The sequence below is a fragment of the Pseudoduganella sp. jia 9 genome (assembly GCF_055502615.1).
Map to the genome: position 1 here is coordinate 1 of NZ_JBUPWE010000008.1, position 57671 is coordinate 57671.

Genomic DNA, 57671 nt, shown 5'->3' on the forward strand with positions numbered 1-57671 from the left:
TTTTTTCCGGCATGTCGATACAACAGGCAATGCGTCAGATGCCCGCGTCAGCGGGGCGGGAGGCCGTAGGTCAGGGTGAAGCCTTGGCTGCAACTTCCAGCGACGAAGCCTGTGGTCCGCGACATGTGTCAGGAAACGCAGGATCGGCGCTGCTGCAAGCAGCGCTGAGAAGGGAAAATCTGCTGCAGGCGTTCAAGCGTGTGCGTGCCAACAAGGGCGCAGCCGGGGTGGATGGTCGGGACATTGACGAAACCTCGCGCTATCTGGCCGTCGCCTGGCCGGAAATACGCGAACAACTGCTGGCAGGGACGTACCGGCCCCGCCCGGTACGAAGGGTGACGATCCCGAAGCCCGACGGTGGCGAGCGTGAGCTCGGCATCCCGACGGTGACGGATCGGCTGATCCAGCAAGCACTGCTCCAGGTGCTGCAACCGATTCTTGACCCCACTTTCAGCGAGCACAGCTACGGTTTTCGTCCCGGTCGGCGTGCGCAGGATGCGGTACTTGCCGCTCGGGCGTATGTCCAGTCGGGACGACGGATCGTAGTGGACGTGGACCTGTCGAAGTTCTTCGACCGGGTCAACCACGACATCCTGATCGACCGCCTACGGAAACGCATCAATGACGCTGGAGTAATCTGGCTGGTCCGCGCTTATCTGAACAGCGGCATCATGGACCATGGCGTGGTGCAGTCGCGGAACGAGGGGACGCCGCAAGGCGGGCCGCTGTCGCCGCTACTGGCCAACGTCCTGCTCGATGAAGTGGACAAGGAACTGGAACGTCGCGGCCATTGCTTTGCGCGCTATGCCGATGATGCGAACGTCTACGTGCGCAGCAAGCATGCTGGCGAGCGGGTGATGGCGTTGCTGCGCCGTCTCTATGACAAGTTGCACCTCGTGGTCAACGAAGGCAAGAGTGCGGTGGGTAGCGCCTTTGGTCGTAAATTCCTCGGTTACAGCCTCTGGGCTGATCGCAGTGGCGTCAAACTCAAGGTCGCGGATAAGCCGCTGGCAACATTCAAGCAGCGTATTCGGGAATTGACGTGGCGCTCTGGCGGCAAAAGCATGGCACAAGTCGTCGACAACCTGCGCCGCTACATGCTTGGCTGGAAAGGGTACTTCAAGCTGGCTCAAACGCCGAAGGTTTGGCGGAAACTCGATGAGTGGCTGCGCCACAGGCTGAGAGCGATCCAGCTCAAGCACTGGAAGCGTGGAAAAACCATGTATCGGGAATTGCGCAATCTAGGGGCGTCGGAAACGGTTGCGAAGCGGGTAGCCGCTAGCAGCCGATGCTGGTGGCGAAACGCTGATCGGTTGCTGAAAACAGTCCTCACGATCGCTTATTTCGACCGGCTTGGCGTACCACGCCTGTCCTGACCTCAACTACTCGAACCGCCCGGTGCGGACCCGCATGCCGGGTGGTGTGGCAGGGGCGCAGCTTACATTAGCTGCCCCCTATGCCGATTGCCAGTCTCGCAATAAATGTGTGGCTAATTGTTGGGGACAGTCCCCGATTTTTTTACAACAGAAAGTGTTGTAAAAATTCGGGGACTGTCCCCGGTGTTGTTTTGAAACCAGCTCGGCCGTTGGTGCTGTCCGACCGTCAGCCCGGGCCGCGCCATTCTGTCAGGTAATGCTGCGGGGTCTTGCCGAGCAGGCGACGGAACATGCTGGTGAAGGCGCTGGGGCTGGCGTAGCCGAGGCTGGCGGCGATGGTGCCCACGCTTTCGCCGCGGGCAAGCATCGGGAACGCGTGGGCGAGATGGACCTGCTGCACCCATTGGCGGTAGTGCAGGCCGGTTTCTTTCGGGAATAGCCGGATCAGCGTGCGGGCACTGGCGCCGGCGTCCAGCGCGCGGTCCTCGAGCGCGCGGCGACTGCCGGGGTCATCCATGATGTCGGTGCACAGGGCGCGCAGGCGCCGGTCGCGCGGCCATGGCACGGCGATCGGCACGGTTTCCATCGACGCCAGCTCGGACAGGATCAGTTGCGCCAGCTGTTCGCCGCGCCCCGGCATCGGGTAGTCGACCGGCTCGGCCGACAGCGCCAGGATCAGCTCGCGCAGCAGCGCGCTGACTTCCAGCACGCGGCAGCCATCGACGAGGCCCGCGGCAGCAATGGCGTCGATGTACAGCGTGCGCATGTTGACGCGCGACAGCATCGTCAACTCGTGCACGATGCCGGGGGCGATCAGCAGCGCGCGCCGCGGCGGGATGATCCAGACGCCGAGTTCCGTGCGCACCCGCACCACGCCTTCGCTGGCATACAGCAGCTGCACCCATGGATGGCTGTGCGGCACCACGTGTTCGCCATGCTGCGCTTCGGACGGCACGGCCGTCACCGCGCGCGGCAGCGCCCGGAACTTCGGGCAGTAGAGCGTGGAAGCGATGAGTGTCACTTTGGCGACGAAAATTGGAAGAAGCGTTCGGGCCTTACATCTTACACTGGCAGGCCATCATCGATATTCGAGCCATGACTTCCGCATCCAATGCCTCGGCCGCCGCCAGCGCGGCGCCTACCACTCCGGCGCAGCAGGGCGCCGTCATGCAGATCCTGTTCTCCGTTGCCTTCGTCCACCTGCTCAACGATTGCGTGCAGGCGGTATTGCCGTCCATCTATCCGCTACTGAAAGACCAGTTCGCGCTGACCTTTACGCAAGTGGGCCTGATCACGCTGACGTTCCAGTGCACCGCCTCGCTGCTGCAGCCGTGGATTGGCCTGTACACGGACAAGCGTCCGCTGCCGTTCCTGCTGCCGATCGGCATGTGCGTGACCCTGGCCGGCGTCGGCCTGCTGGCGTTTGCGGACACGTTCGCCATGCTGCTGCTGGCCGCGGGCATGATCGGCGTCGGTTCCTCGACGTTCCACCCGGAGGCATCGCGCGTCGCGCGGCTGGCATCGGGCGGGCGCTTCGGCTTCGCGCAATCGCTGTTCCAGGTGGGCGGCAACATCGGCTCGGCGCTGGGGCCTCTGCTGGCCGCCGCCATCATCGTCGGCCGCGGGCAGGGCAAGATCGCCTGGTTCATGTTGCTGGTGCTGGTGGCGGTGGTGGTGCTGATGGGTGTCAGCCGCTGGTATGGCGGGCACCTGAAGAGCGCCGTGCGCAAGGCCGCCGTGCAGCACGCGGCACCGTTGCCGCGCGGCCGCGTGATCGCCGCGCTGGCGGTGCTGGCCATGCTGGTGTTCTCGAAATATATCTACATGGCCAGCCTGTCGAGCTATTACACGTTCTACCTGATCGAGAAGTTCCACGTATCGGTCGATACGGCCCAGATGTACCTGTTCCTGTTCCTCGCCGCGGTGGCGGCCGGCACTTTCGCCGGCGGCCCGATCGGCGACCGCATCGGCCGCAAGCGCGTGATCTGGGTGTCGATCCTGGGCGCGGCGCCATTCACGCTGGCGCTGCCCTACGCGGATTTGGCATGGACCGCCGTGCTGTCGGTCGTGATTGGCCTGGTGATGTCGTCGGCGTTCTCGGCAATCGTGGTGTTCGCGCAGGAACTGGTGCCGGGCAAGGTCGGCATGATCGCCGGGATTTTCTTCGGGCTGATGTTCGGCGTCAGCGGCATCGGCGCCGCTGCGATGGGGCACATCGCCGACGTGGCCGGTATCGAGAAGGTGTACCACATCGCCTCGTTCCTGCCGCTGCTGGGACTATTGGCCGCGCTGCTGCCGAAGATGGAGCGCTGACCCCGCGACGCGCCCGGGCGTCGCGCTGAGACTAACGCTTCTACGTCGCACTTATGCGTCGCGCCTGTACGTCGCGCTTACACGTCAATAAAGCGCATCTTGAAGTTGCGGCCTTTAAAGGTACCGAAGTCGCCGGCCAGCTTGCTGGCCGCATTCAGCCGGGCAAACGCGTCGTGGGCCATGCGCCGGTCGATCGCCACATAGGTCTGGAACTCGGTCACGTTGATCTTGCCGACGTGTTCCTTGGCCAGCTTCGCGTCGCCGGTCAGCGCGCCCAGCACGTCGCCTGCGCGCAGCTTGTCCTTCTTGCCGCCGCTGATGCACAGCGTGAGCATCGGTGCCGGATCGCCGTGGCCGGGATCGTCCTCGTCCAGTTCAGACAATTCGTGCCATTCGGCCGGCGTGTTCTGGTATTCCTCGATCAGCTTGACCCACTTCTTCTCGTTCGGCGCGCACAGGGTCAGCGACAGGCCGCTGCCGCCGGCCCGGCCGGTGCGTCCGATGCGGTGCACGTGCACTTCGGCGTCCTTCGAGACGTCGGCGTTGATCACCGCTTCTAGGTCGGAAATATCGAGGCCGCGCGCGGCGACGTCGGTGGCGACCAGGATCTGGCAGCTGCGGTTGGCGAACAGCACCAGGATCTCGTCGCGCTCACGCTGTTCCAGTTCGCCGTACAGCGCCAGCGCCGAGAAGCCCTGTGCGCGCAGCGTGTCGACCAGTTCGCGGCAATGCACCTTGGTATTGCAGAAGATGATCGCGGAGGCTGGCTGGAAGTGCCGCAGCAGCCGTGCCACCGTCTCGTCGCGCGAGTCGAAGCCGATTTCATAGAAGCGCTGCTCGATCGTCAGCGACGTGTGCTGCGCCTCGATCACCACTTCCACCGGGTCGGCCAGGAAGGCTTCGGTGGCGTGGCGGATATCGTCCGGGTAGGTCGCCGAGAACAGCAGTGTCTGGCGGCGTTTCGGGCATTCCTTCACGATCGCCGCGATGTCGTCGTAGAAGCCCATGTCCGTCATGCGGTCGGCCTCGTCCAGCACCAGCGTGCGGATCGACGACAGGTCGAGCGTCTGCCGCGACAGGTGATCGCGGATGCGTCCCGGCGTGCCGACGACGACGTGCGCGCCATGCTCCAGCGAGGCGATCTGCGGGCGCATCGGCGAGCCGCCCGTCAGCACCAGCACCTTCAGGTTGGCGATGCTGCGGCCGAGCCGGCGCAGTTCGTTGGCCACCTGGTCGGCCAGCTCGCGGGTCGGGCACATCACCAGCGCCTGCGTGGCGAACCACGCCGGGTTGATCGTGTACAGCAGGCCGATGCCGAAGGCGGCGGTCTTGCCGCTGCCCGTCTGGGCCTGGGCGATCAGGTCGCGGCCTTCCAGCACCGGCGGCAGGCTCTCGGCCTGGATCGGCGTCATCGTGCTGTAGCCCAGCGTTTCGAGGTTGGCCAGGAAGGCGTCGGACAGTGGCAGGGAAGCGAAGGAAGTCATGGCGGGCCCGTGGGGCAAAAGGGAAAATCAGTCTATCAGAGCGGCGCGGGTGCACGCCGCACAGGGGAATACTCAGTCCTTGCGCCAGACGGGCAGGCCGGTCACGTCCAGCTGTTCGTCGCGCTGCCAGACGGGCAGGCCGCTGGCATCGGTCGGGGCAAGCAATTCGAGCTGTTCGTGCCGGAGCGCGACGCGACGCGCGCGTGGCGCCGGCGGCGCCTTCGGTTCCGGCTGCAGCGGCTCGGCGGGGCCGAAACCGGGCAGGTCGAATGTCGCGTTGTCTTTTTTGTCTCTCATCGTGTGGCGTGCAAAAACAAAAGCCCGGCTTTGGCAGTCGGGCTTTTCATCTGAAGCGGCGCGCAGTGTAACACAGCGCCACGGGTTTGTGCTGCGTGGGGCTGCCCGCGTTTCGCTGGACCTCAGCGGAACGCCAGCGTCGCAGTCAGGTCGCCCGGTGGCCGCGCGCCGCGTTCGGCAAAGGCCTGGTTGCGAGCGGCAAGGCCTTCGAGCAGCGGCAGGTCGAAGCGCCGCGTGATGAAGCGCAGGATCGACGTGGTGTCGTAGAAATTGTGGTCGACGCTGCCTTTCTTTGCAAAGGGCGAGACGACGATCGCCGGGATGCGCGAGCCCGGCCCCCAGCGGTCGCCCTTGGGTGGCGCGACGTGGTCCCACCAGCCGCCGTTCTCGTCGAACGTGACCACCACCACCATGTCCTTCCACTGCGGCGAGGCTTTCAGGTGCGCCAGCACGTTGACGATATGCTGGTCGCCCGATTCGATATCCGAATACCCGGCATGCAGGTTCAGGTTCCCCTGCGGCTTGTAGAAGCTCACGGCGGGCAGCTTGCCGGCCACCACGTCGGCCAGGAACCTGTTCGAGATCGGGCTGTCGCCCAGGCCGCCGTCGCGCAGGTGTTTTTCGCGCGCGGCCGTGCCGGGTGCGAAGCTCCTGAAATAGTTGAACGGCTGGTGGTGCGACTGGAAGTTCGGCTTCGCGCCGCCGCCCAGCTCATCGAGCGCGGCCTGCCACGCGCCGCCATACCATGCCCAGCTGACGCCCTTGCGGGACAGCAGGTCGCCGATCGTGTCATAGGTCTGCGGCGGCAGCACTCCCGCGTCGTCCGGATCCGCCAGCATTGGATCGCCGTCGAACGGCGGCCGTACCCAGCTGGGCTGGTAGGGCGTCGCCATCGTGTTCACCGCATAGCCGTCCGGCGTGATGGCGCCGTCGTTGACGAATTTCGCCTTGCCGTCGAGCGCGGACTTCGGGCTGTCCGGCGCCAGGGCCAGGCGCGAACCGGCGGGGCCGTCGGCCGTCACGCAGATCTTTTTCTTCGCCCTGGTGTCCTTTGCATGGAAATACTCCGGGGTGCGGCCGGAAATCAGGAACTGGTGGTTCAGGTAGGAACCGCCGAATGCCGCCATGAAGAAGTTGTCGCACAAGGTAAATTCGCGCGCCACCTGCCACAGGCCCAGGTTTTTGCTCGTCTGGCCGTAGTGGCCCATCACCAGGCCGCCGGCATCGGTCCAGGCGACAAAGCCGTCGTTCCTGCCGCCGTTGATCTGCATCTGGTTCTGGTAGAAGCGGTGCTGCAGGTCGCGCGTGATCAGGGCTTCCGGCAGCGGCTTGCCGCTGGCGTCCTTCAGTGCGTAGGGCGCGTTCGGCAGGCCCCTCACGTCGTCTTCCTTCAGTTCGTAGCGTTTGCCGGCCAGCTCCTGCGGCGCGGCCAGCGTGCCGCCCCATACCTTCGGCAATTCGGGCAGCACGCTGCCGTCGTAATCGCGCTGCACGTATCGCTCCGGCGGCACGTCGGCGAGCGGCGATGCCTCGCCCGGGAAACCGGCGAACAGGTTGTTGAAGCTGCGGTTTTCCAGGTAGATGACGACCACGTTCTTCACGTGCTGTTTCAGCCTGGCGTCCAGCGAGCCTTTGGCGGCTTGCCTGGCTTGCGGCGCCGCCGATGGAGCGATGGCGGGCAGGGCGCCGATGGCGCTTGCCGCCGCGGCCGCGCCGAACAGCCGGCGCCGCGAGGGTTTCGATGGAAGATCGTGCTGGTCCGACACGGCGGCTCCTGAATTTCTGGAAACAAAGACCCGAGTGTAGGCAGCGCGTCCGGCAGCGTCAAGGCGGCCGTTTCAGGGGGGGGCGATCGGCGCGCGAGCGTCCATGGAAACCCATGAAAAAACCGCCGGTTCCATCACTGGAAACCGGCGGTTCTTTGAATCTGGTTGCGGGGACAGGATTTGAACCTGTGACCTTCGGGTTATGAGCCCGACGAGCTGCCAGACTGCTCCACCCCGCGTCTGAGGCAAGAATTATATACGCTGGTGCCGTATTGCGCAAGCATGCATGAAACTAGTTCCTTGCAGGCCGGATGCAGGCCCTAATTCAGGCCGCACCCAGCCGCCACAGCGACGTCACCTCGGCCGCCCGCGCCGCATGCAGCGGGTCCTCGGCATCGCCCGCTTTCGGGTGCACCGGCTTGACGTCCTGCCGGCCCAGCACCACCAGTCCGGCCTGGGCGATCCATTCGAGCAGTTGCGCGCGCGGCCGCAGGCCCAGGTGCTCGGCCAGGTCGGACAGGATCAGCCAGCCTTCGCCGCCTTCGGCCAGGTGGTCCTTCAGGCCGGCCAGGAAGCCCTTCAGCATCCGGCTGTCCGGATCGAACACCGCGTGCTCGATCGACGAACTCGGCCGCGCCGGCACCCACGGCGGATTGCACACCACCAGCGGCGCGCGGCCCGGCGGGAACAGGTCCGCTTCCAGCAGTTCGACCTGCTCTTCCAGCTCCAGCCGGTGGATGTTGTCGCGCGCGCAGGAGAGGGCGCGGCGGTCCATGTCGGTCGCGATCACGTGCGGCACGCCGCGCCGTGCCAGCACGGCACTCAGTACCCCGGTACCGGCGCCGATGTCGAACGCCACATTGGTCTTTTTCGGCAGCGGCGTTTCCGCCACCAGTTGCACGTATTCGCCGCGCACCGGCGAGAACACGCCGTAGTGCGGGTGGATGCGTGCGCCGAGTGCCGGGATCTCGACGCCGGTCTTGCGCCACTCGTGCGCCCCAACCAGGCCCAGCAGTTCGCGCAGCGAGATCACGAACGCGTCCTCGCCGCGGCCGTAGGCTTCGTTGCAGGCGAGTTTCACGTCCGGCGCGCGGCGCAGCGGGATCGTGTAGCCGGGTTCGAACGGGATCAGCAGCATGGCCAGCGTGCGCGCGCGTTGCGACTGCGCCTGGCGGTGCAGGTGGAAAGCTTCGGTCGGCGTGGCCGGTACCTTGGCAGGCTTGTTCTTGCCTTTGCCGGGCTTGCCCTTGCCATGCTTGCCGTCGGCGCGGCGTGCCAGCGCCTGCAGCAACTGCCGGGCATTCTGGAAATCGCCGCGCCACAGCAGCGCCGTGCCTTCGCAGGCAAGCCGGTAGGCGGTATCGGCGTTCAGCGTGTCGTCGGCAACGACCACGCGCTTCGGCGGCGGCATGCCCGCCTCCGAATGCCAGCGGGCGGAACGGTCGGTTCCTTGTTCGGTCCAGTGGAGGAGGGATGTGTCCATATGCGTCCTGCTAAGGTGGTAAACGGCGAAACCGCCTGCACGGCGGTTTCGGACTGCGGCACCTATTATAGCGGTCAGGACGCGTCGTCCGGCGGCGGCGTGGTCGAGATGGTCAGCGGAATGTCGCCGGCGGACTTGACGATCGGCGCCTCCACCGGGGCTTCCGCCACGGGTTCGGTCGGCACCTTGATCGGCATTTGCGTCTTGTCGGTCGCCGGCCCGAACGCGGGTTCCGCGCCGGATTCGACCTGGTAGGCCTTGACGGGCGACGCCGGGGCGTACGTGTCGAGCGACTGCGTGTTCTTGACGAGCTGCATCAGCCGCACCGACAGGCTGCCCAGCACATCGCCGTTTTCGCCCTGCTTCACGTCGCCGGAAATCGGCTTGTCCATCAGCTTGAACAGGTCGCCCAGGCTGCCGGGCCAGTCGATATCGGGGAACTCGAAGGCCGGCAACTGCTGCGGCGTATTCTGCTCAGTCTGCTTCGCCCCTTCCTTGCCGGAAAAGCCGGCGCTCATCGACGACTCGTACCGCACTTCCACTTCGAAATCGTACTTGCTGCCGTCGGCCAGCGTGATCGTACCCTTGCCGAGGAAGTGCGAACTCTCGTTCAGGCTGAAGGCGGAGGCATTGCGGAGTCCTTCCGCGCCCTCGCTGCGCAGCGTGCCGGCGGCGAAGGTCGACGAGGTGTCGAGCGACACGGAATCGAAGGCGATCGTCGCGCCTTTGGCGCTGTCGCCCAGCAGTTGATGGGCGAACTTGCCGAGGAAGTTCTGCGCCAGGTCGATCGTGTCGTTGCCGAGCGCATCGATGCGCTGCTGCAGGTCGACCGCCCCGGAGGACAGGGCGACATTGCTGCTGGCCTTGCCGGCTGCCGTTTGCGGTACGGCAGTGTTGCCGCGCGCCGGCTGCTGGGTCGATCCGGCGAGGGCGGAATTCTGGTACTGGCGGGTGCCGAGTGGAGAGAGCGAAGACATGGCTGGCCTCTTTGACTATGTCCCTCTACATCGGCATGCGCGCCGATTACTTGAGGAAATCAGTGATGGTGGGTCCACAGGCCGTTCGAGGCCAGGTATGCCTGTACGGCATCCGGCTGTCCCACGGCATGCAGCTTCACTTCGCCGCACGCGCACACGCCGGAATAGGGCGTGATGTGCGAGCAGGCGGAAACTTTCTGGACGGTCACTTTGACCGCCTTGGCGCATTTCGCGCACTTGAATGTCAGGGTACGTGGTGCTTTGAACATGTTTTCAACAACAGGGAACGATAAGCCGCCATTTTAACAGGCAACGCTTACATGGCTGCGGCCGCCTGCACCGGGCTGCACCAGGATCCGCGTGGCGATCCGTTCCGTCATCTCCTGCACGTGGGAGATCACGCCGACCTTGCGGCCCATCGCCTGCAGGTTGTCGAGCGCGTCCATCGCCACCCGCAGCGTTTCCGCATCCAGGCTGCCGAAGCCCTCGTCGATGAACAGCGATTCCACGCGCACCCGGTTCGACGACAGCGAGGCCAGTCCCAGGGCCAGCGCCAGCGACACGAGGAACGATTCGCCGCCCGACAGCGAATGCACCGAGCGCAGGTCGTCGCCCATGTGCAGGTCGCGCACCAGCAGCCCCAGCGATGGCTGCGACGGGTTGTCGATGCGCAACAGCTGGTAGCGCGGCGCCAGCTGGCGCAGGTGGGCGTTGGCATAGCCGAGCAGCACGTCGAGCGTGAACTGCTGGGCATAGTTGCGGAATTTCTTGCCATCCGCGGAGCCGATCAGTTCAGCCAGCCTTGCCCAGCGGCGCTCGCTGGCCTCCTGTTTTTCCAGGTCCGCCAGCATCGCGCTGGCGCGGCGGCGGCGTTCGTCATCCTGCGCCAGCGCCACCTTCAGGGCGGACGCCGCTTCCTGCGCGGCGCGGCGCTCGGCCGCGAGGGCATCGAGCGCCTCGCGCAGGGGCTGCGGGCCGTCGTCGGCACCGGCCGGCGCCGTGGCCCGATGCTGTTCCAGTTGCGCTTCGCGCTCGCGCAGCACGGCCAGCGCCTGCGCCACCGCACCGTCCAGCGCCTGCAAGGCTTGCCGCTCGGCGCGGATTTCCTCCTGCGGATGGGCCAGCAAGGCCAGCAGCTCGTCCACGGACGCGACCCCGTCCACCGGCGCCGCGAACAGGTCCGGCTCGACATGGGCGTGGCGGAACGTTTCCAGCCATGCGGACAGTTCCTGGTGGGCGATGCCGGCCGCTTCGTCCAGTTCGGCAAGGCGGCGCTGCGCCTGCGCCAGTGCTTCGTCGCAGCGGGCGCGCGCCTGGGCGGCCTGCTGGCCAGCCTCCTGCTGCGCGCGCAAGGCGGCGTGGGCCGCTTCGCAGGCAGTGCGCAGCCGCGTTTCGACTTCGCCCACGGGCGCACCGTTCCACAACGCCACGCGCTGGGCGCGCGCCGCCTGCAGCGCTTCGTCCGCCGCCAGGAAGGCGGCGCGCGCGGCATGCTCTTCGGCGGCCACCTTCGCGTGCGCCTCCTGCAGCGCCGCCAGTTCGATATCCAGTGCCGCGATCTTCGCGGCGCGCTCGTCCAGGTCGGCGTGCTGCTTCTGCCACTGGCGGCTCTCGGCCTGGCGCAGCGCATGGAAGTGCCCGGGGTCCTGGCGCCAGTGGTCCTTCCAGCCCTCGGCTCCCGTCTCGGGCGCATCGGCAAACGCCGGATCGAGATCGTCCAGCAGCGCGTCGAGGTGGTGGATGGCATCGATGTGCTGCGAATGCAGTGCTTCGGCCTGGGCCTGCGCCTGCGCCAGCGCGGTCGCGGCACTTCCCTGGCTGGCCTGGCAGCGCGCCTGTTCCGCGGCGGCGCGTTCGCATGCGCCCTGCGCGCGGTCGCGCACGGCGGCGGCCTGGCGCATCGCCTGCTCCTGCCGCGCCACTTCCTGCAATGCCGCGGCGGCTTCGGCCAGGCGGGCGGACAGCCAGGCGGCACGCGCATCATCGGCCACGCCGGCGCCATCGTCGAGGGTTGCCAGCATGGCATCCCAGCGTCGGACCAGTGCCGCCACCGCGGGCGCCAGCGCCGCGAGTTCGTCGCGCACCTGCGCCAGCCGGGCCGCGTTCGATGCCGCCAGCGCGCGCTGGGTCGCTTCCTGTTCGATCGTACGATGCTGCGCCGTGCGCCAGCGCGCCACGTCGCCGCGCAATGTGTCGAGCATGCCGCGCAGCCGGTCGTTGCCGTGATACGGATGGTCGGCCGATCCGCACACGGGGCAGGGCGCGCCGTCTTCCAGCGTGGCGCGCAACTGTTCGACGCTTTCGCCGCACGCCGCTTCAGCCACCGCCAGCGCGCGCTCGGCCTGCGCCAGCGCGGCCTGGCCGGCGGCAAGGTCGGCGCGGGCCGCCTCGGCCAGCGCCTGCGCGGCGGCATGCGCCTGCTCCAGTTGCGCTGCCTGCGCGGCCAGCGCCGCGTGGCGTTCGCTGCCGGCGACCAGGTCGAGCCACAGCCGTTCGCCATCCTGCAGCGCGGCGCGCCGTGTTTCCAGCGCCGTGCGCCGTGAACCCAGCGCTTCGGCGTCGAAGGCGGCCAGCGCCGCCACCGCGGCGGCGCGCTCCGCCTCGGCCGCGCGCAGCGTTTCGGCGGCGGCGGCCAGGCCGGCCCGGGCGGCCGCTTCCTCGTCGCGGTGATGCCCGGCGCGGCGCTGCGCGTCGGCCAGTTTCGCGGCGATCGCCGTACTTTGATGGGCGGCGCGGCCGGCCTGCGTGAACAGTTCTTCCCAGCGCGGCCACTGCTGGCCCAGCACTGCCCAGTGCCGGCGCCCCTCCAGCCAGGCGTGGGCGGATTCCTGGGCGGCGACGAGGCCGCGGCGCTCGTTGCGCTTGTCGGTCAGTGCCGCGGTCGCCGCGGTCACGGCCGCCACGGCGGCATCGCGGGCGGCGCGCGCCCGCGCATGCTGCGGCTGCATCGCGTCGATGCGGGCGTCGAGCGCCTTGGCCCGGTCCAGCTGCGGGCCGGCGTCGCGCCGGGCGGCCTCGGCGGTTTCCACCCCATGGGCGGCCTGCTGCTGCGCTGCAGCGGCGGCGCCCTGCGCGCGTCCGGCCTGCTCCGCGTCTTGGCGGCAGCGGGCGATCGCGGCCCGGGCCCCGGCGGCCTCGCGTGCCACGCGCTGTACCGCGTCGTGCAGCGGCCGCGCTTCCTGTACCGCGTCGAGCTTGTCGAGCGCGGCGCGGCGCGGCGCGGCCGCCGCCACGTCGGCGATGCGTGCCAGCCGGGCCGCTTCGGCCTGGACGATGCCGTCGGCAAGCCGCGCCGCACCCTCGTGCCAGCGCAGGTCCGTTTCCAGCGCCACCTTGCGGCCGTCGAGCACCGCCAGCGTTGCTTCGGCCTGCCGTGCCTGCGCCTCCGTTTCCTGGCGCTCTTCGCCCGACAGCGGCTTCTGGTCCGCCAGCCGCGCATGCATTTGCTGCAGCGCCTGCGCCTCGAGCTTGTGGCGCTCGTGCGCGCGGCGCGACAGGTCGCTGTAGACGGTGCTGCCGGTCAGCGTTTCCAGCAGCAGGCCGCGTTCGTCGTCCTGGGCCTTCAGGAACGTGGCGAACTCGTTCTGCGCGAGCAGCACGGCGCGCGTGAACTGGTCGAAGTTCAGACCGATGCGTGCCTCGATTTCCGCCTTCACCTCGGTCTTGGTGCCGCCGATCGGCTGCAGCTCTGGCAGCCGGTGCAGCGTCATCGCCGTCGGTTGCAGTGCCCCCGTTGCCCGGGTGCGCGAGCGGCGCACGCTCCAGCGCGCGCGGTACGAGATGCCGTCGCTGCCGACGAAATCGACTTCCGCGTGGCCTTCCGGCGTGCCGCGGCGCAGCAGCGTTCGCGAATCGTCCGAGCCGATCGGGTCGCCCACGTCCGGCGTCTTGCCGCGCGCATGCACGAGGCGCGGCGTGCGGTCGTACAGTGCCAGGCACAGCGCATCGAGCAGGGTGCTCTTGCCGGCGCCGGTCGGGCCGCTGATCGCGAACAGGCCGGCGGACGCCAGCGGGTCGCTGCCGAAATCGACCGAGAATTCATCGGCCAGCGAGGCCAGGTTGCGGCCGCCGATACGCAGGATCCTCATCGTGCCGGCTCCGCCAGCAGCAGTTCGGCGAAGGCGGCCATCTGGTCGTCCGGCGCATCGGCATCGAATTTTTGCCGGTACAGCCGTGCGAACACGTCGGCCGGCTGCAATTGCGCGAGCTGGTCCAGCGACACCGCCGCGTCGTCGAGCGAGCCGCCGCGGCGGCCGCTGCTGGTCTCGATCTTCGCCAGCCGTACATGCTTGCCTTCCAGCGCCGCTTCGATGCGGGCGCGCAGGCCGGGCTCGGGCGCATCGAGGCGCACGCGCACTTCCAGGTAGGGCTGGGCATAGGCGGGCGCCAGCGGGAAGTCGAGCGCTTCCAGTTCGTCGAGCACCTGCTCGAGCGGCGCGGGCCGGGTCGGCACGCGCAGCAGGTGCACGGCGCGCGGCACCGGAACCGGCACCGTTTCACGCAAGGCATCGCCGTCGAGGTCGATGCGCAGCACCTGGTGCTGGTAGTGCACTTCGGAAAACGACAGCGGCAGCGGGCTGCCGCAATAGCGGATGTGGGCGTGGCGGCCGATCTGCTGGGCCAGGTGCAGGTGGCCCAGCGCGGCATACGCGATCGACGGGCCGAAGATGCCCGCAGGCAGCATCTCGGTGCCGCCGATGACGATGCGGCGTTCCGAGTCGGCCGACATCTGGCCATCGACCATGTGGCAGTGGCCCATCGCCACGATGGCCTGGCCGGGCTGGCGCAGCGTTTCGGCATGGGCCAGCGCCTGCCGGTACAGCTCGGCGATGCCGGCCAGGTAGGGATCGCCGCCGCCTTCCACGCGCGGCACGTCGGACGGCCGCAGGAACGGGACCGCCAGGCACCACGCGGCCACTGCGCCGTCGCGGTTGGTCAGCGGATGCACCATGCGCGCCACGTCGACCGCGCCGTCCGCGTTGCGCTCCACATTGCCGACCACGCGCGTGCCGAGTTCCTCGAGCAGCGGGCCGGGAGCGTCGATGCGGCCCGGCGAATCGTGGTTGCCGGCCACCAGCATGATGTCGAGCCCGGGCGCCGCCGCCCTGGCCTGCCGCAGGAACCGGTACAGCTGGCGCTGCGACGCGGCGGAAGGATTGGCGTTGTCGAACACGTCGCCGGCGATCAGCAGCGCGTCGGCCTGTTCGGCAACGATGGTGTCCAGCAGCCAGTCGAGGAAGCACTGGTGTTCGTAATGCCGGTCGAAATTATGGAGCGACTGGCCAAGGTGCCAGTCGGAAGTGTGCAGCAGGCGCATGAAGTTACCAGACGGAGCGGAGCTCGATGGAGGGTGGGCCGGAAGCGCGACAGTGTAGCGCATCGCGGCCGGGGCGGATAGCGCCGCCGCCCCTGGCTGTCCGCAGGCCGGCTGCCCAGCCGCGCCGGTCAGCCGCTTCTGCTGCCGCCCCTGCTGCCGCCCCTGCTGCCGCGCCGCGCCGCGCCCGCCAGCAGCGCCAGGCCGGCGCCGAACATCGCATACGTGGCCGGTTCCGGCACTGCCAGGGCCAGGTTGTAGTCGAAGCGCTGCGCCAGGCCCGTGCCGTCGCCCAGCAGGTTCAGGCTGTCATCAGGCAGCTTCTGCCAGTCATAGATCGAAAAGCCCTTCGTCAGCGGGTCCGCGTAAAAGGCGGTGGCTGGTTGCAACACCGACTTGATGGCCAACTGATCGGCACCCATGAACACGTATTGCTGGATCGTTGCCAGGTCGCCGAACGTGGTCGGATCGAAACTGATGGTCTGGTAAAAACGTTTCGTGGTGCGGCCAGCACCGTCCGTGTCGGACAGGATCTGCGACGTGACCTCGCCGGTCGCGTTCAGGCGGTACAGCTGCCCGTCCAGCCGCAGCGAGATCCGCAGCGCCGCATCGCTGGCCTGCATCCAGTTGCTGTCCGCGCTGGACAGCACGTTGGCGCTGTCGAACACGCTGGTCACCGTCAGGTCGAACACCCGGCTGCCGACGATATCGCCTTGTGGAAACAGTCCCGGCAGGTTGAATGCCGCGGTGTTGCCTTCGGTATGGGTCGTAAGCGTGTAGGTGTCGGCCATTGCCGGGGAGCACGCCAGAGCGACGAGCAGGGCGGCGCTGCCGCGCAATGCCGCCGGCAAGCGGCGCGGCGGAAGCGAATGGTAGTCGGGGGTAGCTTTCATCGTTGGGGCTCCTGAGGGTCACGCCGCGGGCGGCTGACTTCCAGTATATAAAGCTGAGCCTTGCCGTGGCGCACTGTATGACTGTTCAGGATGCGATCATGCCTGGTTGCTGGCTGGACAGCGTCCCGCCGGTACGGAACGTGTTGCGCCCGGCCTGCTTGGCCTCGTACAGCAGCGCGTCGGCGCGCGCCAGCAGTCCGGCCGGATCCAAGCCGCCGCCGCCGCCGTAGAAGGCCACGCCGATGCTGGTGGAAATGTTCGCCCGCACGCCGTCGAGGTCGAACGGCGCGGCCACCGCGGCCACCAGTTTGGCGGCGGTGCGTTCGGCATCCTCGCAGCGGTGCAGGCGTTCGAGGATGAGGGTGAACTCGTCGCCGCCCAGCCGGGCCACCGTGTCGGTGTCGCGCAATGCATGGGTCAGGCGGCCGGCGAACGCCTTCAGCAGCGCATCGCCCACCGCGTGGCCATGGGTATCGTTGACGGGCTTGAACCGGTCGATATCCATGTACATCACCGCCATCAGCGTGCCATGCGCGCGGCTGTATTCCATCGCCGCGCCCAGCCGGTCCATGAAACCTGCACGGTTCGTCAGGCCCGTCAGCGCGTCGATCGTCGACAGCCGCAGCAGGTGCTGCTTCTCGCGCCGGTGCGCGGTCACGTCGGTGCGCACCACGTGGAAGCCGATGACGCCGCGGTGCTCCTCGTCCCACTGGGGGATGTAGCGCACCTCGAAGCTGCGCTGGCCACCGTCCGGCCGGGGATCTTCGTCTTCCTCGAACGTGACGGTCTCGCCGGCCAGTACGCGCCGCACCCAGGGTTGCAGCTGCGCATAGCGGCGTTCGCCGATGACGTCGCGGGCGCGCCGGCCGATCGCCTGCACGCCCAGGCGCGTAAACTCCTGTTCGTAGACCAGGTTCTGGAAGCGGTACACTTCGTCGACGTCGACGTAGGCGATCATCGCCGGCATCATGTCGGCCAGCGTGCGCAGGCGCGCCTGCTGCTGCCGGCTTGCCAGTTCGGCCTGCTTGCGGGCCGTGATGTCGCGCGTGGTGACGGCCACGCCGTCGTCGATCGCCACGATCTGGTGCTGCAGCCAGCGCGGCGTGCCGGTGCGGGTCTCGAACTCCTCTTCGAGCGGCTCGCCCGTGTCGAGCACGCGGCGGTATTTGTCGAGGAAGCCTTCGGCGCGCCATGCCGGCACCAGCACGCCGATCCGGCGGCCCAGCAGGTCGGCACGGGCGTGGCCCAGGATCGCCGCGCCGCGCTCGTTGACATCGACCAGGATGAAGTCCCCACCGCACGATTCGCGGCAGGCCTTCAGCAGGAACACCGCATCGAGGCTGGCATCGGCCGCCGCGCGCAGCTGGCGCTGTGCTTCATGCGCCGCCCGCGTGCTGTTGCGCAAGCGCCGCGCCTGCTGCCGCAATGCCGCGACGAACGCCAGTACGACGGCGGACGCCACGGCGGCGGCGCCCACGTAGATCGCCCGGCGCCGCTCGAAGCGGGCCAGCGCGTGCGCCTTCGCCTGGCCGACGACCGCCGTCAGCGCGAAGCGGGGCATGTCGCGGAATGCGTAGATGCGTTCGATGTCGTCCACCGGGCGCCGCGCCAGCGCTTCCTCGGGGCTGGCGGCCGCATCCTTGCGTGCGGCGAACGCCAGCGTGCCGTCGTTGAACACGCGATCGTCGATACGGTTGGTGGACAGGCCGGTGTCGCGGCTCAGCAGGCCGACATAGCCGCCGGGACCGGCTTCCAGGCGATCGTAGTCGTCGATGAACAGCGCCGGGTCGACCAGCATGACGATGGCACCGGCGAAGCTGCCGCCGGCCCCGTCGAGGCGGCGGGCGATGCGGATGCGCCAGGCGTTCGGAGCGGTGTCGACGGCCGGGTTGGAAAACTGCGCCATGTCGCCTTGCGATCCGGCCAGCGCGCGGAACCAGCCCGCAGCGCCTGCCTGTGCGGCGAAGCGGCCATGCAGGCTGTCGGCAAGCCGGCCGTCGGGCCCGTACAGCGCGACCGGCAGCACCAGCCGGGGCGGCAGCAGCGAGGCCAGCAGGCCATTCCGGCGCGCGAAGTCCGCCAGGCGCAGCGTGCCGCCGGTTTCCTCGAACTTCAGCTTGAACAGCTGTGTCGCATGGTCGACCTGGCGCAGCAGGAAGCCGGTGTTCTCGGCCAGCGTGCGCGCCTGCGCGTGGCTTTGCTGCAGCGCCTCGTGGCGCGCCGTGGCGCGCTCCTGGCGCACCTGCCAGTACACCGCCGCCCACATCGCCGCCAGCACCACGGCCGCGAATGCCGGCAGCAGCAGCGCCCGGTACACCCTGCGCCATGCGCTCGTTCGATCTTTCGCCACCGGCTCTCCGTTCTGGACTGATTGCGTGCTCAACGCCGGTATTCTGCCCGGAATCGCCCGGCGCGGCAGGAACGGTGTGGCCGGCGGCCGACATGCCTTAGAATGACTCGCCTCACCAATGGAACCATCGGAACCATCGTCTTGAAAGAATTGATACCCATGTTGCCGCGCGGGATGTGCCTGCTGCCGGCCGCGGAGCGCGCGGCATGAACGCGATCCATGCGACGCTGCCGCCGGCGCCGGAGCGCATCGTCGGCGCGGACGGCCGGCCCGTGCTGGGCCGCCACGCCGGCATCCTGCGCGGCTGCGACTGGGAGCGGCTGGCGCCGCCATATGCGCGCGGTGCGCTGTGGCGCCGGCTGCACCACAAGCGCTGGCACTACGTGACACTGGCAAGCGAGGGAATGCTCTGCGCCGTCGCCATCGTCGACCTGGGCTGGATGACCAGCTGTTTCGCCTACGCGTTCGAACGCGGCGACGGCGACATGCTGGCCAATTTCTCGCAGGACGGCTGGCCGGGCCGCCTGTCGGCCACGCTGGCCGCCGATGCGCGCGGCACCAGCACGTTCTCGCGTCGCGGCGTGTTCATCGACATCGGCCCGTCCGGGCTGTCGCTGCGCAGTCCCTGGCTGGAAATCGACGCCTGCTTCGGCACCGCGCCGGCGCCGGCGCTGGTGGCTTCGGGCCTCGTCAAGGGCGGCGCGGTGCATGCCACGCAAAAAAGCGGCGGCCTGCCGCTGGAAGGCGAGGTACGCACGTGGCGCGGCGAGTATCCGCTGCATGGCGGCACCGCCAGCATCGACTATTCGAACGGCCTGCTGGCGCGGCAAACGGCGTGGCGCTGGGCTTCCGGCCACGGCGCGGACGTCGGGTTCAACCTGCAGGCCGGCTATTTCGGCGCCAATGAAAACGCCCTGTGGATGGACGGCGGGCTGTTCCCGCTGGGGCCGGCCCGCTTCATCCACGCCGCCAGCGATCCGATGGAGCCGTGGCGCGTATTCACCGAAGACGACTGCCTCGACCTGGTGTTTACGCCCGTGGCGGCGCGGCGCGAGCAGCGCAACCTGCGCATCGCCGTCAGCCGCTACGTGCAGCCGCTCGGTACGTTTTCGGGCTGGGTGCGCAGCGCGCCGGAGGCGCCGAAGCGGATGGTGAGCCACCTGGCCGGCGTCACCGAACAGCACTTCGCGCGCTGGTGAACCCATGAGCATCCGCCACCTGGACCGCCTGTTCGAACCGCGCTCGGTGGCGGTGATCGGCGCTTCGCGCCAACCCGGGCGGATCGGCACCACGGTGCTGGACAACATGGCCGGCAGCGGTTTCGCCGGCGCGCTGTGGCCCGTCAATCCCAAGTACGACACGCTGCTCGGCATCCCGTGCTACGCCAGGGTGGCGGCGCTGCCGGCCGCGCCCGACCTGGCGGTGATCTGCACCCCGCCGGACACGGTGCCGGGCCTGGTGGCCGACCTGGGCGCGCGCGGCACCCGCGCGGCGGTCGTGCTGACGGCGCTGCCGCCGCACCTGCGCGCGGCGATGCTGAAGGCGGCGCGGCCGCACCTGCTGCGCATCCTCGGCCCCGGCGGCATCGGCCTGATCGGCCCGGCGGCGGGTGTCAACGCGAGTGTCGCGCACACCGGCGCTCGGCCGGGCCGTACCGCCTTCGTATCGCAATCGGGTATGCTGATGACGGCCGTGCTGGACTGGGCGCGGCAGCACCAGATCGGTTTTTCACGCGTGGTCTCGGTGGGCGAGGGCGGCGACGTCGACGTGGCCGACCTGCTCGACTGGCTGGCCGGCGATGCCGATACGCAGGCGATCGTGCTGCACATCGAGAGCGTCAGCGGCGCACGCAAATTCATGTCGGCAGCCCGTATCGCCGCGCGCGGCAAACCGGTCGTGGTGCTCAAGTCGGGCCGTGGCGCAGGATCCGGCAGTGGCGACGACCTGGTGGTGGATGCGGCGATCCGGCGCGCCGGCATGCTGCGCGTGTACTCGTCGGCCGACCTGTTCGACGCGGTGCAGACGGTGGCGCGCGCGCGCCCGCTGGCGGGCGAACGGCTGGCCGTGGTCAGCAACGCGGCCAGCCTGGGTTTGCTGGCCACCGACGCGCTGGCGTGGACCGGCGGCCAGCTGGCGCCGCTGTCGACGGCCACGCTGCGCGCGTTGAAGGCCGTGGCGGCGGAGGGCGTGGCGGCCGCCAATCCGCTCGACATCGGCACCCGCGCCGATACCGCGGCCCATGTGGCGGCCGTGCGCGCGCTGCTCGACGAAGCGCAGGCCGACGCACTGCTGCTGGTGCACGTGCCCACGCCGGCAGCCGGCAGCAGCGACGTGGCGCGCGCGCTGGTGCCGCTGGTGCGCGCGGCGCGGCAGACCGTGCTGTCGTGCTGGCTGGGCGGCGACGAGGCGGCCGATGCCCGCGCGGTGTTCGCCGATGCCGGCCTGGCCACCTACGACACGCCGGAAAAGGCGGTGCGCGCTTTCCGGCAGATCGTCCAGTACCGGCGCAACCAGGCGCTGCTGATCGAAGTGCCGGCCGGGGTGCCGGCCGCAGGGGAGCCGGAACGGGCTGCGGCGCGCGCCATCGTCGCTGCCGCGCGCGGCGCCGGGCGGACCGAACTGGACGATGCCGAATGTGCCGCGCTGCTGGCGGCTTATGGAATTCAAAGCGGAAGCCAAAGCGGAAGCCAAAGCGGAATTCAAAGCGGAATCCGGAGCGGGGTGCAGGACGCAGCGCAGGACGGCCGGCACCAGGGGCAGGCGGCCGGCGAGGCTGCGGCCGGCGACACGCCGCTGCTGCGCATCGCGGTGCACATGGACCCCGTGTTCGGCCCGGCGCTCGAATTCGGGCTGGGCGGTGCAGCCGGGCGCGTCGTGCGCGACCGCGCCGCGGGCCTGCCGCCGCTGAACATGGTGCTGGCGCGCGACATCGTGGCGCGCACCCGCGCCGGCGCCGCGCTGGCCGGGGCGGACGCGGTCTGCCGCGCGCTGGTGCAGGTGGCGGACCTGGTGACCGACCTGGCCGAGGTGGCGGAACTGGAGCTCGATCCGGTGCGGCTGGCCGCGGCCGGGACAGGCACCGGCGCAGCGCAGGAGTTCACGCTGGCCGCGCCGGGTGCCCGTATCGTGCTCGGCCCGCCGCGGCCGGAGGCGGCGCTGGCAATCCGGCCGTACCCGCAGGCGCTGGCCGAAACGGTCGACTGGCAGGGAGGCCCGCTGTTGCTGCGGCCGATCCGTCCAGAGGATGCCCCGGCCCACGTGCGCTTTTTCGCGGCGCTGGATCCGGAAGACGTGCGGCTGCGCTTCTTTTCCGCGTTGCGGGAGCTGCCGCCAGCCCAGCTGGCGCGGCTGACGCAGATCGACTACGACCGCGCGATGGCGTTCATCGCCACCCGGCCGGGGCCCGATGGCGCCGCCGAGACGCTGGGTGTGGTGCGGGCAGTGGCGGATCCGGACGATCGCCGTGCCGAGTTCGCCATCGTCGTGCGCTCCGACCTGAAAGGCAAGGGCCTGGGCGTGATTCTGTTCGGCAAGCTGGTCGATTATTTCCGTGCCAGGGGCACCGGCAGCCTGACCGGCGACGCACTGGCGGAAAACACGGGGGTGCAGGCATTGGTGCGCCGCTTCGGCGGTGCGGTGCAGCCGGGGAGCGAACCGGGCACGGTGCTGCTGACAGTCCCATTGCATAGGAATTCATCTTAGTCCGGTCGGAAACTCCGCAGCCAACTTTGCGCTGTGTCAAAGTGTCCATGTCGCTGTTATTTACACTTTGGTTTCTGCGATTTGTCGCGCTTCGGCGTCGCCATGGTGTGCAATGGCAGCGCAAAGTCAGCGCAACGTCCAAAGTCGGCGCAGCGGCAGCGCAGTGATTCATAACGCTGTGACAATAACTATACCGGAGACAGAATGTTAACCGCCACTTACACGCTGGTCGCACTGTCCGTCGAACAGGCCAATGTTCGGCTCAGCCTGCTTTCATTCCAGAAATATGTGCAATCGACGCTGACCCGCCAGCAAAGCCTGACGCTGGGCCAGCTTGAATACGCATGCGAAACGCTCGAGCGCCTGTACCAGGCATGCAGCTGGCGCAAGGTCGAGCTGTACCTGATCCCGGCCCTGCGCCAGGCAACCCAGCGTGCCGACCAGTTGCTCGACGAATTGTCGCGCCTGAACGGTCTCGCGCTCGACGTGGTACGCCGCCTGAAGGACGGGGCGTGCCATGCCGCGCCACATGGCAGCCGGCCCGGACAGGAATGCGCTGCCGAGTACCTCGAGGTGCTGGCCCGGGAACCCGGCCAGGAGCCCGGGATCGGCCATGTTACGGCGTTTTGCGAGGCAATCGACAGCTTTTGCACCACCTTGCTGCAACGGCTGGAAAAGGAAGAGAAGGAATTGTTCGCCATTGCCCGCAGTGCGATCTGCGGCGACGCGTGGTTCGCCATCGCCAACAAGCTGCTGGCGCACGACGCCCAGGTGGCCGAGGCACGCCGCTGCGGCGCCGACGATGCCACCGTGATCTCGCTGGTGCCGCGGCTGGCACCGCCGGCCGAGCCGGTAAACGCGATCGACCTGCGCATGCCCGCCGTACGGGCCCGCGCCCGCGCGCTGCCGCGCGCTGCCGGCGCCGACTGAACGGCAGGCTGGTAACCAGCCGGGCGGCGCCGATCGCGCGGCGTCGATCCGTCTGCGGGGGTGTGCCGGAGTTGTACCGGGGTTGTGGCGGGGTTGTGCCGGGTTTTGCCGGGTCTTGCCGGTCCCGGCCGCGGGAAGCGACGCCGCGAAAACCGGTGCTGCGCTATGATGGCGGTTTTGATCCATCCATAGCACATCATGTTTGAATTCCTCTTCAAGCGGCCCGGCGACAAGGGCACCGAATCGCAGGCCGCGCAGGGGCAACACGCGGAGGCCGGGCGTGGCGACAAAAATGGTGGCCAGGGCGGCGGGGCTGCCGCCCAGGACGGTCCCGACGGCAAGGAAGCACGCCGTGCCGAGCAGGCCGCGCGTGCCAGGTCGCTGGCCGGCGATGAAGCCGCGGCCGTGGCGCTGATCCTGCAGAGCGAATTTGCGGATGTGCGGCTGGCCGCCGCCGAGCATGTCGTGTCGCAGCCGGCGCTCGAGCAGGTGCAGGCCGCCGTGCGCAACACGGACCGCCGCGTGGCCAAGCTGATGCAGGGCCGGCTCGATGCGATCCGCCACCGTCAGATGGAGCAGCGCCAGGCCGAGGCCAGCATTGCGCAGGCGCAACGCCTGCTGCAGGAAGAGAAGCTGACGCCGAACCAGGTCGCCGACCTGGATCGCCTGTGGAAAGTCATCGATGCCCCTCCGCAACTGGCTGCCGAGTTCGACCGGCTGCGCGCCGCACTGAGCGGTCGCCTCGAAGCACAGGTGGACTTGCAGCGCGCCACGATCGATGCGCTGGCGGCGCTGCGCAGGCTGGCAGCCGCGCCGGCAAACGGCGATGAGCCGTTGCTGGAACTGGAGCGGCTGGCCGCCGAACATGCCGCACGGCTTGCGGCGCCCGAGCATGGCACCCTGCCGCGTCACCTGCTGCAGGACGTCGACGCGGCGCTCGACGCGGCCCGCGCCGCGCTGGTCCGCCCGGCCGCCGCGGCCGAGCCGCCGGCCGCCGAGGTGGCGCCCGCGCCGGCATCCGCGGCGCCTGCCGGGCAGGCGGAGCCGGACGGCGGTACTGAAGCGGAGCAGGGCAGCGACATGGCAGGGGGCGCCGAAGGCGGCACGCCTGCGGGCGAGAACGCCGCCGCGGCGGCGCCGGCAGCCGCGCCGGCGGCAGCCGCCCCGCCCCGTGCGCCGAAGGAAAAGAAGATCACGCCCGCCGACCGCGAAGCGAACGAGCGTTTCATGGCGCTGGTCGAGGCGATGGATGCGGCGCTGGCGCAGGGCCAGTTGCACACGGCTGCCGAGCACGACAAGACGCTCAAGGACAGCAAGACGGGCCGCCTGACGACCCAGCAATCGGAGCGTCTTGCGCACGTGCGCGCCGAGTACAAGCGGCTGTCGGCGTGGGCCCGCTGGGGCGGTAATGTGTCGCGCGAAGAACTGGTCCATGCCGTCGAGGAACTGCCCGCACAAAACCTGGCGATGAGCGAGCTGGCCAGGAAGGTCAGCGCGATGCGCGAGCGGTGGAAGTCGCTGGACAGCGTTTCCGGTGCCGCGCCGAAGAGCCTGTGGGAGAAATTCGACGCCGCCTGCACCGCCGCTTACGCGCCGGCTGCCGCGCACTTCCGCCACCTGGCCGACGAGCGCCATGCCAACGCCGCCAAGGCGCAGGCGATGGTCGACGAGGTCAACGCACTGGTCGCCGATTCGCCGGCCGCGCGCGAGGACTGGCGCGGCCTGGCGTCCGCCTCGCAGCGCCTGCGGCAGGCATGGAGCCGGCTGGGCACGATCGATCGCAAGGACAAGAAGCGCCTGGATACCGCGTTCGGCAAGGCGATGGAAACGCTGATGGCACCGCTCGAGGAGCAGCGCGCCATCGAGGTCGCGCGCCGCGAACAGCTGATCGAGGAAGTCTACAAGCTCGACCCGGCCGACCGGCACACGGTCGATACGCTGCGCGGCCTGCAGGAAGCCTGGCAGGGCCATGCCAAGGCGCTGCCGCTGGAACGCCGGCAGGAGCAGGCGCTGTGGCAGAAATTCCGTTCCGCCTGCGACTCGATCTTTGCAAAGCGCAAGGAATCGGCCCACGCCGCCGACCATGAACGCAAGGCGCACCTGCATGCGCGCGAAGCGATCTGCGCGCAGCTGGAAGGGTTCACGGCCGACGGCGACGACAAGGCCCGGCAAGCGGCGATCGGCAAGGCGCTGCGCGAGGCCGCCACCGCGTGGCATGCCAGCGGCCCGGTGCCGCGCGCGGCCGAGGCGCGCATCGAGGGGCGCTACCGCGCCGCCGTGGCGAAACTGCAGGGCGAGGCGGACGCGCTGCGCAAGCGTGCCGGCACCGCGCAGGCGAATGCGCTGCGCGACAAGCTGCGGCTCGTGCAGGCGCTGGAGAACGCGCTTGCCGCGCCCGGCCCGGTCGATGTGGAAGAGTGGAAAGGCCGTTGGGCCGCATTGCCGCCGTTGCCGGCCGACCATGAGCGCACCTTGCATGGCCGCTTCGATGCCGCGCTGCGCGCCGCGGCGGCCGATGCCGCCGCGCGCGGCGCGTATGCCGGAACGCTGGAAGCGAACCGCTCCCGGCTGCTGGCCGAGGTGCTGCGACAGGAAATCGTGGCCGGCATCGACAGCGGCGCCGAGTTCGCGCGCGACCGGCTCAGGATGCAGGTCGAAGTGCTGCAGGATTCGCTGAAGTCCGGCCACAAGGCCGGCAATGCGGGTTCGCAGGCTGCCCAGTTCGTGCAGCTGTGCGCGCTGCCGGCGCTGCTGGACGACCGCACGGCCAGCCGCATCGAAGCGCTGTTCCGCCGCCTCGGCGCGGAGGGGCGATGAGTTTGCCAGTGAGTTCGCCCATGAGTTCGACCACGGACGATGGCAGGATGCCGCGGGTGCGTGTCCAGCAGGAGGACTTCGATCTGTCCGCCGAGCTCGCGCGGCTGCGCGCCGGCAATCCGAAAGTGGGCGCCATCGTCAGTTTCGTGGGCACCGTGCGCGACCTGAACGAGGGTTCGCACGTGGCGTCGATGGAGCTCGAGCATTATCCGGGCATGACCGAACAGTCGATCGACCGGATCATCGACCAGGCCGTGGAACGCTGGCCTGTCCACGACGCGCTGGTCATCCACCGCGTCGGACCGCTGCTGCCGCGCGACCAGATCGTGCTGGTGGCGGTGACGTCGGCCCATCGCGGCGACGCGTTCGCGGCCTGCGAATTCATCATCGACTACCTGAAGACCGAGGCGCCGTTCTGGAAAAAGGAAGAGACGCCGGAAGGCGCGCGCTGGGTCGATGCGCGGGTCAGCGACGACGAGGCGCTGGACAAGTGGAAGACGTGATCCGGAACGCAGCCCGAACCCTGCTTGTTGGCAGGGCGTCTTGAAATAGCGGTTGCGCATCCGCACCTTATCGGAAGATAAAATTTGGAGCGAAGCGCCATGCGTCAAGACAAACTCACAACAAAACTTCAGGAAGCACTCGCCGACGCCCAGAGCCTGGCCGTCGGCAACGACAATCCCTATATCGAACCGGTGCATCTGCTGACGGCCCTGCTGAACCAGGACGACAGCAGCACGCGCTCGCTGCTGCAGCGTGCCGGCGTCAACGTCGGCGGCCTGTCCGCCGCCCTGAAAGGGGCCATCGAGCGTGCGCCGAAGGTGTCCGGCACCGGCGGCAACGTGCAGGTCAGCCGCGAATTCGTCAACATGCTGAACCTGGCCGACCGGGAAGCGCAAAAGCGCGGCGACCAGTTCGTGTCCAGCGAAATGGTGCTGCTGGCGCTGGCCGACGACAAGTCCGATGCCGGCCGGCTGGCCCGCGAGAACGGCCTGTCGCGCAAGTCGCTGGAGGCGGCGATCGATGCCGTGCGCGGCGGCGGCAAGGTCGATTCGCAGGAAGCGGAAGGCCAGCGCGAGTCGCTGAAAAAATACACGATGGACCTCACCGAGCGGGCCCGTCAGGGCAAGCTCGACCCGGTGATCGGCCGCGACGACGAAATCCGCCGGGCCATCCAGGTACTGCAGCGCCGCACCAAGAACAATCCGGTGCTGATCGGCGAGCCGGGCGTCGGCAAGACGGCGATCGTCGAGGGCCTCGCCCAGCGCATCGTCAACAACGAGGTACCCGATTCCCTGCGCGGCAAGCGCGTGCTGTCGCTGGACATGGCGGCGCTGCTGGCCGGCGCCAAGTACCGCGGCGAGTTCGAGGAACGGCTGAAATCGGTGCTGAATGAACTGGCCAAGGACGAAGGCCAGACCATCGTCTTCATCGACGAGCTGCACACGATGGTCGGCGCCGGCAAGGCCGAGGGCGCGATGGATGCGGGCAACATGCTGAAGCCGGCGCTGGCGCGCGGCGAGCTGCATTGCGTCGGCGCCACCACGCTGGATGAATACCGCAAGTACATCGAGAAGGATGCCGCGCTGGAACGCCGCTTCCAGAAGATCCTCGTCGACGAGCCGACCGTGGAAGCGACGATCGCGATCCTGCGCGGCCTGCAGGACAAGTACGAGCTGCACCACAAGGTGGAGATCACCGACCCGGCGATCATCGCGGCGGCCGAACTGTCGCACCGCTACATCACGGACCGCTTCCTGCCCGACAAGGCGATCGACCTGATCGACGAAGCCGCATCGAAGATCAAGATCGAGATCGATTCCAAGCCCGAGGTGATGGACAAGCTGGAGCGCCGGCTGATCCAGCTGAAGATCGAGAAGGAGGCCGTCAAGCGCGAGAAGGACGAAGGCTCGCGCAAGCGCCTCGACCTGATCGACGAGGAGATCGCCAAGCTGCAGCGCGAGTACAACGACTATGAGGAAGTGCTGAAGGCCGAGAAGGCCAATGTGCAGGGCACCACGCACATCAAGGAGGAAATCGAGCGCATCCGCCAGGAGATGGAGGAAGCCACGCGCGCCTCGAACTGGGGGCGAGTGTCCGAGTTGCAGTACGGCCGGCTGCCCGAGCTGGAAGCCCAGCTGAAGCAGGCGGAATCGTCGAACGGCGATGAAGCAAAGGACAAGCCGAAGCTGCTGCGCACCCAGGTGGGCGCCGAGGAAATCGCCGAGGTGGTGTCGCGCGCGACCGGCATTCCGGTGTCGCGCATGATGCAGGGCGAGCGCGACAAGCTGCTGCACATCGAGGAGAAGCTGCACGAGCGCGTGGTGGGGCAGGACGAGGCGATCAACGCCGTGGCCGATGCGATCCGGCGTTCGCGCGCCGGCCTGGCGGACCCGAACCGGCCCTACGGCTCGTTCATGTTCCTGGGCCCGACCGGCGTGGGCAAGACCGAGCTGTCGAAGGCACTGGCCGCGTTCCTGTTCGATACCGAGGAATCGATGATCCGCATCGACATGAGCGAATTCATGGAGAAGCATTCGGTGGCCCGACTGATCGGTGCGCCGCCGGGCTACGTGGGTTACGACGAGGGCGGCTACCTGACGGAGGCGGTGCGCCGCAAGCCGTACAGCGTGATCCTGCTGGACGAAGTGGAAAAGGCCCATCACGACGTGTTCAACGTGCTGCTGCAGGTGCTCGACGATGGCCGCATGACCGATGGCCAGGGCCGCACCGTGGACTTCAAGAACACCGTGATCATCATGACCTCGAACCTGGGGTCGCAGAAGATCCAGTCGATGGAGGACTCCGATCCGGCCGTGACGAAGCTGGCCGTGATGGCCGAAGTGCGCGGCCATTTCCGGCCCGAGTTCATCAACCGGATCGACGAGATCGTCGTGTTCCACGGCCTGGACGAGAAGAACATCGGCGCGATCGCGAAGATCCAGCTGCAGATCCTGGAAGACCGGCTGAAGCGGATGGAGATGGGCCTGCAGATCAGCGACGCCGCGCTGCAGAAGATCGCCGAGGCAGGCTACGATCCGGTGTACGGCGCGCGTCCGCTGAAGCGGGCGATCCAGCAGCAGATCGAGAATCCGCTGTCGAAGCTGATCCTGGAGGGCCGCTTTGGTCCGAAGGATACGATCCGCATCGATGCGCGCGATGGCGCGCTGGTATTCGGCGCGGACGGCAAGGTCGATATCGTCAAGCAGTAAGCGGCACCGGCACCGGAACCGGCGCAGCGTCCACCGACGCCGCGCCGGTTTTTTTTCGTAGCCGCCACTGGGCCAGCAGCCGTGTGGCGGCCAGCAGGTCGGCCGTGCGCTGGCCTTCGCCGAAACGGGCCACGACGAGTTCCAGCAGCGCTTCGGCGCCGGGTGCCGCGCCGCGGCCGTGCCACAGCCGCGCGAGGCTGGTGGCGGCACGCAGTTCCCAGGCCAGTGCGCCCTGGTTGCGGGCCAGCAGCAGCGCGGCGCGGAACAGCCGCTCGGCCGTCTCGTGCGCCGCAGGGCCGCCGCCGGCCAGCAGGCGCTCGCCTTGCACGCGGCGCAGTTCGGCGGCGCACCAGCGTGCGTCGCCATGGTCGGTGCGCAGCAGCAGCCGCTCGTCCAGGTAGCGCGGGTTCAGGGTGGCCAGCGTTTCGCGGTGCGGTCCGGCGGCGGGCGCTTTCGCCAGCCAGCCACCGGGCGCATCCTCGACGATGCCGTGCCGGTACTGGCGTGCCAGCGTTTCCCAGTGCGGAAAGCGGCGCGCGGCATCCTCCAGTTCCGCCAGCGCGGCCAGCGCGGCCGGCCGGTCGCCGCACCACCATGCCACCGGGAACATCGCGAACGCGAGCACCTGGCACAGCGGCGCGTCGGCGCCCACCGCGCGGGCGCGCAAGACGCCGTTGCGGGCCAGCCGCAACGCATCGTCGGCGTGGCCGAGCAGCCAGCGGGTCCGCGCCAGCACGGCGCTCGCGGCAACGTTTTCATCGGTATGCAGGGCGGTGCGGCGCCGCGTGCACACGGCCGGGACCGTGCCGTTCTGCACGGCGTATGCCAGCGGCGCGGCCAGTGCCTGCTCTCCCGACAGGTGCAGGGCAAGGGCGGCAAAGCGGTCGTGCACCAGTTGCGCGGCGCGCGAACCGGCGCGGCGAATGGCGTCCTGGAAGCGCTGCGCCAACGCCACCGCGGCCGGGTAATCGCCCGCCAGCACGTGTTCCAGGACCAGGCCGGAGAAGGCGTCGGCCAGCCGGTCGGTGTCGGCCGACGCTTCCGCCAGCGCGAAGCCGCGGGCATAGGCCGCGCGGCCGGCGCCGGCGCCTTCCAGGTACACGCAGGCCGTGCCCAGCGCGGTGTGCAGCACGGACTGCAGCGGCGGCGGCAGAGTCTGCGGCAGAATCGGCGCCGCCTCGTCGATGCCGCGACCGACCGCCGTCACGAGCCACTTGCGCAATTCTTCCAGTTCGGCCGTTTCCCACCACATCGGTATCGAGGCGGCCAGCAGGGTTGCGGCGGCCTGGGCGTCGCCATGGGGGCCGAAACCCCATGCCAGCGCCGCGCGCACGTCGGGCAAACGCCCCGGATCGCCATCCGGCCCGGCGGCGAGCGCCGTGCAATCGGCAGCGAAGCGGGCGAACGCCGCATCGTCCGGGGCCAGCAGCGACAGCGCGTAGTGGCGCACGCCGTCATACAGCAGGAATTCCGGCGTGCTGGCGGCGCAATGCGGCGCGAGCAGCGACCTGGCGGCCAGCGTGGCCAGCGCGTCTTCCACATCGTGTGCGGCGACCGTCCCGCCCGTGGCGACGCGGAGTGCGCGCGCCAGCGTGAACGGGCCGGAGAATACAGCGACGCGGCCCAGCACCGTGCGCTCCGTGCACGACAGCGTGTCGATGCTCCACTCCAGCGACGCGCGCAGCGAGCGGTGGCGCGGCGGCGCGGTGCGCCGGCCGCCTTTCAGGATCAGCAGGCGCTCGTCGATCCGGGCCAGCAGGTCGCGCGGCTGGAACAGGTCGAGCCGGCCGGCCGCCAGGTCGATCGCCAGCGGCACGCCATCGAGGCGGCGACACAGTTCCGCCACCGCGGGCGCATCGGCATCGGCCAGGCTGAAACCGCCGTGCAGGGCCGCGGCGCGCGCGGCGAACAGCGCCACGGCCGGATAGGCCATTGCTTCCCCTGCCGTCGCGATGCCGGGCGGCGGGCAGTCGAGAGGGGCGACGCGCTGCACCCATTCGCCGGCGGCGCGCAGCGCCTCGCGGCAGGTGGCCACGATGCACAGGCCGGGCACCTCGCGCAGCAGCCGTTCCGCCAGCGCGGCAGCCGCCGTGACGGTGCGGTCGCAATTGTCGAGCACGAGCAGTACCGGCCGTTCGCGCAGGTGGGCCAGCAGCGGTGAAGCGGGATCGGCGCCGGGCGGCAGCGCCATCGCCGCGGCCAGCGCCGCCTGCGGATCGGCCGCCTCGGCCAGGTCGATGCTCCAGGTGCGGAACTGCGGCGCCAGGCGGCGCGCGAGTGCGAGCGCCAGCGTGCTCTTGCCGACACCCCCGGTGCCTGTCAGCGTGACGAGGCGGTGCTGCCGCGCCAGCGCCGCCAGCGACTGCGCCAGCGCGCCACCGTCCGGCTGGTCGGCATGCTGCGCCTGGTGCCATCGCACGGCGGCCAGCAGCGAATAGCCGTGTCCGGCCACGCTGCCGATGTAGCGGCGCTCGGGCGTTTCGCGCAGCGCCTTGCGCAACGCCGCGACGTGCACGCGCAGGTTTGCTTCCTCGACGATGGTATCGGGCCAGGCGTGCGCGATCAGGTCGCTCTTCGACACCGGTGCACCGGCGCGCTCGGCAAGCATGGCGAGAATGTCGAACGCGCGCGAGCCCAGCTTCAGCGGCTGGCCATCCTCGAGCAGCACGCGCTGCGCCGGATAGAGGCGGAAGGGACCGAACGACGCATGCGCAACCGACGACTCGGGGGCGGGGAGTGTCATATTGGGCGTCCTCGTTGGCAGACGGCACGATACCGTCGATAGCGGATGTTAAGTGACTATCTTTACAACAGGCTGACACCGCCCGAATATTTCCCAGAACCGGGGTCAGACCCCGGTTTCAACATTCGGGGGCAGTCCCCGAATTTTTGCAACAATTTTGTGGTTTTTGCATCAACATCGTATTGTGTAGCTGTTCGCATTCGCCAGCGGCGCACTATTTGTCGGTTCCCGCGCAAATACGTGGCCGATCAGCATTTTGTTGCTAAAAATCGGGGACAGTCCCCGGTTGGCGTGTGGCGAAAAGCATACTGTTTGCGCTGCTGTCAGGATTCGGCGAAGTCTTCGACTTCGTACTGGTCGAGGAAGCGGTCGGGGCTGCTGCCGGGGGAGAAGTGCAGCGTGGTCGGGGGGCGGCTGCCGCCCAGCAGGCGCCGCACGTGGGCGCCCAGCGACTGGCGCGTGGTGCTCTTTTGCCACATGGGATAGAGGCCGGACAGCCGGTAGCCGTCCAGGTAGCGGATTTCGAATTCGCATTCGCTGCAGTCGCGCGCGGCGGCCCACGTTTTCAGCAGCCTGTCGGCGGCGACGAAGGAGCCGAGCACCGCGGTGCTGCGTTCGGCCTTGCGGATGAGGATCTGCGCGACGCCGACCTTTTCGGCAGGGGCGAACGGGTGGGCGTCGATGGCCGGCTTGCGCGGGGATGACGGTTCAGGTGGCATGCAATTCCCCGGCATGGTGGAACACCGGGCGGCGGAAGCGGCCGATCGCGTCCAGTGCGGCGGCGTGCGTGGACCGCAGCGCGCTGCCGAAGCGGTTGACGTGGATATGCCGCGCGGCCAGTTCCAGCAGCGGCAGTACCTGGGCCGCCAGCGCCGCATCGCCGGGCGCCGCATGCAGGCTGGCGCAGGCCAGCGGGCCGAGCGCCCATGCCAGCGCCAGCAGTTCTTGCGCATCGGCGCAGCGCACCAGCAGTCCGGCCCGGCGCGCGCCGCACAGCTGCGGATCGGCGAGCAGTGCCGCGGCCGGCACTTCCGCGAAGGCGGGCGCCTGGCCGTCGCGCGCGTCGGCGAGCTGCCGGGCGCCGCTGCCGGGCGGCAGGGCAGCGTCGCCGGGGCGTCCGGCGCAGGTGCCGCCGCCATCGGCCAGCATGTCGATGATGGCTTCGCGCAGGTCGATGAAGCCGTCGCCGTCGATGGCGACGACGACCGGGCACGCGCCCGGCTGGGCCAGCAACTGCTGGCCCAGGTATTCGGCGCGGCCGTTCAGCGCGCAGGGCAGCACGAAGGCCGCTCCGCTGCCGTCCACTTCGGCCAGTGCCGGCAGCAGCCGGGGCACCGGACGCGTCCCGGCGCGGCAGATCACCCCCCGCACGGCGCGCCGGGCGAGCAGGGTGTCGTCGTCGTCGGCCAGCTCGAACAGGGTATCGGGCAGCCGGGCCGCCGTCGCGGCTGCCGCGATCAGGCCCGCCAGTTCCAGGCAGCTGGGTGCCGGCAACGCGCGCGCCAGCACCGGGCAGCCCGCGGCCAGCGCGGCCATCGCATACATGCCGGCCAGTCCATAGGCGCTGCCGTGCGCACCCACGGCCGCGATGGGGCCGAGGGGAACGGTGCGTTGCCGGCCATCGGCCCCGTCCGCGCGCAGTGCCCCGGCCAGGAAGCGCAGCCACTCGCGCAGCATGTCGTGCTGGCGCAGTGCGGCGGCCGGTTCGACGCCCGCATCGAATGCGGCCTGCCGTGGCAGCCGGTGCCGGACACCGTCCAGGCCGGCGCCGATACCGTCGAGCAGGCGGGCGCGCTGCTCGGTGCCGGCCAGCGCGAACGGCAATGCGGCGGACGTGTACATCATGGCGATCCCTCTTTCCGGTGATAAATGGGTAACGATTCCGAACGATTAACGATGGCGAATGATTAACGCCGGGTAAGCGTTACGTTAGAATCTGTCGGGCCGGAAATCAATCCGGCTTTCGAGGTAAGGAAACATGGACCGACAGCAGTGGCGGCCGCCGATCGGCGAGGTGGCCTTCGGGGCATTCCGCCTGGTACCGCATGAACGGGCGCTGTACCGGCACGGCATGCCGGTACGGCTGGCCGGCCGCGCGTTCGATCTGCTGGTCGCGCTGGTCGAACGGGCCGGCACGGTGGTGGGCAAGGATGAACTGCTTGCCTGCGTATGGCCCCACACCATCGTCGAGGAAGGCAACCTGCGCGTGCACATCGGTGCGCTGCGCAAGGCGCTCGGCAACGACCAGGCCTATGTGGAAAACGTGGTGGGGCGGGGCTACAGCTTCGTCGCGCCGCTGCACGTGCCGGCGGCGGACGCGATCGTGCCGCTGCATGGCGCGCCCCTGCCGGCGCAGCCGCGGCTGGTAGGCCGCGGCCAGGTGCTCGAGGACCTGGCGCGCGAACTGGCCGGCGCGCGCCTGCTGACGATTGCCGGTCCGGGCGGCATGGGCAAGACATCGGTGGCGCAGGCGCTTGCCGCGCGGGCCGCCCCGCAGTTCGGCCGGCATGTGTATATCGCGGACCTGGCGCCGCTGGCCGACCCGGCGCTGCTGCCGGGCGCGGTGGCGCAGGCGTTCGGCCTGGCTGCGCCGCTGTCGGCCGAAGCGCTGGCCGGCGTGCTGGCCGATACCTTGCCGCACTCGTTGCCGCACTCGTTGCGCCAACGCCGCGCACTGCTCGTGCTCGATGGCTGCGAACACCTGATCGATGCCGCGCGCACGCTGGCGAGCGTGTTGCTGGGTCGGCTGGCCGCGCTGCACATCGTCGCCACCAGCCGGGAACCATTGCGCGCCGACGGCGAGTGCGTGTTCCGGCTGCCGCCGCTGGCCGTGCCGGCCGCGCCGCTGCATGCGCACGGCTCCGCGCACGCTTCCGTTCATGCCGTTGCACAGTCATCCGTGCAGTCATCCGATATCGCCGCACTGGCCGCCTGTCCATCGGTCCAGCTGTTCGTCGAACGCGCCAGCGCCGATGGCGGCTTCACGCTCGATGCGCACAACGCGACCGCGGTGGCCGAGATCTGCCGCCGGCTGGACGGCATTCCGCTGGCGCTCGAGCTGGCGGCCGGCCGCGCCGCGTTCTTCGGCGTGCATGAGCTGGCACGGCGGCTGTCCGACTGCTTTGCCGTGCTGACGCGGGGGCGCCGCACGGCATTGCCGCGCCACCAGACCTTGCGCGCGGCGCTCGACTGGAGCCATGCGCTGCTGGCACCCGCCGAGCAGGCCGTGCTGCGGCGGCTCGCCCTGTTCCGCAGCACCTTCACGCCGGAGGGCGCGGCGGCGCTCGCCGGCGGCGGCGGCATCGGCGAACAGGCCGTTGCCGGCCACGTGGCGCAGCTCGTGGCGAAATCGATGCTCTCGGCCGACGCGGACGGGCGCTACCGCCTGCTCGACACGACCCGTGCCTACGCGCTCGACCGGTTGCGCGCGGCCGGCGAGGAGCGCGCCGTGGCGGAGCGCCACCTGCGCTACTACTGCATGCTGCTGGCCCGCGCCGAACACGATGCGGACGCGCTGGACTCGCTCGTGCGGGACCTGCGCCTCGACGACGTGCGCGCCGCGCTCGAGTGGGCCTTCGGCCCGGGCGGCGCGCCGCTGCTGGGCGCGCGGCTGGCCGCCGCGTCGGCGCCGCTGTGGTACCGCCACTCGATGATGGACGATTACCGCGTCCGGCTCGGGCCGGCGCTGGCCTGCGCCAACGCGGCGGGATCGGCCGGCGCACCCCTGGCGGCGGCACTCTGCCTGGCGCTCGGCCACACCTTGCTGCATGCCGGCGACGCGGCGGCGCCGCGCGCCGAGGCGTTCGGCCGGGCACTGGCGCTGGCCGAGCGGCTGGGCGACCATGGCGCCGCGGTGCGCGCGCTGTGGGGGTGTTACGCCGACGCGCTGCTGCAGGGCGACTACGGCCGGGCGCACGACCTGGCCTGGCGTTTCGGCCCGCTGGCCCGCGCCAGCGGCCTCGATGGCGACGGCCGGGTGCAGCAGCGGCTGCTGGCGCGGGCCCGGCATTACCTCGGCGACCAGCACGCGGCACGCGCGCACGCGGTCGTGCATCCGCCGCGCCGCGCGCCCGGCGCCGCCGGTTTCCAGTTCGACCAGCGGGTATCGTCGCTGGGCGTCCATGGCCGGATGCTGTGGTTGCAGGGCATGCCGGAGCAGGCAGTGCTGGCGGCGCGCGAAGGTGTCGACGAAGCATTGCGGCTGGATCACTCGGTGTCGCTGTGCTTCGCGCTGGTGCTGGCGATCCCGGTCGCACTGTGGAGCGGCGACCTGCCGATGGCACGGCGCTGCATCGGCATGATGGCCGAGCGCGCGGCGCGCGACCGCCTGGCGCACTGGTCTTTCTGGGCCCGTGCGTTCCAGGCCGCGCTGCAGTGCCACGAGGGCAATGGCCGCGCTGTCACCGGCGCGCAGGCGGCCGATGCGCTGCTGCGCCATCCCTCGTGTACCGGCCTGCACCTGGACATGCTGCCCACCTTGCACACGAGCCTGATGACGCCGGCTTCACTTGCCCGTGCCAGGAACGGCCAGGCCGGCTGGGCCGCCGCCGAGCTGCTGCGCTGCTGGGGCGAACAGCTGGTGCGCGTGGGTGCCGGCGCGCAGGCCGAACGCGTGTTCCGGCAGGCGCTGGCACTGGCGCAACGGCAGGGCGCGCTGGCCTGGGAACTGCGCGCCGGTACCAGCCTGGCGCAACTGCTGGCGCGCCGTGAGGAGGGGCGCGGCGCGCAGGACGCCGCCGCCGTGCTGGCGCCGGTGCTGGCGCGCTATCGCGAGGGCCGCGGCTCGCGCGACGTGGTTACCGCGCAGGCTTGCCTGGAGCACTGCTCAGCTTGAGCAGGTACACATCGTTTTCGCGCAGCGGCAGCGCCAGGCTGACCTTGCCGTCGGCGCCAACCCGTACCGTGCGCCGCTCGGACGGCGCGCCGGTGGCCTGCGCCTTCAGCTCGGCGACCTGCTGGCGCGTCAGCTGTGCCGGCGAACCCATGCCGATCCAGGCGGTGAAGGCGTCGTTCCTGCGGTAGCCGGCCTGCGAGATCGCCAGCGTGTACGCGCCCGGCTTCACGCCGCGCAGCGTCACCTGCACCTCGCCCCTGGACTTTGGCGGCAGGTCCTTGACGAAGTACTGCTGGTTGTTGATGCCCTCGGGCAGCGTGTGCGTATAGTCCCACAGCAGCAGGCCGACATCGCCGTTGCCGTCGACGGTGGCGATCGATTTCGCGTCGCCGTTGCGCAGTTCCTGGCTGCCCAGCTGGTTCAGGAACTGGTAGGCGAAGTAGCCGGGCTTCTTGATGCCCTGCGTGTTCATCAGCCCGAAGCCGCCGTGGAACGCCTCGAAACGGGGGCCGGCCTCCTCGAAGATGTCGGTGAAGACCCAGTACGACATCGATTGCGCGGCCGAGCCCGTCTGCTTCAGTTTCTGCAGGATGTAGGCAGCCTGGTGGTAGCTGTCGTGCGTCGGGTCGGACGGCGTGTACGACGAGCTCCACTCGGTGTAATGCAGCGGCAGTGACGGCAGCGCCGAAGCGGCGATCTCGCGGCGGTTTTTCAGCACGTCGCCCACGACCGCGCCTTCATCCTTGCTGAGCACGGTGCCGGTGGTGCCGAACTCATCGAGATAGCCCTGGTTAACGCCATATGTGTGGGTGCTGACGAAATCGAGCGGCACCTTGTTGGCGGTGGCATGCGCGATCATTTCCGGGATCCACGCCGCGCCGGCGGTGGCCGGCCCGCCGACCCGGTAGGCCGGGCTGACGCTCTTGATCGCCCGCGCCGCATGGTCGTACAGCCGGAAATATTCGGCCTGCGTGCCGGCCCAGAAGCCGTCGAGGTTGGGCTCGTTCCAGACTTCGAAATACCAGGTCGCCACCTCGGCCTGGCCATACCGCTCGGTCCAGTGCTGCGTCAATTTCCTGACGAGCTCGCCCCATTTCGCATAATCGCGCGGCGGCGTGACATTGCCGCGCCACCAGAAAATGGTTTTTTCGCCGCTGGCCATTGCCGAAGGCATGAAGCCCAATTCAACGAAGGGTTTTACGCCGATACTCAGCAGATAATCATACAGCGCATCGATATACTGGAAATTGTAATGTTCCCTGCCTTGCGCGTCGATTTTATAAACACCCATGTCGTCCGACAGCAGGCCATGCATGCGGATATAGCGGAAACCGGCATCATGTTTTATTTCGGCCAATTGCCGTTGCCAGTCGGCGCGCAATCCTTCATTGGCGCGCCCGGCGCCGATGACTTCGTTGAATGTTTTATCCAGCTTGCCGGCGACCTGGCCGACATGCACGTCGATTTTGCGCTGTTGCGCCAGCGCCGCCTGCGGCAGTGACAGCAGGGCGCCCAGCAGTGCTCCGGCGATGCATTGTATGTTGAGTTTCGCTTGCATTGGATTTTCGTCTCGCTCCGCGTTGTTTGAATGGCGCCGGCAGTCGCCCGCGCACCGCCGCGCAGCATACGGGCGTGGGCCGGCGCGCCGCTAGCACTCGGGGGGCAAACGCTGATGGAATGCGGATAGTTGAAGAAAAACGGGCGCCAGTGTCAGTCCGCGCACGCAGTACGGAACGCTTTCGGCGTGCAACCGTACTCTTCCTTGAAGAGCTTGTTGAAGTACGAGACGTTCGCGTAGCCGACCGAATAGGCGATTTCCGCCACCGCCAGCGCGTCGTTCTCCGACAACAGGCGGGCCGCTTCCGTCAGCCGCAATTTATTCAGGTAGGCGCTGAACGTAAAACCGAGTTCGGCCTTCAGGATATCGTTCAGCTTATTCCGGTTCACGCCGGTTGCCGCCACCACCTTGTCGACATCCATTCCGGCATCGGCATAATGGGTGGCGATAAAGCGCAATACTGCCGCTTTTTCCCTGTCGCGGTGCGGTTCCAGTGAAAGCTGCTGGTAGGCGACAAATGGCAGGTCTTTCTGCAGTTTGTCGCGCACGTCCGCCACCAGCGCAGCCGCGTGCTGCCGGAAAAACCACACGGCAAATCCGCCCCAGGCCAGCACCAATATCGTGGCGAGGGCATACAGGTAGCGGACATCGCGGCCATTCAATACCAGTGTATCGATGACGACTGTCGAGACAATATCGAGCGGGCTTTGGAACGTTGTGCCGATGGCGATTTTCGGTACCCGGTCGAGTTTATAGGCTTGGTGCGACAGATCGAGCTTGAACATGTCGAACCACCATTGCGGCGTTTCCAGCCGCGACAGGTCGATCTCGACCCGCGTGCCGCTCCCGCTGCAGGCGAAAAAGGCGACCGGCGTGCGGTAGCTGAGCAGGTCATCGCGCCGGGACACCTTGTCGTCGAAGGTGGGCACGCTCAGCATCAGCGTATTGGCGGGGGCGCAGCGCGCGTTGAATGTGATCGAGTCGTAGCGCGACAGGTCGATGTGGGCCGGCTTGCCGTCGCGGTCCTCGAACAGCAGGTCGGCGGCGGCGAACGGATGCGCGAGGGCCGGGGCCAGACGGAAGCCGAACCGCAGCCGCTGCCGGTCTTCCTGGATGGCGATGGTCGAGCCCGCCAATGCCGCCGCCTCGCTGTCCAGGCTGGCTCCGGAATGCCATGGCAGCGCGTCGCTCCCGGCCGGCAGCAGCGGCGTATGCAGGTAACTGCGCCCGACGCAGGCGTAGCCCAGCAGCAGGCTGGCGGCGAGCAGGCAGATGAACGCGGCCAGCGTCTTTCGATAGAAGGCTCCCATGATGTGAGCGCAATCATAGAGGCGGCCGCCGATGGCTGCAAGCCGTCCCTGTCTACCGGCCAGCCGGCATCGGGCGCGATGTTTCAGTGGCGTATATAAGGCGTTGCATATATGCATCAGTGTCAAATAGTGATGTTTCCGCATGGAATATTTCTGTAGCTTGCAATCTGCACTTGAGTAAGACTGGAATCGAGTAATTCACTATTGGAACAAGAAGAAAATGCACTTGATGAAGCGATTGACGATCCAACGAAAACTCATGCTCAGCATGGGCCTGTGCCTGCTGGCCTTCATGGCGATCTCCTCCGTGATGAGCGTGGCCATGAACGGCAACCGGGCCCGCGAGCGCGCCGTGACCCAGGAACTGCCGGCACAGGTCGGCGAAATCCGCAACGACGTGCTGCGCCAGATCGGCCAGGCGCTGGCGGTCTCGGAAACGCTGGCCAACGACACCTACGTGCATGCCTGGGAAGATGCCGGCCTGCCGGACGACGGGGCGGCTGCGTGGCAAACCTATGCGCGCCACCTGAAAGCCAGGAACAATGCCGCCTCGGTGTTCTGGGTGTCCAGGGACACCGGCAGGTATTTCACCGATGGCGGTTATGAACGCACGCTGGCGCCCGGCCAGGCCAGCGATGCGTGGTTCTATGGCTTCCTGGACAGTGGCGCGCCATATCGGCTGGACATCGACAAGGATGCCGGATCCGGAAATTACATGCTGTTCATTAACAATCGCGTGCAGACGGCCGGCGGCAGGCTGGCCGCGGCAGGCATCGGCCTGGCCGTCAACGACCTGGCCGCCACGATCCGCGATTACCGGCTGGGCGAGACGGGCACCGTGTCGCTGGTGCGCCCGAACGGCGTGCTGCTGATCGACCGCGATCCGCAACTGGCCGATGGCCGGCACCTGCTGCAGGACCAGCCGGGCTTCGATGCCGCCGCGGTGAAGAGCCTGTTTACAGGCCAGCCTTTCGTGCACGCGGCCGTCGACGGCCCGCAGGGGCGCCTGTTCGTGGCGTCGTCCTATATCAAGGAATTGAACCTGTACGTGCTGGCACGCGTGCCGGAGCGCGAAGTGCTGGGCGATATCGCGCGCTCGGCCACGATCTCGGCGCTGATTGCCGGCCTGGCGGGCGGCACCATCGGCCTGGCCGGCATCTGGCTGATCAGCCGCGCGATCGCCGCGCCGGTGATGCGGGCGGCAACGATGCTGGGCGAGATCGCCGGCGGCAATGGCGACCTGAGCCGCCGGATGCCGGTCGAGTCGGATGACGAAGTCGGCGCGCTGGCCGGCGCCTTCAACCGTTTCATTTCCTCGCTGAACGGCACGATCCTGCAGGTGCGCGAAAGCGCGCAGCAGATCACCACCGCCACCCGCGAGATCGCCACCGGCAACCTCGATCTTTCCAACCGTACCGAAGCGCAGGCGTCGAACCTGGAGGAAACCGCCGCGGCGATGGAGGAGCTGACGACAACCGTGCGCCAGAATGCCGATAACGCCGCCCAGGCCAACGCACTGGTGGCGAGCACCGCCGATGCGGCGCGCAAGGGTGGTGCCGTGGTGTCGCAGGTGGTCGACATGATGGGGGCGATCACCGACAGCTCGCGGCGCATCTCGGACATCATCGGCGTGATCGACGGCATTGCCTTCCAGACCAATATCCTGGCGCTGAACGCCGCGGTGGAAGCTGCGCGGGCAGGCGAGCAGGGGCGCGGCTTTGCCGTCGTTGCCGCCGAGGTGCGCAACCTGGCGCAGCGCTCGGCCACCGCCGCCAGGGAAATCAAGGACCTGATCCTCGCCTCCGTCGACCAGGTGGACGCCGGCAGCAGGCTGGCCGATGGCGCCGGGCAGGCGATGGGCGAGATCGTGCAATCGGTGCAGCAGGTGGCCGACCTCGTGGCGCAGATCGCCACCGCCAGCGACGAGCAGAGCGAAGGCATCGGCCAGGTCAACGGCGCGATCGGCGAAATGGACAATGTCACGCAGCAGAACGCGGCGCTGGTGGAAGAAGCGGCCGCGGCAGCCGAATCGCTGCGCATGCAGGCCGCGGCGCTGGAGCAGGTGGTGGGCACCTTCAAGCTCGATGCGCCGGCGGTGTTGGCCGCAGCGTTGCCCGGCGCCCTCGCAGTACCGCGGCGGGCGGCCCTCAGCGTTCGCTGAAAAACGCGCTGGGCGTGGTGCCGAAGGTCTTGCGGAACATCTGCGAGAACGCCGACTGGCTGGCGTAGCCCAGTTCGTCGGCAACGCGAGCCAGCGGCATGCCGCCGGCGATCATCGGCGCGGCATGGGCCAGGCGCACCTGCTGGCGCCACTGGCCGAAGCTCATGCCGAGCTCCTTCTCGAACAGCCGCGCCAGCGTGCGCTCCGAAGCGCCGACCTGGCCGGCCCAGTCGGCCAGCGTGAGCGCGGCGCCGGGCGAATCGATCAGGCGCCCGCACAGGCTTTGCAGCCGCTTGTCGCGCGGCAGCGGCACGCGGATCGGCCGTGTCTCGCAGCGCGCCAGTTCATCGAGCATCAATTCCGACAGCATGGTGGCGCGCGGCGACGACGCCAGCGGCGGCAGCTGTTCCAGCGCCAGGATCAGTTCGCGCAGCAGCGTGGATACTTCCAGCACCCGGCAAGCCTCGTCCGGGAACGGTGCCCGTTCGGCCAGGATGCGCACCGGCCGCAGCCGGATCGCCTGCAATACCGTGACCGAATGCTCGACGCCCGGCGCGATCCATACCGCGCGCGACGGCGGTACGATCCATGTGCTGTCGGCGGCGGTGACGCGCAGCACGCCATCGAGCGCGTGCGTCAGCTGGCCCCAGGTGTGCCGGTGCGGCAGCATCGCATCGCGGCGATCGAGGTCGCGGGCGATCAGCGTGATCGGGCGTTCGGCCGTGGGCTCGAAGCCGTCCGGGTAGGGCAGGGTGTGGCGGATGACGGGCGCTGACATGGCAGGATTTCGACAAAGATTGACATCCTATCTCAAAACGGTCGCCGCGCTTTTTCCTACACTGGGCTTTTGAGAGGGCGCAATGGACAAGGACATCCATCACTCCGGCAGCGGGGACAGCAGCAGGGACAGCATTCTTCGCCAGGATGCCCGCGTGATCGGCCTGGTCGGTCTCGCGCATGGCACTTCGCATTTCTACCACCTGATCCTGGCCGCGCTGTTTCCGTGGCTGAAACCGGCGTTCAGCCTCAGTTACGCCGAGCTGGGCCTGTTGATGACGGTATTTTTCGTCGTGTCGGGCGTGGGCCAGGCATGCGCCGGCTTCGTGGTCGACCGGGTCGGCGCGCGCCGCGTGCTGTTCTTCGGCGTCGGCGTGCTGGGCGTATCGGCGCTGGTGTTGTCGGTGGCCAGCAGCTATGCCGCGCTGATGGCCGGTGCGCTGCTGGCCGGCATCGGCAACAGCATTTTCCACCCTGCCGACTACACGCTGCTGAACCAGCGCGTGTCGCGCGAGCGGCTGGCGCATGGTTTTTCGGTGCACGGCATCAGCGGCAATCTCGGCTGGGCGGCGTCGCCGCTGTTCATGACCACCGTCGCGGCGCTGGCCAGCTGGCGCACCGCGCTGGCGCTGGCCGCGCTGCTGCCGTTTGCCGTGCTGGCGATCCTGGTGCTGAACCGCGATGCGCTGCGGCCGAATCCGCCGCAGCAGGCCGGCGGGCAGGATGGCGCGGAGGGCACTCTGGCATTCCTGCGGCTGCCTTCGGTGTGGATGTGCTTTGCCTTCTTCTTCCTGACCGCGGTGGCGCTGGGCGGTATCCAGGCCTTCGCGTCGATCGGGCTGGAGCAGCTGTACGGCATCTCGCGCGAGCTGGCCACCAGCTCCTACACCGCATACATGCTGGCCTCGGCCGCCGGCATGGTGGTGGGGGGCTTCGTGGGCGCCGGTTCCGGCAACCACGACCGCAATATCGCCATCGCGTTTGCCATCGCCGCCGTGCTGGCGCTGGTACTGGGCATGGCCGTGGTGCCGGGCTGGCTGGCGTTGCCGCTGATGGCGCTGATCGGCTTCTGCTCCGGAGTGGCGGGGCCGTCGCGCGACCTGATGATCCGCGCCGCCGCGCCGAAGAACGCCACCGGGCGCGTGTACGGTGTCGTCTATTCGGGCCTGGATACCGGCCTGTCGGTGGGGCCGCTGATGTTCGGCGCGGTGATGGATGCGGGCCATCCCGGCTGGCTGTTTGCCGGCATCGCGCTGTTCCAGGCGCTGGCGATCGGCACGGCGGTGGGCGTGGGCGGCAGTACCCGCGCGGTGGCGCTGAAAAACGCCTAGAATCGGAACAGTTCAACTGCCCGGGGATTTTCATGAGCCACGCTTCGCCCGATCACCTGCCCAGCCACCTGGCTTACGTGCGTGATTTCGCCACCGCCGACCTGTGCGACGACAATGCCATGCTGCTCGAGGATGGCCGCCTGGCCGTGCTGCCGCCGCTATTGCGCCATTTCGGCAAGCGCGTGCGATTCGCCGGCCGCGTCGTCACGCTGAAGGTGTTCGAGGATAATGCGCTGGTGCGCGCCATGCTGGAAACATCCGGCGAGGGGCAGGTGCTCGTCGTCGATGGCGGCGGCAGCCTGCGGCGCGCCCTGGTGGGCGGCCAGCTGGCGCTGCTGGCGCAGGACAATGGCTGGGCCGGCGTGGTGGTCGACGGCTGCGTGCGCGATACGGCGGAAATCGACAGTTGCGACATCGGCATCCGTGCGCTGGCCGCGCATCCGCAGCGCAGCGCCCGCAAAGGCGCAGGTGAACGCAATGTACGCGTGCAGATCGCTGGCGTGCCTGTCAACCCGGGCGACTGGCTGTATGCCGATGCCGACGGCATCCTGGTTTCCCAGCAGCGGCTGGCATGACGCAGGAGCCGCGGCCGCGGCCGCGGTCTCCTCGCGATTTCTCGCATCGCACCGATATGGCGTTGCCTGTCATTTTTGGCGGCCTTGCCGTTCTCTGGGATAATGCCGGCTCGAATCCTCCGTTAGAAGACCATGTTCAGTTACCGCCACGCCTTCCATGCCGGCAATCATGCCGACGTCCTGAAGCATTTCGTCCAGCTCCAGCTGCTGCAATATCTGAACCAGAAGGACGTGGCGTACAGCTACATCGACACGCACGCCGGCGCTGGCGTCTACGCGCTGGACAGCGTGCAGGCCACCAAGACCGCCGAGTTCGAGACCGGCATTGCACCGCTGTGGGACCGCACGGACCTGCCGGAGGCATTGGCCGAGTACGTCAACCTGATCAAGGCCATGAACCCGAGCGGCAAGATGCGCTACTACCCGGGCTCGCCCTATGTAGCCGAGCAGGTGGCGCGCGAAATGGATCGCCTGCGCCTGTTCGAACTGCATCCGGCCGATGTGCGCCTGCTGGCCGATAATTTCACGAAGCTGGAGCAGCACCAGGCGGCGCAGGGCAAGCGCAGCACGGTGCGCGGCAAGCGTGTCATCGTCAACAAGGCCGACGGCTTCCTCGGCGTGCGGGCATTGCTGCCGCCGCCGTCGCGCCGTGCGCTGGTGCTGTGCGACCCGCCGTATGAAGACAAGCAGGATTACCGCAAGGTGATCGATATGCTGGGTGATGCGCTGAAGCGCTTCCCGAGCGGCACCTATGCCATCTGGTACCCGGTGCTGCAGCGTATCGAGGCACGCAATTTCGCCGAAAAGCTGAAGCACCTGCCGGCGCAAAGCTGGCTGAACGTGACGCTGTCGATCTCCGGGCCGACGCCGGACGGCATTGCCCTGCACACCAGCGGCATGTTCGTCCTGAATCCGCCGTACACGCTCGCGGCGACGCTGAAAACCGTGATGCCTTACCTCGTTCAGGTGCTGGGCCGCGACAAGGGGGCCGGGTTTACGCTCGATAGCGGCGAGCAGGGCGCGGCGCGCGTCCAGGACAATCGGAATGTCACGCGGCGGTCATAAACTGGTTGCCATATCGTTAATGACGAGTTAAGGTAGCGGCATCGTTTTCAAGCAGGTCCTCCATGACTCTGGCAGTTAGCCCGGATATTCCGATGCCATACGCCAATCACTTTTTCCTGGCGCGGCAACCCATCCTCAATCGTTCCCAGCGGCTCGTTGCTTATGAGCTGCTGTACCGCAACGCCAACAGCCACGACGTGGAAGTGACGGATGGCGCGGCCGCCACGGCTTCCGTCATCGCCCATGCTTCCGAACTGGGCATGCAGAAAGTGGTTGGCGAGCAATTGGCATATGTGAACGTGGATACCGCTGGCCTGATGAGCGATTTCATCCACTTCCTGCCCAACGACAAGGTCATTCTCGAAGTGCTCGAATCGGTCGAAGCGACGCCGGACGTGGTGGCGCGGGTGATCGAACTGAAGCTTGCCGGTTACAAATTTGCGCTGGACGACGTGGTCGGCGCATCCAACAGCCTGGACAAGCTGCAGCCGCTGATGGACGTGATCAAGATCGACATCAAGGGCATGGGCCGCGATTCGCTGGCCGCGCTGACCCGCTCGCTGAAGAGTCCAGGCCAGAAGCTGCTGGCGGAAAAAGTCGAGACGCATGAGGAATTCCGGCATTGCATGGACCTGGGTTTCGAGTATTTCCAGGGCTATTATTTCGCCCGGCCCGTCATCCTTTCCGGCAAGAAGATAGCGCCATCACAGATGGCGGTGATGCAGTTGCTGGACTTGCTGGCAGCCGATGCGGACCAGCGCGACATCGAACGGGCCATCAAGCTCGATCCGCTGATCACGCTGAACCTGCTGCGCCTGGTGAATACGCCGGCGGTCGGTGCGCGCTTCCGCATCAATTCGGTTGGCCACGCCCTGGTCGTGCTGGGGCGGCAACAGCTGCAGCGCTGGCTGCAGATCCTGCTGTACGTCAAAGGCCATCATTACGATTCGCCGCTGCTGCAACTGGCAACGACGCGCGGCAAGACGATGGAAAACCTGTTCGAGCAGCTGCGCCCGAACGAGCGCGTCGGTGCCGACATCGGTTTCACGGTCGGCATCATGTCGCTGATGGATACCCTGTTCTCGGTGGCGATGCCGGAGATCCTCGACAGCGTGAACGTGCTGGACGACGTGCGTGCGGCGCTGCTGCACCGCACCGGCGACTATGGCGACGTACTGAAACTGATCGAGCTGGTCGAAGTGGCGCGGGAAGGCCCCGAGCTGACGGGCCTGCTGCACCGGCTGGGCCTGGCACCAGCCACGCTGTACGCGAGCCAGCTGGCCGCGTACGAGTGGATCAACGACTATACCGGCAGCGTGGCTGTTTCGCCGGTGCGCTGAACGGGCCCGGCGGCACCGCCGGTTGGCGATGTCAGCCGGCTGCCAGCAGCAGGAACACCGTCGGCTTCTTGTGGAAGTCCGGGCCCCGGTCTGCCGCGAGTGCGCTTTTCCATTGCGCCGCCGTCTGCGTGCGGATGCTTTCCGATGGCAGGCTGATGTCCGTGGCCACGCACACCAGCGTGCCGGGCTGGCAGGTCGCCGCGAGCGCTTCCAGCAGGGCGCCATTGCGGTACGGCGTTTCAATGAACAGCTGCGTCTGCTTTTCCACCCGCGAACGCTGTTCCAGCTCCTTCAGGCGCTTGGCGCGCGCGGCGGCATCGGTGGGCAGGTAACCGTTGAACGCGAAACTCTGGCCGTTCAGGCCGCTTGCCATCACGGCCAGCAGCAGCGATGACGGACCGACCAGCGGCCGCACGGGAATGCCTTCCCTGTGGGCCAGCCGCACCAGGTCGGCGCCAGGGTCCGCCACGGCCGGCACGCCCGCTTCCGACAGCAGCCCGGCATCGTGGCCGTCGCGCAGCGGAGCCAGCAGGCCCGCCAGCGCGTCGGCCTTCGTGTTGACATTCAATTCGGTGATCGCGATCTCCTGCAGGGGCCGGGCCAGCGGATGGACGGCATGCACGCGCTTCAGGAAGGCCCGCGCAGTCTTCGCGTTTTCCGCGACGAAGTGCGCCAGCTGCGCCGTGGTGGCCTGCACATGGTCGGGAATGACATGGTCCAGCGCCGCGGTCTCGCCCAGCGTATTGGGAATCAGGTAAAGGGTGCCGGGCATGTTCAGCCTTGAAAGAAAGTGACGCCGGCCGCGCGCAGCATGCCGGTCAGCGCGATCAGCGGCAGGCCGGTCAACGCGGTGGGGTCGGTGGAGTCGATGCGTTCCAGGATGGCGATGCCGAGGCCTTCGTTCTTGGCGCTGCCGGCGCAATCGTACGGCTGCTCGATGCGCAGGTAGGCATCGAGTTCGGCATCGGGCAGCTGGCGGAACGTGACGGCGGTGCGGATATCTTCCAGGGCGCAGGTGCCGGTGCGGCCATCCCACAGGCACAGCGCGGTATGGAAGATCACTTCGCGCCCGCGCATCTTTTGCAGCTGGGCCAGGGCGGCGGCATGGCTGCCGGGCTTGCCGATCTGTTCATCGTCCAGTGTGGCGACCTGGTCGGAGCCGATCACCAGGCTGCCGGGATGGCGCGCCGCGACGGCCCGGGCCTTTTCGCGCGCCAGCCGCAGCGCGGTGTCCGACGGCGACTCGCCGGCCAGCGGCGCTTCGTCGATCGCCGGCACGTCGACGGTGAAGGGCAGGCGGAGGCGGCCCAGCAGTTCGCGGCGGTAGGCGGAACTCGATGCAAGCACGAGCGGAGGGGCAGGGGAGTGACTTTGGTTCATGGAAACATTTTCTTGTGGCGACGCGCTTTGAATTGTTATATGCTCTGTGCGCCGTTGGATCGCTGTTGGATTGGTGTTGAAAATAAGCTGCTCAGGCGCCGAAAAGTGCCCGGATTGCGTGCAAGCCTTTGACCTGCCTTTGGAAACCCTGTTATTATCTCAGGTTTTCGAGGGAAGTTTTAGCCGATGAGCGCTGCAATGACCACACAGCTGATCGATGCTTTTGAATTCTGTCGGACAGGCAGCACCCGCGAAGGCGTCACGCCGGTGGCTCAGATGGAACGCCTGGTACGCGATTGCGCGTCGGCCGAAGGCGAGATCGCCTGGAAGGCCGAGGGCGGCACGAGCAGGCAGGGCTTTCCGCAGATGCGCCTGGCTGTTGCCGGCACCGTGCAACTGGCCTGCCAGCGCTGCCTGGCACCATTCGCCTACGAAATCGATTCGTCGACCGTGCTGATGCTGGGCGAAGACGATGCCAAGGCCGATGAAATCGAAGAGGTGATCGATGACGAGACGATCGACGTGATCGTCGGCACGCGTTCGATGAACCTGATGGACCTGATTGAAGACGAGGCCCTGCTGGCCTTGCCGCAAGCACCGAAGCACGATGTCTGCCCCGATACGGCGCTGCTCGATACGGTGCGCAGCGAAAAGAAGTCGCCATTCGATGCGCTGAAGGCGCTGAAAAAATAAGGAATCTCGAGCAATTCATTGGGCGGCGCCAACCGGCGGGTTGCGATGTCCGGCGTACCGCGAGTACGCACGGGTTTCTCGACCGTATATCCGGTGCCGCCCATTCCGGGTTTTCGGAATTCACCGAGTAGTTGTAAAGAACATGCCAATCGGGCTGCGAGTATTGGCATTGAGTAGTAATGCAGCATGGTGGAGCGTCAAAAACGCGATGCCGCTGGGATACTCGATTTGCATGTATTTGCCGGTCGATTGTGTTAAAATTTTAGAACTTAAGTATTAGGAGTCATCATGGCTGTTCAACAGAACAAGAAGTCCCCGTCGAAGCGCGGCATGCACCGTTCGCACGATTTCCTGACCGCCCCTAACCTGGCAGTCGAGCCGACCACCGGCGAAACCCACCTGCGTCACCATATCAGCCCGAACGGCTTTTATCGTGGTCGCAAGGTGCTGAAGACCAAAAACGACGAGTAATCGGCGTTTTGGTTTCGGCCAAAGACCAAAAGCGGTGCACGCGAAAGTTTTATCGTGGCGCCGCTTTTTCTTTTCGTGGACCCCGAGCACTTTCCAGACTGTGCGCACGTATTTCCCGTTGCGCCATGCTGTTCCCCGGCCTGCCGGGAATTGATGTGTCTTGAAACCGCAGGCTCCGGTGCTCGCGCCGGGATTGCATCTTGCCCGCAATGACAATTAAAATTTCTATCGACTGCATGGGCGGCGACCACGGCCCGTCGGTCACCATTCCTGCCGCACTTTCCTTCCTGAACCGCGAATCCGATGCCGAACTGATCCTGGTTGGCCTCGAAGACGTGCTCCGCGCCGAACTGAAGAAGCACCGCGCCGGCGACCATCCCCGCATTACCGTGCTGCATGCCTCCGAGCAGGTCATGATGGACGATCCCCTTGAAGTGGCGCTGCGCCGCAAGAAGGATTCGTCGATGCGCGTGGCCATCGAGCAGGTCAAGGACGGCAAGGCCCAGGCCTGCGTCTCCGCCGGGAATACCGGCGCGCTGATGGCCGTTTCCCGTTACGTTCTGAAAACCATGGCCGGTGTCGACCGTCCGGCCATCTGCGGCATCATGCCGAACCAGAAGGATGGCCCCACGTATGTGATGGACCTGGGCGCCAACGTCGATTGCGAACCGCACCACCTGCACCAGTTCGCGATCATGGGTTCGGTGCTGGTGCATGCGATGGAAGGCATCGCGCGCCCCACGATCGGCCTGCTCAACGTGGGGACCGAGGACATCAAGGGCAACGAGGTGGTCAAGGCCACCTCCGCCTTGCTGCAGATCGATCATGAACGCGGCAAGCTGAACTTCCATGGCAACGTGGAAGGCAACGATATCTTCAAAGGCACGACCGACGTGGTCGTGTGCGACGGCTTTGTCGGCAATGTCGCCCTCAAGGCCGTGGAAGGCGTGGCGGGCTTCTTCAAGATGGTGCTGACGACCGAGCTCAAGCGCAATCCCGTCACCATGCTGGGCGCCGCGATCGCCAACAGTGCGCTGAAGCGCATCCGGCAGCGGCTCAATCCCGCGCGTTACAACGGCGCCAGCCTGCTGGGCCTGCGCGGTCTCGTGTTCAAGAGCCATGGCAGTGCCGAAGCGGAGGCCTATGAATGGGCAATCCGCCGGGCCTACGATGCTGCGAAGAACGATGTGCAGCAGCAGCTGGCGGACCTGATCGCCGAACTGATGCCGCGCGAAAATACAACCATTGGATGAGACGGCATGACCCTGTACAGCAAAATCATCGGCACCGGCAGCTACCTGCCGGAACAACGCGTGACGAACCAGGCACTGGCCGACCAGCTGGCCGCCAAGGGCATCGAAACGTCCGACGAGTGGATTTCCTCCCGTAGCGGTATCTCGGCGCGCCATTACGCGGCGCCGGAACAGAATTCTTCCGACCTGGCCGTCATTGCCGCCCAGCGTGCGCTGGAGATGGCGCAGCTGCAGCCGAATGACATCGACCTGATCATCGTTGCCAGTTCCACGCCGGACTTCTTCGGCAGTTTCCCCAGCACCTCCTGCATCGTGCAGCGCAAGCTGGGCATGACCAACACGAGCGCGGCCGTTGACGTGCAGGCCGTTTGCAGCGGCTTCGTGTACGCGATGGCGTCGGCGGACAGTTTCATCAAGTCCGGCATGCACAAGAACGTGCTGGTGATCGGTTCCGAAGTGTTTTCGCGCATCCTGAATTTCGAAGACCGCACCACCTGCGTACTGTTCGGCGACGGCGCCGGCGCCGTGGTGATGAGCGCTTCCGAAGAGCCGGGCGTGCTGGCGTGCAAGCTGCATGCGGACGGCCGCCATTCCGACATCCTGTCCGTGCCCGGCAACGTGGCCGGCGGCGCGGTGGCGGGCAGCGCCTTCCTGTACATGGATGGCCAGGCTGTCTTCAAGCTGGCCGTCACCGTGCTCGAGAAGGTGGCGCACGAGGCGCTCGACGCCGCCGGCATGACGAGCAGCCAGATCGACTGGCTGATCCCGCACCAGGCCAATATCCGCATCATGAACGGCACCGCGAAGAAGCTGGGGCTGGCGCTGGACAAGATGGTCGTCACCGTCGACGAGCACGGCAACACCTCGGCCGCCTCGATTCCGCTGGCGCTCGACACCGCCGTGCGCGATGGCCGCGTGAAGAAGGGCGATGTGGTCATGATGGAAGGCGTCGGCGGCGGGTTTACGTGGGGGGCCGTCCTGGCGAGGATGTAGAAAGCAAGAGCTTACCTGCTCGCCAGGACTTGGCGAGGATGTAGTAAGCAAGAGCTTTACCTGCTCGCCAGGACGTGGCGAGGATGTAGAAAGCAAGAGCTTTACCTGCTCGCCAGGACGTGGCGAGGATGTGACCGCCTCCCCGGGCAGTAGGTGGAATGCAAACGGCGGTGTACAATGCGCGCCGTTTTAGAATTAGTGCTCTAAACGCGGATGCGTCCTCGATGCATCCGCTTTTCATAACGAGAACACATATGACCCAATTCGCATTTGTATTCCCCGGCCAGGGTTCCCAGGCCGTGGCCATGATGGCCGGCTTCAACGGCAATCCGGTCGTCGAGCAGACGATCGCCGAAGCGTCGGACGCACTGCAGTTCGACCTCGGCAAGCTGATCGCCGAAGGCCCCAAGGAAGAGCTCGACCTGACCACCAACACGCAGCCGGTCATGCTGACGGCCGCCGTCGCCGTCTATCGCGCCTGGATCGCCGCCGGCGGTCCGGTACCGTCCATCGTCGCGGGCCACAGCCTCGGCGAATACTCGGCGCTCGTCGCCGCCGGCGTGATCCCGTTCAAGGACGCGGTGCCGCTGGTGCGCTTCCGTGCCCAGGCCATGCAGGAAGCCGTGCCGGTGGGGCAGGGCACGATGGCCGTGGTGCTGGGCCTGTCCGACGAGGACGTGCGCGCCGCCTGTGCCGAAGCCGTGGCGGCCGATCCGACCCAGGTGGTGGAAGCCGTCAACTACAATGCACCGGCACAGGTCGTCATCGCCGGCCACACTGCCGGCGTCGAGAAAGCCTGCGAGATCGCCAAGGCAAAGGGCGCCAAGCGCGCCATGCGGCTGCCCGTTTCGGCACCGTTCCATTCGTCGCTGCTGAAACCTGCGTCGGACCGCTTGCGCGATTACATGGAAAGCATCCATTTCAATGCGCCGCAGATCGATTTGATCAATAACGTTGATGTTGCTGTGCTGCATGATCCTGCAAGCATCAAGGATGCGCTGGTGCGCCAGGCCGCCAGCCCGGTACGCTGGGTGGAAACCATGCAGAAGGTGGCGGCGGGGGGCATCACCCAGGTCGTCGAATGCGGACCGGGCAAGGTGCTGATGGGCCTGACCAAGCGCATCGATCCGAACCTGGTTGGCGACGCCATCACCGACCAGGCTTCGCTGGAGCGACTGCTGGCCATGCTGAAACCGGCTGGCTGAACCAGCTGAATACTATCGAAGGAAAGACCATGAACCTGTCCAACCAAGTCGCGCTCGTCACGGGCGCCTCGCGCGGCATCGGCAAGGCCATTGCCACCGAGCTGGCACGCCAGGGTGCGAAAGTGATCGGCACCGCCACCACCGAATCCGGCGCCGCGGCAATTTCCGCCTACCTGGCCGAGATCGGCGCGCAAGCCGGCAAGGGTATCGTGCTGGACGTGACGGACGCGGCGCGTTGCGCCGCCGTCATCGATGAAGTGAGCAAGGAATCCGGCGCAATCGGCATTCTCGTCAATAACGCCGGCATCACCGCCGACCAGCTGGCGATGCGGATGAAGGATGACGAATGGGACAAGGTCATCGCCACCAACCTGAGCGCGGTGGGCCGGCTGTCCCGCGCGGTCCTGCGTGGCATGATGAAAGCCAAGACTGGGCGTATTATTAACATCACCTCGGTGGTGGCTTCGTCCGGCAATCCCGGCCAGATGAACTACGCGGCGGCCAAGGCGGGCGTGGAGGGCATGTCGCGCGCGCTGGCACGTGAAATCGGCAGCCGCAACATCACCGTCAATTGCATCGCGCCGGGATTCATCGACACGGACATGACCAAGGTCCTGGGCGAGGAACAGCATGCGGCCCTGCTGACGCAGATCCCGCTGGGCCGCCTCGGCAAGCCTGAAGACATTGCCGCGGCGGTGGCTTTCCTGGCCGCGCCGAGTGGGGCGTACATTACCGGCACCACGCTGCACGTGAATGGCGGCATGTACATGGGGTAATGAGTAATAACCATGAATTAAGCGGCATTGCGCAGGATTTATCCGTGTAATGCCGTTTTTTAGCAGTGATTTCGGCAAAGCTGAGCACAGAAGCCGAAATTAGTTTTTCAGTGCGCAAACCTGATAAAATGCGCGCTTTCCGTAACATACACACAATGGAGCCATAACATGTCCGATATCGAACAACGCGTTAAGAAGATCGTCGCCGAACAACTGGGCGTCGCCGAAGCCGACATCAAGAACGAATCGTCCTTCGTCGATGACCTGGGCGCCGACTCCCTCGACACCGTTGAACTGGTAATGGCACTGGAAGACGAGTTCGAAATGGAAATCCCTGACGAACAGGCTGAAAAGATCACCACCGTGCAGCAGGCTATCGATTACGCGACGGCCCACGTCAAGGCCTAATCGGCAGCAACAGCAGCACAGATCGACTCCAGGAGAATCGCTTGAGTTCCAAAAACCGTCGTGTGGTGGTTACCGGCTTAGGTGTCGTGTCCCCGATCGGCAATACGATTGCCGAAGCGTGGAGCGCGATTACCGAAAGCAAATCCGGTATCGCCAACATCACCAAGTTTGATGCCAGCGCGTTCTCGACCCGCTTCGCCGGCGAGGTCAAGAACTTCAACGTCGAAAGTTATCTCGACGTCAAGGAAGCCCGCCATATGGATGCATTCATCCATTACGGCATGGCTGCGGGTATCCAGGCGATCCAGGATTCCGGTCTGGTCGTCACCGAAGAGAACGCCGATCGCATCGGCGTGATCATCGGCTCCGGCATCGGCGGCCTGCCGATGATCGAAGAACAGAAAGCGGATTACGACAAGCGCGGTCCGCGCCGTATTTCGCCGTTCTTCGTGCCGGCCTCGATCATCAACATGATCTCCGGTAACCTCTCGATCAAATACGGCATGCGCGGTCCCAACCTGGCGATCGTGACGGCCTGCACCACCGGCCTGCACAGCATCGGCGCGGCGGCGCGCCTGATCGAATACGGCGATGCCGACATCATGGTGGCCGGCGGTGCCGAGTCCACGGTGTCGCCGCTGGGCCTGGGCGGTTTCGCGTCCGCCCGTGCGCTGTCCTCCCGCAACGACGATCCCGCGACCGCATCCCGCCCATGGGACAAGGACCGCGACGGCTTCGTGCTGGGCGAGGGTGCCGGCGTCATGGTGCTGGAAGAATACGAGCACGCGAAAGCGCGCGGCGCCAAGATCTACGCGGAACTGCTCGGCTTCGGCATGAGCGCGGATGCGTATCACATGACCTCGCCATTGGAAGACGGCAGCGGCGGCGCCAAATCGGCGATCTCGGCAATGAAGAACGCCGGCATCAACGCCGACCAGGTGCAGTACCTGAACGCGCACGGCACCTCGACGCCGCTGGGCGACGTGGCCGAAGTCACCGGCATCAAGTATGCGTTCGGCGAACACGCCAAGAGCCTGGTCGTGAGTTCGACGAAATCGATGACCGGCCACCTGCTCGGCGGGGCCGGCGGCCTCGAAGCCGTGTTCACCGTGCTGGCGATCCACCACCAGGTGGCACCGCCCACGATCAACCTGTTCAACCAGGACCCGGCGTGCGACCTGGACTTCTGCGCCAACGTCGCCCGGCCGATGGCCATCCAGTATGCCGTGAAGAATTCGTTCGGCTTCGGCGGAACGAACGGCAGCCTTGTGTTCGGAAAAATGTGAACTTTCCCGGCTCACTCCAGTCATAACGGAGTGAGCGCCAGTGGCCCGGCGGTTGACTTGGTTGTCGACCGCCGCGTCCCTTCGGTGCCGGCATTCGACGGCATCCTATCGCCCGGCAAGAGGCCGGCGCTTCCAGCGTTTTCCCGTAGTTTCCATATTAGTTTTCCAGCAGCCTGCCCGTTTGCCGGCAGCTTGTTCGTGCTTGTACGTGCTTGTTCGCTCCTGTTCGAGCTTGGTCGCGCTTGTCCCCGCGGCGGGTCTTCGCCCGTGATTCGGTAACGGGTGTACGCCAGCGCAAGGCCGGAACGCTTGCCGGTAGCACATGCCCACAGGGCATGCCCGCTTGCGGCCGGCCCGAACCGGCAGGCAGTTCGGCACGGGCGGCACTTTGCCCGACAACATTCACCTTCCACGATGAGCGTCCACGATGTCCATCGCCGTGTCCGCAGTGATCCATCCGTCGCCCGCATTGCGCATGGCGGGGGCGGTGCTGTGCGCGGCGGTCCTGGCTGGCGGTGCCTGGTGCGGAGCCAGTCCGGCCGGGATATCGATGATGATCGCCGGCGCTGCCGGAGCGGTCTGCCAGCGGCGGCTTGTCAAGCTTGTGCGCATTGATATTTCGGCTGTCGGCCAGATCCGCCTGGCGGTATACCACCAGAGAGACGCGCAGCACGCGGGCGTGGGGCAAAGCGTGCGGTTGCTGCCGGGCTCCACGCTGTGGTCCGGCCTGTTGCTGTTGCGCTTGAGGGCAGAGCCGGAAGAGGTCGGCAAAGCAGGCAAGGCGCGCCGGGTGTACTGGCTGACCATGCTGCCCGACAGCGCCGCGCCGGACGTGCGCCGCCGGCTGGCCGTGGCAATCCGTGCGATCGCCGCAGGCAGGGCGGACGGCGCGGGCAGTATCGGCGGCATGAAAAAAAATCCCGCAAACCCCTGAACCAATTCCTTGCGTTGCGCTCTATAGGCATATGGGCGCGGGCGCTGGAACCACCGAGGGCACAAGGTGTGACGACAGACCGTGAAAGCGATCAGCTGCTGGTCGAGCGAGTCCAGGCAGGTGAGCGGCAGGCATTCGACTTGCTCGTGTCGAAGTATCAGCGCAGGCTGATGCGGCTGGTTTCGCGCATCGTGCACGATCCTGCCGAAGCGGAGGATGTAGTCCAGGAAAGCTTCATCAAGGCCTTTCGGGGCTTGCGCCATTTTCGTGGCGACTCCGCCTTCTACACATGGCTGTACCGGATCGGTATCAACACCGCCAAGAATTTTATCGTGACCCAGAGCCGCCGCACCCCGGCTTCCACCGACATCGATGCCGAAGGCGCGGAAGGGTTTGAAGAGGGAGACGGGCTGCGCGACATCAACACGCCTGAGTCCATGCTTGCGAGCAAGCAGATCGCGGAAACCGTCAACGCCGCGATGGAGTCGCTGCCCGTCGACCTGCGCACGGCGATCCTGCTGCGCGAGATCGAAGGCTTGAGCTATGAAGAGATTTCGGAAATCATGTCGTGCCCCATCGGAACCGTGCGCAGCCGTATTTTCCGGGCACGGGAAGTGATCGCCGACAAACTGCGGCCACTATTGGACCTGCCAGTTGACAGGCGCTGGTAAGGCTTTGAAACTGGTGGCCAGGATTGCGTAACCGCCGGTCATCGGTCATTGGTCCTCGGTCATTGGTCATCGGTCATTGGTCATCGGACATCGGTCATTGGTTCATCAGTCCTGGTATCGGTCGTTGGTACATCAGTCATCAATACATCAGTCATCAATACATCAACCGTTGCGCATATTTGCCATCCAGGGAAATGTCATGGAAACCCCGAACCGCCTTCAGGAAAACATCTCGGCGATGGTGGATAACGAATTGCCGGCATCTGAAATGGAACTCACGCTGGCCGCGCTCTCCGAGCCCGACGGCCTGGTCGCCTGGCGCCTCTACCATCTGGTGGGCGATGTATTGCGCGCGCACCAGCCCGAGGCTGAATTGTCGGCCGGTTTCACGGCCCGGCTGGCCGGTTGCCTGGCTGCCGAAGAGCTGCCAGGAAAGCCCGCCAACGCCGTGGCGCGCGAGGGTGCCGCCACCACTACGGCTACCGCCACGATCACCGCCACAGCCACCGCCACGGTAACGACTGCCACCTCGCCTTGATCGTCGCAGGCCCTGCCGCGAGCGCACCTTTCCGCCGCTCTGTTACATCCGTTAGCGCCACGTTACAGCGCGCTACAAATCTCCCCTTGAAATTTGTTATCTGTTGCAACATCTTGTGCGTGCTGCAACTTCAGCTTTTCGCTTACCATACGGCGAAGCCTCTGGCTTGCGTTGCGCCCTGACCCATACCGAAAACAGACAACCTATGAAAACCAATATCTCTGCTGGTAATAAAACCCTGTCGGCGCTGCTGGTCAGCGCGGGTATCCTGTTCGCGCCTGCCATGTTGGGCCTGGCACCTGCCCATGCCGCGCCGGCGACCGGCGCCGTGGCCGGCTTGCCGGACTTTGCCGACATGGTGGAAAAAGTCGGTCCGGCCGTCGTCAACATCCGAACCACCGAGCGCCTGCGCCAGCCCACGCCGGGCATGACGGATGAGGACGAAATGCAGGAAT

The 57671-nt window shown here is 67.3% G+C and carries 45 protein-coding genes and 1 tRNA gene (1 of these 46 running past the window's edge); 26 read left to right on the plus strand and 20 right to left on the minus strand.

Annotated elements, in window-relative coordinates:
• Positions 1-11 precede the first annotated feature (11 nt).
• The gene (gene ltrA / locus ACY34H_RS11290; RefSeq protein WP_464977593.1) at positions 12-1376 is read left to right on the plus strand and encodes a group II intron reverse transcriptase/maturase; all 1365 of its coding nucleotides are present in this window, start codon (positions 12-14) and stop codon (positions 1374-1376) included.
• A gap of 226 nt (positions 1377-1602) precedes the next feature.
• Here the strand turns inward: ltrA and ACY34H_RS11295 are convergent, their stop codons facing one another.
• The gene (locus tag ACY34H_RS11295) at positions 1603-2397 is read right to left on the minus strand and encodes an AraC family transcriptional regulator (RefSeq protein WP_464977594.1); all 795 of its coding nucleotides are present in this window, start codon (positions 2395-2397) and stop codon (positions 1603-1605) included.
• A 146-nt stretch (positions 2398-2543) separates the two neighbouring features.
• Here ACY34H_RS11295 and ACY34H_RS11300 point away from each other — a divergent pair, with 146 nt between their 5' ends.
• The gene (locus ACY34H_RS11300) at positions 2544-3689 is read left to right on the plus strand and encodes an MFS transporter (RefSeq protein ID WP_464977815.1); all 1146 of its coding nucleotides are present in this window, start codon (positions 2544-2546) and stop codon (positions 3687-3689) included.
• A 77-nt stretch (positions 3690-3766) separates the two neighbouring features.
• Here the strand turns inward: ACY34H_RS11300 and dbpA are convergent, their stop codons facing one another.
• The 11 genes from dbpA to ACY34H_RS11355 form a co-directional block, all read right to left on the minus strand.
• Positions 3767-5173, minus strand: a complete 1407-nt coding sequence (gene dbpA / locus ACY34H_RS11305; RefSeq protein ID WP_464977595.1) for an ATP-dependent RNA helicase DbpA — start codon at positions 5171-5173, stop codon at positions 3767-3769.
• 72 nt (positions 5174-5245) lie between these two features.
• Complete coding sequence (locus ACY34H_RS11310; RefSeq protein WP_464977596.1) at positions 5246-5470, minus strand: hypothetical protein; 225 nt, start codon at positions 5468-5470, stop codon at positions 5246-5248.
• A gap of 122 nt (positions 5471-5592) precedes the next feature.
• Positions 5593-7236, minus strand: coding sequence for an acid phosphatase (locus ACY34H_RS11315; protein WP_464977597.1), 1644 nt, complete (start codon positions 7234-7236; stop codon positions 5593-5595).
• A 162-nt stretch (positions 7237-7398) separates the two neighbouring features.
• Positions 7399-7475: transfer RNA gene (locus ACY34H_RS11320), tRNA-Met, on the minus strand.
• A gap of 86 nt (positions 7476-7561) precedes the next feature.
• Complete coding sequence (locus ACY34H_RS11325) at positions 7562-8719, minus strand: methyltransferase (protein ID WP_464977598.1); 1158 nt, start codon at positions 8717-8719, stop codon at positions 7562-7564.
• A 74-nt stretch (positions 8720-8793) separates the two neighbouring features.
• Positions 8794-9696: a hypothetical protein gene (locus tag ACY34H_RS11330; protein ID WP_464977599.1), complete on the minus strand. Its 903-nt coding sequence runs from the start codon at positions 9694-9696 to the stop codon at positions 8794-8796.
• A 59-nt stretch (positions 9697-9755) separates the two neighbouring features.
• Positions 9756-9965, minus strand: coding sequence for a hypothetical protein (locus ACY34H_RS11335; protein WP_130188438.1), 210 nt, complete (start codon positions 9963-9965; stop codon positions 9756-9758).
• 33 nt (positions 9966-9998) lie between these two features.
• Positions 9999-13784 carry an AAA family ATPase gene (locus ACY34H_RS11340; RefSeq protein WP_464977600.1) on the minus strand — a complete coding sequence of 1262 codons (3786 nt, stop codon included), beginning with the start codon at positions 13782-13784 and terminating at the stop codon, positions 9999-10001.
• Positions 13781-15013 (minus strand): exonuclease SbcCD subunit D C-terminal domain-containing protein, encoded by a 1233-nt coding sequence (locus tag ACY34H_RS11345; RefSeq protein WP_464977601.1) that lies wholly within the window; start codon positions 15011-15013, stop codon positions 13781-13783. Before ACY34H_RS11345 ends, ACY34H_RS11340 begins: the two co-directional genes overlap by 4 nt.
• Before the next feature lie 128 nt (positions 15014-15141).
• On the minus strand, positions 15142-15903 hold the full coding sequence (locus tag ACY34H_RS11350) for a PEP-CTERM sorting domain-containing protein (protein WP_464977602.1): 762 nt from the start codon (positions 15901-15903) through the stop codon (positions 15142-15144).
• An 85-nt stretch (positions 15904-15988) separates the two neighbouring features.
• The gene (locus ACY34H_RS11355; RefSeq protein WP_464977603.1) at positions 15989-18253 is read right to left on the minus strand and encodes a diguanylate cyclase domain-containing protein; all 2265 of its coding nucleotides are present in this window, start codon (positions 18251-18253) and stop codon (positions 15989-15991) included.
• A 206-nt stretch (positions 18254-18459) separates the two neighbouring features.
• On the opposite strand from ACY34H_RS11355, the gene ACY34H_RS11360 reads away from it, so the two are divergent.
• From ACY34H_RS11360 to clpB, 6 genes are all read left to right on the plus strand, one after another.
• On the plus strand, positions 18460-19452 hold the full coding sequence (locus tag ACY34H_RS11360; RefSeq protein WP_464977604.1) for a DUF2804 domain-containing protein: 993 nt from the start codon (positions 18460-18462) through the stop codon (positions 19450-19452).
• 4 nt (positions 19453-19456) lie between these two features.
• Positions 19457-21955 carry a bifunctional acetate--CoA ligase family protein/GNAT family N-acetyltransferase gene (locus ACY34H_RS11365; protein WP_464977605.1) on the plus strand — a complete coding sequence of 833 codons (2499 nt, stop codon included), beginning with the start codon at positions 19457-19459 and terminating at the stop codon, positions 21953-21955.
• A 204-nt stretch (positions 21956-22159) separates the two neighbouring features.
• Positions 22160-22885, plus strand: coding sequence for a hypothetical protein (locus ACY34H_RS11370; protein ID WP_464977606.1), 726 nt, complete (start codon positions 22160-22162; stop codon positions 22883-22885).
• Between the two features lie 198 nt (positions 22886-23083).
• On the plus strand, positions 23084-25702 hold the full coding sequence (locus tag ACY34H_RS11375; RefSeq protein WP_464977607.1) for a DUF349 domain-containing protein: 2619 nt from the start codon (positions 23084-23086) through the stop codon (positions 25700-25702).
• Positions 25703-25722: 20 nt separating this feature from the next.
• Entirely contained in the window at positions 25723-26205 is a 483-nt protein-coding gene (moaE, locus tag ACY34H_RS11380) for a molybdopterin synthase catalytic subunit MoaE (RefSeq protein WP_464977608.1), read from the plus strand.
• A gap of 99 nt (positions 26206-26304) precedes the next feature.
• On the plus strand, positions 26305-28914 hold the full coding sequence (gene clpB, locus ACY34H_RS11385; RefSeq protein ID WP_464977609.1) for an ATP-dependent chaperone ClpB: 2610 nt from the start codon (positions 26305-26307) through the stop codon (positions 28912-28914).
• Here clpB and ACY34H_RS11390 read toward each other — a convergent pair.
• From ACY34H_RS11390 to ACY34H_RS11400, 3 genes are all read right to left on the minus strand, one after another.
• Positions 28904-31657, minus strand: a complete 2754-nt coding sequence (locus ACY34H_RS11390) for an ATP-binding protein (protein ID WP_464977610.1) — start codon at positions 31655-31657, stop codon at positions 28904-28906. The two genes, clpB and ACY34H_RS11390, sit on opposite strands and share 11 nt — an antisense overlap.
• Positions 31658-31980: 323 nt before the next feature.
• Positions 31981-32376 carry a hypothetical protein gene (locus ACY34H_RS11395; protein WP_464977611.1) on the minus strand — a complete coding sequence of 132 codons (396 nt, stop codon included), beginning with the start codon at positions 32374-32376 and terminating at the stop codon, positions 31981-31983.
• A complete protein-coding gene (locus ACY34H_RS11400; protein WP_464977612.1) occupies positions 32366-33502 on the minus strand; it encodes an aldehyde dehydrogenase family protein in 1137 nt (378 codons plus the stop codon). Before ACY34H_RS11400 ends, ACY34H_RS11395 begins: the two co-directional genes overlap by 11 nt.
• Before the next feature lie 133 nt (positions 33503-33635).
• Between ACY34H_RS11400 and ACY34H_RS11405 the strand changes: the two genes are divergently transcribed.
• The gene (locus ACY34H_RS11405) at positions 33636-36491 is read left to right on the plus strand and encodes an ATP-binding protein (RefSeq protein WP_464977613.1); all 2856 of its coding nucleotides are present in this window, start codon (positions 33636-33638) and stop codon (positions 36489-36491) included.
• On the opposite strand, the gene ACY34H_RS11410 is transcribed toward ACY34H_RS11405, so the two are convergent.
• On the minus strand, positions 36454-38049 hold the full coding sequence (locus tag ACY34H_RS11410; protein ID WP_464977614.1) for a GH39 family glycosyl hydrolase: 1596 nt from the start codon (positions 38047-38049) through the stop codon (positions 36454-36456). The two genes, ACY34H_RS11405 and ACY34H_RS11410, sit on opposite strands and share 38 nt — an antisense overlap.
• A gap of 152 nt (positions 38050-38201) precedes the next feature.
• Complete coding sequence (locus ACY34H_RS11415; protein WP_464977615.1) at positions 38202-39503, minus strand: helix-turn-helix domain-containing protein; 1302 nt, start codon at positions 39501-39503, stop codon at positions 38202-38204.
• Between the two features lie 115 nt (positions 39504-39618).
• Between ACY34H_RS11415 and ACY34H_RS11420 the strand changes: the two genes are divergently transcribed.
• Positions 39619-41520 (plus strand): methyl-accepting chemotaxis protein, encoded by a 1902-nt coding sequence (locus ACY34H_RS11420; RefSeq protein ID WP_464977616.1) that lies wholly within the window; start codon positions 39619-39621, stop codon positions 41518-41520.
• Here ACY34H_RS11420 and ACY34H_RS11425 read toward each other — a convergent pair.
• A complete protein-coding gene (locus ACY34H_RS11425) occupies positions 41507-42298 on the minus strand; it encodes an AraC family transcriptional regulator (RefSeq protein ID WP_464977617.1) in 792 nt (263 codons plus the stop codon). The genes ACY34H_RS11420 and ACY34H_RS11425 overlap by 14 nt on opposite strands.
• An 82-nt stretch (positions 42299-42380) precedes the next feature.
• Here ACY34H_RS11425 and ACY34H_RS11430 point away from each other — a divergent pair, with 82 nt between their 5' ends.
• The 4 genes from ACY34H_RS11430 (at position 42381) to ACY34H_RS11445 (ending at position 46608) form a co-directional block, all read left to right on the plus strand.
• Positions 42381-43628, plus strand: a complete 1248-nt coding sequence (locus ACY34H_RS11430; RefSeq protein WP_464977618.1) for an MFS transporter — start codon at positions 42381-42383, stop codon at positions 43626-43628.
• 32 nt (positions 43629-43660) lie between these two features.
• Positions 43661-44203: a ribonuclease E activity regulator RraA gene (gene rraA / locus ACY34H_RS11435; protein ID WP_464977619.1), complete on the plus strand. Its 543-nt coding sequence runs from the start codon at positions 43661-43663 to the stop codon at positions 44201-44203.
• A 132-nt stretch (positions 44204-44335) separates the two neighbouring features.
• Positions 44336-45268, plus strand: coding sequence for a 23S rRNA (adenine(2030)-N(6))-methyltransferase RlmJ (locus tag ACY34H_RS11440; protein WP_464977620.1), 933 nt, complete (start codon positions 44336-44338; stop codon positions 45266-45268).
• Positions 45269-45360: 92 nt separating this feature from the next.
• The gene (locus ACY34H_RS11445) at positions 45361-46608 is read left to right on the plus strand and encodes an EAL and HDOD domain-containing protein (protein ID WP_464977621.1); all 1248 of its coding nucleotides are present in this window, start codon (positions 45361-45363) and stop codon (positions 46606-46608) included.
• A 31-nt stretch (positions 46609-46639) separates the two neighbouring features.
• Here the strand turns inward: ACY34H_RS11445 and ACY34H_RS11450 are convergent, their stop codons facing one another.
• Together ACY34H_RS11450 and ACY34H_RS11455 are read right to left on the minus strand one after the other, a co-directional pair.
• Complete coding sequence (locus ACY34H_RS11450; protein ID WP_464977622.1) at positions 46640-47380, minus strand: SAM-dependent methyltransferase; 741 nt, start codon at positions 47378-47380, stop codon at positions 46640-46642.
• Positions 47381-47382: 2 nt separating this feature from the next.
• Positions 47383-47988 (minus strand): Maf family nucleotide pyrophosphatase, encoded by a 606-nt coding sequence (locus ACY34H_RS11455; RefSeq protein ID WP_464977623.1) that lies wholly within the window; start codon positions 47986-47988, stop codon positions 47383-47385.
• 198 nt (positions 47989-48186) lie between these two features.
• Between ACY34H_RS11455 and ACY34H_RS11460 the strand changes: the two genes are divergently transcribed.
• The 12 genes from ACY34H_RS11460 to ACY34H_RS11515 all read left to right on the plus strand — a co-directional run.
• Positions 48187-48681 carry a YceD family protein gene (locus ACY34H_RS11460; protein ID WP_464977624.1) on the plus strand — a complete coding sequence of 165 codons (495 nt, stop codon included), beginning with the start codon at positions 48187-48189 and terminating at the stop codon, positions 48679-48681.
• 288 nt (positions 48682-48969) lie between these two features.
• Positions 48970-49152 (plus strand): 50S ribosomal protein L32, encoded by a 183-nt coding sequence (gene rpmF, locus ACY34H_RS11465; RefSeq protein ID WP_005666806.1) that lies wholly within the window; start codon positions 48970-48972, stop codon positions 49150-49152.
• Positions 49153-49361: 209 nt separating this feature from the next.
• The gene (gene plsX, locus ACY34H_RS11470) at positions 49362-50405 is read left to right on the plus strand and encodes a phosphate acyltransferase PlsX (protein WP_464977625.1); all 1044 of its coding nucleotides are present in this window, start codon (positions 49362-49364) and stop codon (positions 50403-50405) included.
• Positions 50406-50411: 6 nt separating this feature from the next.
• Complete coding sequence (locus ACY34H_RS11475; protein WP_464977626.1) at positions 50412-51398, plus strand: beta-ketoacyl-ACP synthase III; 987 nt, start codon at positions 50412-50414, stop codon at positions 51396-51398.
• A 254-nt stretch (positions 51399-51652) separates the two neighbouring features.
• On the plus strand, positions 51653-52603 hold the full coding sequence (gene fabD, locus ACY34H_RS11480; protein WP_464977627.1) for an ACP S-malonyltransferase: 951 nt from the start codon (positions 51653-51655) through the stop codon (positions 52601-52603).
• Between the two features lie 29 nt (positions 52604-52632).
• Positions 52633-53379 carry a 3-oxoacyl-ACP reductase FabG gene (gene fabG / locus ACY34H_RS11485; RefSeq protein ID WP_464977628.1) on the plus strand — a complete coding sequence of 249 codons (747 nt, stop codon included), beginning with the start codon at positions 52633-52635 and terminating at the stop codon, positions 53377-53379.
• A 168-nt stretch (positions 53380-53547) separates the two neighbouring features.
• On the plus strand, positions 53548-53787 hold the full coding sequence (acpP, locus tag ACY34H_RS11490; protein WP_028104092.1) for an acyl carrier protein: 240 nt from the start codon (positions 53548-53550) through the stop codon (positions 53785-53787).
• Positions 53788-53828: 41 nt separating this feature from the next.
• Positions 53829-55073: a beta-ketoacyl-ACP synthase II gene (gene fabF / locus ACY34H_RS11495; RefSeq protein WP_464977629.1), complete on the plus strand. Its 1245-nt coding sequence runs from the start codon at positions 53829-53831 to the stop codon at positions 55071-55073.
• A gap of 427 nt (positions 55074-55500) precedes the next feature.
• Positions 55501-56007, plus strand: a complete 507-nt coding sequence (locus tag ACY34H_RS11500) for a hypothetical protein (RefSeq protein WP_464977630.1) — start codon at positions 55501-55503, stop codon at positions 56005-56007.
• Between the two features lie 68 nt (positions 56008-56075).
• A complete protein-coding gene (rpoE, locus tag ACY34H_RS11505; RefSeq protein WP_464977631.1) occupies positions 56076-56678 on the plus strand; it encodes an RNA polymerase sigma factor RpoE in 603 nt (200 codons plus the stop codon).
• A 199-nt stretch (positions 56679-56877) separates the two neighbouring features.
• Positions 56878-57216 carry a sigma-E factor negative regulatory protein gene (locus tag ACY34H_RS11510; protein ID WP_464977632.1) on the plus strand — a complete coding sequence of 113 codons (339 nt, stop codon included), beginning with the start codon at positions 56878-56880 and terminating at the stop codon, positions 57214-57216.
• A gap of 205 nt (positions 57217-57421) precedes the next feature.
• Positions 57422-57671, plus strand: partial view of a DegQ family serine endoprotease gene (locus tag ACY34H_RS11515; RefSeq protein ID WP_464977633.1) — the start only. 1262 nt of this gene lie beyond the right edge of the window; 250 of the gene's 1512 nt are visible here — the first part of the coding sequence; its start codon is at positions 57422-57424; its stop codon lies beyond the right edge, outside the window.

What these genes read in the sequence shown, in the direction of transcription:
- ltrA (WP_464977593.1), top strand. Translation starts at nt 12, where the DNA reads ATGTCGATACAACAGGCAATGCGTCAGATGCCCGCGTCAGCGGGGCGG.
- ACY34H_RS11300 (WP_464977815.1), top strand. Translation starts at nt 2,544, where the DNA reads ATGCAGATCCTGTTCTCCGTTGCCTTCGTCCACCTGCTCAACGATTGC.
- dbpA (WP_464977595.1), bottom strand. Translation starts at nt 5,173, where the DNA reads ATGACTTCCTTCGCTTCCCTGCCACTGTCCGACGCCTTCCTGGCCAAC.
- ACY34H_RS11310 (WP_464977596.1), bottom strand. Translation starts at nt 5,470, where the DNA reads ATGAGAGACAAAAAAGACAACGCGACATTCGACCTGCCCGGTTTCGGC.
- ACY34H_RS11325 (WP_464977598.1), bottom strand. Translation starts at nt 8,719, where the DNA reads ATGGACACATCCCTCCTCCACTGGACCGAACAAGGAACCGACCGTTCC.
- ACY34H_RS11330 (WP_464977599.1), bottom strand. Translation starts at nt 9,696, where the DNA reads ATGTCTTCGCTCTCTCCACTCGGCACCCGCCAGTACCAGAATTCCGCC.
- ACY34H_RS11335 (WP_130188438.1), bottom strand. Translation starts at nt 9,965, where the DNA reads ATGTTCAAAGCACCACGTACCCTGACATTCAAGTGCGCGAAATGCGCC.
- ACY34H_RS11340 (WP_464977600.1), bottom strand. Translation starts at nt 13,784, where the DNA reads ATGAGGATCCTGCGTATCGGCGGCCGCAACCTGGCCTCGCTGGCCGAT.
- ACY34H_RS11345 (WP_464977601.1), bottom strand. Translation starts at nt 15,013, where the DNA reads ATGCGCCTGCTGCACACTTCCGACTGGCACCTTGGCCAGTCGCTCCAT.
- ACY34H_RS11350 (WP_464977602.1), bottom strand. Translation starts at nt 15,903, where the DNA reads ATGAAAGCTACCCCCGACTACCATTCGCTTCCGCCGCGCCGCTTGCCG.
- ACY34H_RS11360 (WP_464977604.1), top strand. Translation starts at nt 18,460, where the DNA reads ATGAACGCGATCCATGCGACGCTGCCGCCGGCGCCGGAGCGCATCGTC.
- ACY34H_RS11365 (WP_464977605.1), top strand. Translation starts at nt 19,457, where the DNA reads ATGAGCATCCGCCACCTGGACCGCCTGTTCGAACCGCGCTCGGTGGCG.
- ACY34H_RS11370 (WP_464977606.1), top strand. Translation starts at nt 22,160, where the DNA reads ATGTTAACCGCCACTTACACGCTGGTCGCACTGTCCGTCGAACAGGCC.
- ACY34H_RS11375 (WP_464977607.1), top strand. Translation starts at nt 23,084, where the DNA reads ATGTTTGAATTCCTCTTCAAGCGGCCCGGCGACAAGGGCACCGAATCG.
- moaE (WP_464977608.1), top strand. Translation starts at nt 25,723, where the DNA reads ATGAGTTCGACCACGGACGATGGCAGGATGCCGCGGGTGCGTGTCCAG.
- clpB (WP_464977609.1), top strand. Translation starts at nt 26,305, where the DNA reads ATGCGTCAAGACAAACTCACAACAAAACTTCAGGAAGCACTCGCCGAC.
- ACY34H_RS11390 (WP_464977610.1), bottom strand. Translation starts at nt 31,657, where the DNA reads ATGACACTCCCCGCCCCCGAGTCGTCGGTTGCGCATGCGTCGTTCGGT.
- ACY34H_RS11395 (WP_464977611.1), bottom strand. Translation starts at nt 32,376, where the DNA reads ATGCCACCTGAACCGTCATCCCCGCGCAAGCCGGCCATCGACGCCCAC.
- ACY34H_RS11400 (WP_464977612.1), bottom strand. Translation starts at nt 33,502, where the DNA reads ATGATGTACACGTCCGCCGCATTGCCGTTCGCGCTGGCCGGCACCGAG.
- ACY34H_RS11405 (WP_464977613.1), top strand. Translation starts at nt 33,636, where the DNA reads ATGGACCGACAGCAGTGGCGGCCGCCGATCGGCGAGGTGGCCTTCGGG.
- ACY34H_RS11410 (WP_464977614.1), bottom strand. Translation starts at nt 38,049, where the DNA reads ATGCAAGCGAAACTCAACATACAATGCATCGCCGGAGCACTGCTGGGC.
- ACY34H_RS11415 (WP_464977615.1), bottom strand. Translation starts at nt 39,503, where the DNA reads ATGCGGAAACATCACTATTTGACACTGATGCATATATGCAACGCCTTA.
- ACY34H_RS11420 (WP_464977616.1), top strand. Translation starts at nt 39,619, where the DNA reads ATGCTCAGCATGGGCCTGTGCCTGCTGGCCTTCATGGCGATCTCCTCC.
- ACY34H_RS11425 (WP_464977617.1), bottom strand. Translation starts at nt 42,298, where the DNA reads ATGTCAGCGCCCGTCATCCGCCACACCCTGCCCTACCCGGACGGCTTC.
- ACY34H_RS11430 (WP_464977618.1), top strand. Translation starts at nt 42,381, where the DNA reads ATGGACAAGGACATCCATCACTCCGGCAGCGGGGACAGCAGCAGGGAC.
- rraA (WP_464977619.1), top strand. Translation starts at nt 43,661, where the DNA reads ATGAGCCACGCTTCGCCCGATCACCTGCCCAGCCACCTGGCTTACGTG.
- ACY34H_RS11440 (WP_464977620.1), top strand. Translation starts at nt 44,336, where the DNA reads ATGTTCAGTTACCGCCACGCCTTCCATGCCGGCAATCATGCCGACGTC.
- ACY34H_RS11445 (WP_464977621.1), top strand. Translation starts at nt 45,361, where the DNA reads ATGCCATACGCCAATCACTTTTTCCTGGCGCGGCAACCCATCCTCAAT.
- ACY34H_RS11450 (WP_464977622.1), bottom strand. Translation starts at nt 47,380, where the DNA reads ATGCCCGGCACCCTTTACCTGATTCCCAATACGCTGGGCGAGACCGCG.
- ACY34H_RS11455 (WP_464977623.1), bottom strand. Translation starts at nt 47,988, where the DNA reads ATGAACCAAAGTCACTCCCCTGCCCCTCCGCTCGTGCTTGCATCGAGT.
- ACY34H_RS11460 (WP_464977624.1), top strand. Translation starts at nt 48,187, where the DNA reads ATGACCACACAGCTGATCGATGCTTTTGAATTCTGTCGGACAGGCAGC.
- rpmF (WP_005666806.1), top strand. Translation starts at nt 48,970, where the DNA reads ATGGCTGTTCAACAGAACAAGAAGTCCCCGTCGAAGCGCGGCATGCAC.
- plsX (WP_464977625.1), top strand. Translation starts at nt 49,362, where the DNA reads ATGACAATTAAAATTTCTATCGACTGCATGGGCGGCGACCACGGCCCG.
- ACY34H_RS11475 (WP_464977626.1), top strand. Translation starts at nt 50,412, where the DNA reads ATGACCCTGTACAGCAAAATCATCGGCACCGGCAGCTACCTGCCGGAA.
- fabD (WP_464977627.1), top strand. Translation starts at nt 51,653, where the DNA reads ATGACCCAATTCGCATTTGTATTCCCCGGCCAGGGTTCCCAGGCCGTG.
- fabG (WP_464977628.1), top strand. Translation starts at nt 52,633, where the DNA reads ATGAACCTGTCCAACCAAGTCGCGCTCGTCACGGGCGCCTCGCGCGGC.
- acpP (WP_028104092.1), top strand. Translation starts at nt 53,548, where the DNA reads ATGTCCGATATCGAACAACGCGTTAAGAAGATCGTCGCCGAACAACTG.
- ACY34H_RS11500 (WP_464977630.1), top strand. Translation starts at nt 55,501, where the DNA reads ATGTCCATCGCCGTGTCCGCAGTGATCCATCCGTCGCCCGCATTGCGC.
- ACY34H_RS11510 (WP_464977632.1), top strand. Translation starts at nt 56,878, where the DNA reads ATGGAAACCCCGAACCGCCTTCAGGAAAACATCTCGGCGATGGTGGAT.